Consider the following 57,671-nt stretch of genomic DNA (forward strand, 5'->3'; position numbering starts at 1 on the left):
GGGCTCCAGCTCGATCAGCTGCAGCTCGCTGTCGATGGAGCCCGACGCCAGGCGGGTATAGTCCAACAAGCGGTTGATGGTGCGCAGCAGCCGGTTGCCGGCGCTGGTGATCTCTCGCAGATAGTCGTCGCGCTCCGCCACCTCATCCTGGTCCAGCTGGCCGATCAGGTCGCCAAAGCCGAGGATGGCGTGCAGCGGTGTGCGCAGCTCATGGGTCACCAGGCCCAGGAAACGCTCCTTGGCCTCATTGGCGCGCTGGGCCTTCTCATTGGCGGCGCGCAGGGCCTGCTCCGCCTCTTTGCGGGTGGTGATTTCCTCCACCGTGCCTTCGTAATAAAGGGGCTGGCCGTTGGCGTCGCGCACCTCGCGGCAGGTCTCGGAAATCCAGATGATGGTGCCGTCGCGGCGGCGGATGCGGGACTCAAAGCCCTGGACCACGCCGCGTGCCCGCATCTCCGCCACGAAGGCCTCGCGCCGGCCGGCGTCGACATAGAGCTGCACGCCGATGTCGGTCAAGGTACCCAGCATGTCCTCGCGGCTGTCATAGCCGTACAGCCGGGCCAGCGCCGGGTTGGCATCCAGGTAGCGGCCGTCGACCGTGGTCTGGAACAGGCCCCAGGGCGCCTGCTCGAACAGGCGGCGATAACGGTCCTCGGGATTGGCGGTGTCGGCCTCCGCGGGCGCCGCCTCCTGAACCGCGGCGACCATCGGGGTGGGAGGTTCGGGGGGGACGGGCATGTCCAGCGCGGCCGGGGTGGGAACCGTCATGGCGGGTGGGGGCTCGATAGCCAAGGATACCGGCAAACCTGTCAGCAAACACGCCTCCGCGCGCGACCCCAATACGGACATTCGAGGACCTGATGCACCCATCCGGCGTCCTTGGGCATCCCGCGGGACGCAAAGGGGCCAGAGCGCACGGGGGTACCCATGGCCACAAGCGGCCAGATCAAAAATGCGAAAACAATACGGACGCGGGCTTTTGCCGGCGTCGGATCCCATTCGTTTTTAGTCATGAGGGGCGGGCGGCCCCAAGGAACCGCCCGCCCGCACCCATACTAACGGATCAACCGCCGAAAGGCAGGATCAAATCAACACCGAACGTGAACTGGTCGTCCTTGGTCAGGTTGTCGTAGGCGGCGTGGTTGGCCTTGTCGTAACGCACCTCCGGCCGCAGGGTCAGGCCGTCCAGCAGGCCCAGGTCCGCCGGCTTCCACGTTACGCCCAGGGTCAGCTCGCCATAGCTGGTGCCGACCCCGGGACCGATGGCGCCCTTCTCCAGCGGCTCGCCCTTCTCCAGGAAGACGAAATCGCGGTTGCCGGGGAAGGCCGCCACGAAGAAGCCGTGGCCGTCCCGCCACCATTCGGCGCGCAGGGTGGCCGTCAGTTCCGGCGACAGGGTGTAGCTGACGTACTGGGCGATGCCGCCGCCGTCGACGTTGAACAGGTCGTCCTTGATGTAGTTCAGCTCGGTGATCAGCGTCAGCTCGTCCGTCGCCTTGAAGGTGGCGGTGATGTCGCTGATCCAGCGGTTCTCGTGGTTGGCGTCGGCATAGCCCAGCGGCGCCTTCAGGCTGGGGTTTTCCGGGCCCACGTGGGTCAAGGCCAGCACGGTCAGCTTGCCGTCCACCAGGTTGTTCAGGCCGATACCGAAGATGCCGGCTGCGGCGCCGTTGTTGTCGCCGTCGCTCAGCGTCGTGTTCACGCCGCTGTCGACGCCGCCGTACAGGTCGATGTCCGGCGTCAGGTGCAGGGTGGCCAGGGCGCCGGTGTGCTTCAGCGGCAGGCCGAAGTTGAAGATGTAGCTGTGGCTGTACAGCAGGTTGGACGGGGCGGCGATCACCTCCGCGCCCAGCGGCGTGGAGAACGCGCCCACCTTCAGGTCCAGGCCGCCGGCGCCGGGGCTGGGGAAGTGCAGCAGGACGTTGGCTTCCACCAGGTCGAACTGGGTGCGTTCCTTGATGCCGGTGTCCAGGATGCCCAGGAAATGGGTGTAGCGCGCGTCGGTGCCGTAGAAGCCCTGCACCTTGAAGCCCCAGTCGAAGCCTTCGGCCTTGGGGTCCAGATCCTTGGAAACGGTGCCCGACAGCTGGTTCAGGACCAGCTGGTTGGTCTTGTCCGTGAACAGGTGACCGTAATTGGTGCCGCCGGTGGGGCCGTTGCTATTGAAGGTGGCGCCGGCCTCGACATAGGCGGACCACTTGATGCCCGGCGGGGCCGCGGCGTCGGCGGCGGGGGCCGCCTCCTGCGCCAGCGCGGGCGTGGCGATGGCGGACAGGCCCACCATCAGGCTGATGGCCGCGGCGGCGGTGGCCGCCAGCAGGACGGTCTTGGTGGTGCGTCCGCGCGGGGCCGGCGTGCGGGTGGCAAGCGGACAATCGACTTCAATCTCCCGAACTGAGGCCATTGTTTTATTCTCCGTGAGGCTTGTTGATTGTTTTATGTAGGCGATGACTGCGTATTGCGTCGCAGCAAGATCGATGCCAACCGCCCCCTACTGCCTGAAAATAAGGCGGTGTCCTGATCGCAGGCGCCTGAGGCGGTTGGCCGCAGTCCAATGGAGGCAGCCACAAAAGGTTGATTTGCCAAGCCTCGGCCTGTTGAGGCTGTTTTTACGCTAAGAAGTTGTAAGAAACGATATTTGGAGTGAAACTGGTTTCCATAAGTTGTGCCGGCGCAGGGAAATTTGAAAAAATATGCACGATTTTTAGGCGTGGAACGAAATTGTACGTTTCGCCCAGAACCGGTTACCGCAACCATTAGGCCCAGCCGCTTGAAACAGCTTCAAAAATAAGCTGAAACCACAAGCTGTGGCAAAGTGAGAAATGCCTTAAATATGGGCAATGACCTGTGGTGCCGGGCGATCAGCCGGAAAAGCGTGCGGATTTTTTAACCTTTCGGCAACAAATGGGGGTGGCCTGCGGGGGTATGGGGGCCAGCATTCCCGCCATCCCGGGGCCTTGTTCGCACTGCGGCACGAACTTTGAAAGGAGGGGACGGTTGGCTGATGGCCGGACCGGTTCCCGGGGGCAGACCTGGGGGTACCGGAACCGGCTTAAACGAACGGGAATGGGGAGCCAGATGAACCGTTTGCTTGGGAACCGTTTACTTGGATTGATGGTGATGGCGCTGGCCGGCATGGCGCCGGCGCTGGCCTTCGCTCAGGATGCCGCGGCACCCGCCGCGGCTGCGGCCGCCGCTGCGGCGCCCGCCGCGCCCACCATCAGTGGGGGCGACACGGCGTGGATGCTGACGTCCACCGCCCTGGTGCTGATGATGACCATTCCCGGCTTGGCGCTGTTCTACGGCGGCATGGTCCGGAAGTTCAACGTGCTGGCCATGGTGATGCAGAGCTTTGCCATCACCTGCCTGGTGACCGTGCTGTGGGCGCTGGTCGAATACAGCCTGGCCTTCTCCGCGGCCAGCGACGCCGCCGACGCGAAGGAATTCATCGGCGGCTTCAGCCGCGTGCTGCTGGCGGGCATGGACCCGACCGGTACCCACGCCCTGGCCCCGACGATCCCGGAGCCGGTGTTCATGATGTACCAGATGACCTTCGCGATCATCACGCCGGCGCTCATCACCGGCGCCTTCGCCGATCGCATGAAGTTCTCGGCCATGCTGATCTTCATCACGCTGTGGTCGCTGGTCGTCTACGCCCCCATCGCCCACACGGTGTGGCACCCCAATGGCTACCTGGCCAAGCTGGGCGTGCTGGACTTCGCCGGCGGCACCGTCGTGCACATCAACGCCGGCATCGCCGGTCTGGTGGCCTGCCTGGTGATCGGCAAGCGCAAGGGTTACCCCAACGCCGATTTCAGCCCGCACAACCTGGTGCTGAGCCTCATCGGCGCCTCGCTGCTGTGGGTGGGCTGGTTCGGCTTCAACGCCGGTTCGGCCCTGACGGCCGGTCCGCGCGCCGGCATGGCCATGACCGTGACCCAGGTGGCCACCGCTGCGGCGGCGCTGGCCTGGGTGTTCGTCGAGTGGGCGGTTAAGGGCAAGCCCTCGGTTCTGGGCATCATCTCGGGTGCCGTGGCCGGTCTGGTGGCCATCACCCCGGCCGCCGGTTTCGTCGATACCGTCGGCGCTTTCGCCATCGGTATCGCCGTCGGTATCATCTGCTTCTTCTCCGCCACCTCGCTGAAGAAGGCCCTGGGCTATGACGACAGCCTGGACGCCTTCGGCGTGCACGGCATCGGCGGCATCGTCGGCGCCATCCTGACTGGCGTCTTCGCCAAGATGGCCGTGGCCAACAGCGAGGGCGCCTTCGCCGCCACGCTGAAGGACGCGCCGGACACGAAGCTGGGCTTGATCGAGGGCAATGCCGCCCAGGTCATTACCCAGTTGGAAGGTGTGGCCTTTACCATCGTGTGGTGCGGCGTCATCACCTTCGTCCTGCTGAAGGTGATCGACCTGGTGATCGGCCTGCGTGTCGATGAGGACATCGAGCGCGACGGCCTGGACATTGCCCTGCACGGCGAGTCCATCCACTAAGCCTTGGTTGCGTATCCTTGGGGATGGCCGAGCTATCCCTAAGGGACTGAAGTCCAAGCGGATCCGTGGGAACAGAAGTCGGCCGGTGATGTTAGACTGACCCTGCCGACCCGCCCCCGGCGATCACGAATATCCAATCAGGGAGTGGTCTGATGAAGTTCATTATCGCGGTGATCAAACCCTTCAAGCTGGATGAGGTGCGCGACGCCCTGACCGGTCTGGGGGTCCAGGGCCTGACCGTCACTGAAGTCAAGGGCTATGGCCGTCAAAAGGGCCAGACCGAGATTTACCGGGGCGCCGAGTACGCCGTCAGCTTCCTGCCCAAGATGAAGATCGAAGTGGCCGTGCCCGACGATCTGGCCGACAAGCCGGTGGAGGCCATCCAGGCCGCCGCCAACACCGGCAAGATCGGCGACGGCAAGATCTTCGTGCTGGAACTGGCGCAAGCCGTCCGTATCCGCACGGGCGAGACCGACACCGACGCGCTGTAAGGCCGCCGGTCAAGGATGCACGGCACCGGCCAGCCCGCGATCAGACCCCGGGCTGGCGTTGGGAACTGTGTTGTCCGGACAGGTTGAAAGAGAGGGGCGGCGGCCTTGGGGGCGCCGCCCTTTTCCATTCAGCTGGCGGCCAGCAGGGCCAGGGCGAAGGGCTGTGGCCCTTGGGGCACGTTGGCGCCGATCACCTGCACGATCCAGGTGCCGGCCGCCGCCGCCGGCACGGCGATGGCCTCGACATTGTTGGCGCTGTCCATCGTCTGGCCATTGGGGGTCTGGCTATTGGGCCCCTGGCCGCCGGATCCGGCGTTGCCGGTGAGGGTGGAGCCGTCAGGCCCGCGCAGCACCAGGTTCAGGTTGTTCACCAGGCTGGCGCCGGGATAGTCGCTGTAGGCCATCACCACCCGCAAGGGGTTGCCGTCCACCACCACCTGCAGGCTGTGTTGGTAAAGGTCGCCGGTGGCGACGCTGTCGCCGTCCAGGAAGGTGGCGCGCAGGGGGGCCGCCGGCGCCAGGATGGTATCCAGGTGGACGCGACCGAAGCCCTGGTTGATGTCGGGCACCGGGCCATCCGTTCCGCCCAAGGGCACCGCGCCGGCGATGAGCGCGGCCTTCAGCAGGGCGGCGGAAGGCGCCGGGAAGCCCGCCTGGGTGCGCAGATATTCGCGGATCAGGGCGATCGCCCCGGCGACCAGCGGTGCCGCCGTGCTGGTGCCGCTCTCATACATGTAAAAAGGCGTGGCGGGGGCGTAATAGGGCGTCTGGCCGTTGTAGCTGGCCAGCCGCTGCGACCGGGTCGACAGGATGAAGGTGCCCGGGGCCACCACGTCGGGCTTTATCCGCCCGTCCTGGGTGGGCCCCCGGCTGCTGAAGGGGGCCATCTGGTCGGGGCCTCCCGCCACCAGGGCATCGACCGGGGCGGCCTTGGCGCCCCATTTGGCGCCATTGGTGAGGGCGATGTCCCGCCGGTTGTTGGCGCAGGCGCCCACGGTGACGCAGTTCTTGGCCGTGCCGGGCGGGGTGACGCTGCCGGGATCGATCCGGCCGTCGCCGTCATTATCCGCGCCGTCGTTGCCGGCGGAGAAGACGATGCAGAAGTCCGGATTGTTCCAGATGAAGGTATCGATGTCCGTGCAGTAGGAATTATAGGCCTGCTTGGTGCCGCCGCCCCAGGAATTGGAATGGATGCGGGCGCCCTTGCCGTAGGCCGCGCTGTACAGCACCTTCAGGTCGCTGGGCAGGCCGGCCAGGGAATAGGGCGGTGGCGGGGTTTGTCCGTCGACGGGCTTCCAGTCCAGGAACTGTTCCACCGCCTGCATGACCACCTGCGCCTTATAGGCCAAGCCGCGCACCGGGCCGGCCAGGTTGGCCAACTCGGCGCTGGCGGTGCCATCCCCCAGCAGGGCCCCGGCGGTATGGGTGCCGTGGCCGCGGTTGACGTCGGCGGGGCCATCGTCCGCGCCGGGGTTGTTGATGCGCGAGGCGTAGCTGGGGCTGATGGGATAGCTTTCCAGGGCCAGGACGCGGCCGGCGAAGTCCGGGTGGATGGTGGCAGGATCGCCTGAATCCAGGCCGGTGTCGCACATCGCCACCACCTCGCCGGCACCGGTCAGTCCCAGGCCGATGGCGTCCGTCAGCACGTTGGCCGAGCCGATGATGCGGGTGGCCTGGTCGGTGGACGGCATGGGCAGCACATGGCGGCCGATGCGCTTCACCCCGTGCACCCGGGCCAGGGCCAGCAGCTTGTCGCGCAGGCTGCCCTCGCCCGGCGTCGTCGTTTCCACCACCAGCAGGGAACTGCCCGGCGCCTCGTCCAGGATGGTGAAGCCGGCGGCGGCGACATCGGCTTGGTGATGCCGGGCCTGGGTGGCGCCGAAGAACTCTACGGTGTAGGCGTCAGGCAGGGCTTGGCCATGCTGCGCGCCTGGCACCGGCGGTGCCGCCAGCACGTCGATCTCATGGATCAGGCGGGCGGAATAGGGCAGGTGGCCCACCCATCGGACGATGTCCAACTGGCTCAGCACGCCCGCCTCGTCGGCGCTGGCGATAATGGCGAAGTGCTGATAGGGCTCCACCACCTCCGCCCCCGTCGCCGCCACGGCGGCCAGCCAACCATCCTGGATGGGGCCCACGAACTGGACGATGTAGTGATGGGCGCCTGGCGGCAGGGCGGCCTGATCCTCATAAGCCGGGTGGGCCTCATGGCTGCCGTCGGGGGCTACGCGCGGAATGGCGGTGTCAATGGGGGCAGCACCGGTGTTGGCCATGCTCAGCGTGTACAGGGCGCTGATGTCTTCGGTCAGGCCGGTGGCCAGCACGGCCGCGGCTGCGGTGTCTCCATCCACCTCGACGATGCGGAAGGCGGGGTAGTCCCGCACCAGGCGGACGCCGGGCAGGGCCGCCAAGGCCTGCGCCGACGCATCGAAAACCTTGATCACGCGTGGCATGGTGCGGTTCCCCCAAGGCCCTGGCGGAGCCGGCTTATGCCAACCTCCGCCAGGGCTGTATTTCCTTTGGCACCACTATCTTAGGGTGGTTGGGGGCGCGCCGCCAACCGCATTGGCATGAACATTATGCGGTCAGAACCGGTAGGCGACGCTCAGGTTCAGGGTCAGCTGCGAATGGGCGCGGGTAATGGGGCTGTCGGCCGCGTCGCCCAGCAGCCTCTGGTAGGCGCCGTCCGCCGTCATGAACCAGTGTTCCGTCCAGAACCATACGGCGCTGGAGCCGAAGCCGGCGCTGCTGAAGCCGCTGCCGGGCGTGTATTGCCGGTATCCGCTGCGGATGGATTGGTTGGGGTTGATGCCGAAATAGCGCCGCATGTAGGAGGAGTCGGCGTAGGTCGCGGTGGGGCCGACGAAGACGAAGAAGCGCTCCGACCCGGCGACGGGCAGATAGGCGCTGACATCCCCCACCCAGCCGTGGTTGCCGCCGAAGCCGCGCCGCGCGGCGGTGCGCAGCACGACGGGGAAGATGGTGTACTCCGCGAACACCTTGGCCTCCGGCGCGGGCGAGATGTCACCCAGGCCGTGCAATTGGGAACTGTCGTCCTGGTCGCGGCCGACATCGAAGCCCAGGGCGACGCCGGCGCGGAAGTTTTCCCCGCGCAGCAGATTGACGCCCAGGCCCTCGCCCATGGAGAAAAAGGCGATATCCTTGTAGCGCACATCCAGGTTGATGCCCGGCTGCACATGGTATTCGGACGAACCGACGTAGCGCGGCTGCAACGACGTCGCGGCCCCGACGCTGACATCCCAGGTGGGCAACGGATTCTCGAACTTCGACCGCAGCAGCACGCCGGCCGAATATTGCCATTCACTGAGGGGGGAGGGTGTCTGCGCCTGGGCCTTGCCGGGCATCAGGCAGAACAGACAGAGCGCCAGGCCGAGCATCAGGCTGATGAGCGCGGGGCGACGGATGGTCCGCCGCGAAAATGGGGGGCCGGAAACGTCCATGATTGTTTTTGCCTCCTGAGGAGAGGATAGGCTTCCGGGGCCGAAGAAAGCGGGTGATGTGAGAACACCCAAGGATTTCAAAGGTTCCCGTGCCATGGGGATGGATCATGGATGGCACGGTGCCTGGTTGGTGCGACTTTTTCGATTCAGCCAGAGGGCGACCTTGCCTCAGCAATCGGGCCATCCGCTTCGACCGGCTGGTCGCAGGCCGGCATGGCGCCAGCTATGCCCCCGCTTAAAACTTTTATCCGGGCGTCCTATTTCGGATGCTTTTGTTACGCTGTGCCAGCTAGGCCGTTTCGACAGGGGCGGCCCGGCGTGGGGCCCAGGTGTGGGGCCCAGGTGTGGGGCATCGAAAAAGAATGGGGGTTCCAGTGAAGAACAGGCGTTGGGCACTGCTGGTGGCGGCCGTGTTGGCCGTGACGCTACCGGCGGTCATGGCTCCTGCCGTGATGGGCGTCGCGCAGGAGAAAAAGGACGACAAGCAGGATAATAAGGAGGGCGCGCCGAAGGCCGCCCCGGACGCAAAGGCGGACGCGCCGAAGCGCGTCACCGTCGACCGCTCCGGCACCTTCAATGGCAAGCGCGTCGATTACACCGTTTCGGCGGGGGAGACCTATCTGCGCGATGAGAAGGGCGAACCCGTCGCCAGCATCTTCTCCGTCGCCTACACCAGGAAGGGCGCCAACCCCGCTACGCGACCGGTGACCTTCCTCTACAACGGCGGCCCCGGCTCGGCCAGCCTGTGGCTGCACATGGGCGTCTTCGGGCCTAAGCGCGTGCAGATCCCGGCGGACGCCGAGAATCCCGGCCCGCCGCCCTTCCCGCTGGTGGACAACGCTTTTTCCATCCTGGACGTGACCGACCTGGTGTTCATCGACCCGGTCGCCACCGGCTACAGCCACGCCATCGGCAAGGGGGAGGAGAAGGACTTCCTGGGCGTGAAGGAGGATGCGAAATCGGTCGCGCAGTTCGTGCGCGTCTGGCTGGGCGACAACAAGCGCTGGAACAGCCCCAAGTTCCTGGGCGGTGAAAGCTATGGCGGCATCCGCACCGGCGCCATGCTGCCGGAATTGAGCGGCACCACCTCCACCGTGTCCCTGAACGGCATCATCCTGATTTCCCCGGCCATGGACTACACCTCGCTGACCTTCGCGCGGGGCAACCTGGTGCCCTACTGGTCCTTCCTGCCCAGCTATGCCGCCACGGCCTGGTATCACAAGAAGGTGGCCGACACCTCCATGGGCTTCGACAAGTTCCTGGCCGACGCCCGCCAGTTCGCGGCAACCGAGTACGCCTCCGCCCTCATCCTGGGCAACCGGCTGTCGCCGGATCAGCACAAGGCGGTGCTGGCCAAGCTGGCCCATTTCACAGGATTGTCCCCCGCCTTCATCGAGCAGTCGCACCTGAAGATCCAGGACCACCGCTTCATGAAGGAACTGCTGCGCGACCAGGGCAAGAGCATCGGCCGCATCGACGGCCGTTACCTGGGTGAGGACTACGACAGCTCAGGCGACCGGCCGGACAACGACCCCTCGCTGAACGGCATGAGCGGGGCGTTCAGCGCCGTGGTGAACACCTATTTCCGCAACGACCTGGGCCTGGACATGGGCGGGCGGGAGTACAAGGTACTGGGCTCCCTCTATCGCCGCTGGAACTACGCCCAGGTGGACGGCGGTGGCAGCGAGCCCTACCGCGGCACCGACGTCGGCCCCTTTGTCGGCGACGCCATGCGCCAGAACAAGGGCATGCGGGCCTTCGTCGCCATGGGCTATTACGACCTGGCGACGCCGTTCTTCCATACCGAGAACAGCTTCAACGACGCGGGCGTGCCCACCAACCGGGTGTCGTTCAACTACTATCCTGGCGGCCACATGATGTACGTGCAACCCCAGGCCATCGAAAAGCTGACCCAGGACATCCGCAAATTCATCGTCGCCGGCAGCCCGGCGCAGAACTGAGGGCCGTGCTGAAGCCAAGGGGGGCTAGCCGCCCTTGGCGGTCGGCGGCCGCCGGCGCTTGAGGAACACAAGAAGGAGCGTCAGCGGTCGCGCACGACGCTCAGGCTGTAGGACATGTCGCCCACCTGCAGCTGATAGCCCATACCCAGCATGGAACGGGACACGGTGGCGCTCTCGCCGCCCTTCAGGTGGATACGGGCGTTTTCCTGCGAGCGCCAAACCTGGCCGTTCTCCAGGGTGAAGATGGGCCGGCCGGCGGGGTCGGGGCGCATGGAGACGATGCGGGACTGGATATTGTCCAGTTCCGCCGCCACCGGCGGCGGGGGCGGTTCATGCTTGCCGAACGTGGCCTCGGTCTGGTCGGCCTTGACGCTGGGCGGGCTGCCAAAGGTGGCCTCCACTGCCTTCTTCATCTCCACTTCCAAGCCGTCGCTGCTCTTGTCGAAGCAGGCCAGGCGCTGGTCCCCGTCGGCAATCTTCTTGCAGGCCACCACCTCGCCAGCGGCGCTGGGGGCGGTCGCCGCCTGGGCCGGTGCAGCCAGGGCCAAGAGGGCCGCCGCGAGGGGGGCGGCAATGTGGGCGTGCCTCATCCATCTCTCCCATAACCCCGGCGGCCATGGTCGCGCGGGGGCTGAACGCGAAAGGGGCCGGACCGGTTTCCCGATCACGGCCCCGACTTCTCGAAGGAAGGGGCCCGGCGTCGCCGCCCGGCCCCCGCACTCATCAGAACTTCACCGTCGTGCCGACGAAGAAGGTACGGCCGACGATGTCGTACGAGCCGCCGCCACCCGTGGTGACCGGGAACGTGGCGTACGAACCGCCCTGGTACGAGCCCTGGTACAGGAAGGGCACGGCCGGGGGCATCTTGTCCGCCAGGTTGTTGATACCGCCGAACACCGTGATGTTCTTCCAGCGGTAGCGGGCGGAGATGTCGTGGTACCAGTAGGTCGGGATCTTGTTGAAATCAGCGATTTCAGCAGTGGAGTTCGGGAAGGTCTCGGACTCGCCGATGAAGCGGCTGGACCAGGTGACCGTCAGGTTGTTCCAATCCCAGGTGCCGGTGAAGCGGCCCTTCAGGTGCGGATAACCGACAGTGCCGGCGCGGTACAGCTTGTTCTCGGCGTGGGCCGGGTCCTGGATGATAATGCTTTCCGGAACCCAGGTGCCGGTGAAGCCCAGGTTCAGGCCGCCCATGTTCTGCAGGCCCACCTTGTCCAGTTCGAAGGCGTAGTCGACCTGGAAGTCCAGACCGCGCACCACTTCCTTACCGATGTTGACGGTGTTGCCATAGATGGTGGCGATGGAACCGTCCGCACGGCGGGTGATCAGGCCGCACTGCGCGGCGGCGCTCAGATCATAGCAGTTGGTCAGGATGGAGTTGGAGGTCAGCGCCGCCTGGCCCTGGGTGATCTTCACCAGCCAGTAGTCGGCGGTGACGTTCAGGCCCGGGATGAAGGTCGGCGTGAACACGGCGCCGGCCGTCAGGGTGCGGCCGATTTCCGGCTTCAGGTTGATGTTGCCGCCCGTACGGGTGGACGGGTTGCCGAAGTCGCTGGACTTGTAGCCGGCCGGGACCACCTTGGCGCAGTTGGCGGCGCGGGTGGCGTTGGCACCGATGTTTTCGACCGAGCAGGGATCGCTGACGCCCAGGAAGTTATCGCCGGCCGGGGTGAACAGGTCGTCGATGTTGGGCGCGCGCACCGCGCGGGCGATGCCACCGCGCAGCTTCACGTCGTCGTTGACGGCCCAGCCCGCCTGGATGTTCCAGGTGCTGGCGGGACCAGCCAGCGAGTAGTCGGAGTAACGATAGGCCAGATCCAGGTCCACGGCCTTGGCGAACGGCAGGTCGCGCAGTACGGGGACGCTCAGCTCGCCATACACTTCCGTGGTGTCGTAGCTGCCGGACACGGAACCGTTCTGGTTGCCGTAGATGGTGCCGGTGGGCTGGTTTTGCAGGAAGTCGGTCTTGTCCACCGACTCTTCCTTGCGGTACTCGACGCCGGCGGCGAAGCTGACCGGGGCCACGGTGCCGCTGAACAACGCCGGGAACTTGAACAGGTCGCCGTTCAGGTTGAAAGCGGCGTCGTGCTGTTGCAGCGTCGCCATTTCCTTGGTGTAGGTGTAGGCGTAGGCCTTCTGCGCGGCGCTCAGCGGGCCGACCACGAACGGGTTGATTGGAGTGCAACCGTTGGCCTGGGCGGTGGCGTCGCGGCAGACGATCTTGCCGCCCACGTTCACGGCGTCCAGCTGCTGATTGAACAGGCTGACGACCTTGTCGGTGTTCACGAAGCTGGTACGGTTGCGGCCGTAGTCATAATAGGCCTCGTAGTGCCAGCCGTTGGTGAGGTCACCGTTCAGGCCGAACACGCCGCGCATCACCTCATACTCATAGGCGTACTCGCGCGGGCCATACCAATCGTCGTTCACGCGGGTGATGGTGAAGCTGGACACCTTGTCGGTCGCCAGCAGCGCCTTCAGGTCGGACGGCAGGTAGGCATTGTCGGCCTGGATGGTCAGGGCGCCGGAGCCCAACTGGCCATTGGTGCCGGTGCCCGGGGTGCCCGTGCCGTTGGTGAACGGCGTGGACCGGCTGGTGCCGCGGCTGTCGGAATACTTCAGGTCGGCGAAGAAGTTCAGCGTGTCGATGGGCCCCAGGTCCTGCGCCAGGCGATAGTTGACCAGGGTGTCGGCCACTTCGCGGATGTTGGGGGTGCGCAGGGTCAGGTACTTGGACGGGTTGTAGCCGTCCCCACCGATCGAGTTGGCGTCACCGGCGCTGGTCTTGTTGCCGGCGGGGATGCCGTTGATCAGCGTGCCGCGGTTGAACGGGACGATGCCCGAGCCGTCGGGCTTGAAGGTGTAGCTGTACTGCGGGTGCGCCGCGTCCAGCCAGGTGCGGATGACGGGGGCGCCGCTGGCCGCCAGCACCGACGACAGGGTCGGGGAGATGGTGATGCGGTCGGGGATGCCGTCGCTGGCGCTCTTGCTGGCCGGGTTGGCCACCAGGGTGTAGTTGTACAGCGCCTCGGGGCGGTCCTTGCCATACAGGCCCAGGTCGTGGTTGTAGTCGACCGCCAGGGTGATGTTGCCGCGGCCGCCGTCGAAGTTGTGGCCGACGATGGCGCTGACATCGGTGGACTGGTAGCCATCCCCATCCGACCAGTTGTACTGGATGGTGGCTTCGGCGCCTTCGTAGTTCTTCTTGGTGATGACGTTGACCACACCGGCGACGGCGTCGGCGCCGTACACGGCCGACGTACCGCCCGTCACCACTTCGATGCGCTCGATCAGCGCCGGCGGGATGCTGTTCAGGTCGACCAGCGAGGTGCCGCCGGAACCGTTACGGCCGGACAGCGAACCGACGTGGCGCTTGCCGTCCACCAGGGTCAGGGTGCGGTACTCACCCAGGCCGCGCAGGTTGGCGAAGTTCACGCCGGCGCCGTTGATGAAGCGGGCGTTGGTCGACGGACCCATGTCGTTCTGGGTCTGCGGCAGCTGGCTCAGCACGTCGACGGTCGAGGTCAGGCCGGTGGCCTGGATGGCCTCGGCGTTGATGACCTGGACGGGGGTGGGCTGGGTCAGGTTGGGGCGCGCGATGCGCGAACCGGTGACGACGATTTCCTCGAGGGAATCATCGGCGGCGGCCTGCTGCTTCTGCTGGGCCTGGGCGGTGGTCGCGGCCAGCGCCATCAGGGCGCCCGCAGCGATGCCATGGCGCCACACCTTACGGCGGGCGGCGACGGAAATCTCCCTCATGCCTCTCCTCAATCTCTCTTCTGTCTTGATCGTTGGCCGGCGCCGACGGCGCCCAGCCAGCCCCGCGCCCATATCGGGGCAGGATTGCGACCAATTTCTTTTGCAGAAGTGCGATTGAGTAAACGGCGGATTTTGTAACAGTCGGTATCAACCGATAAGTGTGCGAATTTTGTCACATTTTTGATAACGGCAGAAATGCTAAGGTATCAAAAATGGAAATGTTATTACCTAAGGCCTATGCCGTGGCCGATCGCCGCATCCTCCGCCCCGTGGAAACGAAAACGCGCCGCAACCGGGGGCGGCGCGGCGCGAGACTCGTTTGTTGTCTGAATATTGTATAAACTAATCAGCTTATTGCAGGGGCTTCCGGAATTTCAGCACGAAATTATCGGCTTCGCCCACAGCCAGATAACGGTCCCGGTCCCTATCCTTAAGCGCTAGGGTCGGTGGCAGGGTCCATACGCCTTCCGGCCAATCCTTGCTGTCCTTGGGGTTGGCGTTGATCTCGGAACTGCTCACCAGCTCGAAGCCGGCCTTCTTGGCCAGCGCGATGGCGTAATCCTGCCTTACGTAACCGCTGGTTGCTTTCGGATCTTGCGGCTGGGCATCGCTGGCGCGGTGATCCTCGATGCCCAGGATGCCGCCGGGCTTCAGCGCCCGATAGAAGGCGGCCATGGCCTCGTCCGCGTAACCGCCACCCATCCAGTTGTGCAGGTTCCGGAAGGTGACGATCAGGTCGGCACTGCCGGCGGGGGCGATGTCGAAGTGCCCCCGGCCGAACTCCGTCACCTTGACCTTGCCGTAGCGCGCCGGGTCGGCGGCCAGCTTGGCGTCGAAGGCGGCGTTCTCGCGGTTGGCGTAGGCGCTGTCCGTGCCCCGGGGGTTGGCGGCGGCGTAGTAGGTGCCCCGGTCATGCAGGTAGGGCGCCAGAATCTCCGTCCAATAACCGCCGCTGGGCGAGATCTCGACCACCGTCTGGTGGGGCGCGAGGCCGAAGAAGGCCAGTTCCTGCAAGGGATGGCGGGCGGCGTCGCGCGCCTGGAACTGGGGTGATCGCGCGGGTGAGGCCACCATCTGTGCCAGGACGGGGTCGGGCTTGGCTTCCTCGGCGCCCAGGGCGGGCAGGCTCAATACGGTGGCGCTGGCCAGGACGGCCAGGCGAAGCAAGGGCCGCAGACGCATGGGGGAATTCCTCGGGGCTGGGGGCCGTTATGCCGGCCCGTCGTCATGATCGGGAAAGTGTACGGGAAAAGCGCCCGTCGGCGCTATGGGGCCGCCGCCGGTGGTTCCATGCCCCCGTCGTGAAGCGGCCCTACGGAGGGTGAGCTCAGCAGATGGTCGGCCAGCAATTTGGCGAAGCGGGGCAGGCGGGCCCGGCCGCGGGTGCAGACCTTCAGATCGCGTACCGCCCAGCTGTCGGTCAGGGCGATGCAGCGGATGTCCATGGTCCGGGCGGCACGGCGCGCCGTCGTTTCCGGCACGATGCCGATGCCGACGTTGCCCTCCACCAGGCGGCAGATGCCATCGAAGCTGCGCAGCTGTACGCGCAGGCGCAGACGCCGGCCGGCGCGGGCGGCCCGGTCGGACAGGAAGCGCTGCAGCGCCGCCGCGCGGTCCAGGCCCACGAGGTCGTGGTCCATCACCTCGGCGAAGGTCACCGTCTCACGCCCGCCCAGCGGGTGGGTGGGGGCGGCCACCAGGACGAAGCGGTCCTGGCGGAAAGGGTAGGTTTCCAACTCGCCCGTCTCCACCGTGCCGGCGACGATGCCGATGTCGCCGGTGCCGTCGGCGATGGCGGCCACGATCTCATCGCTCAGCCGTTCCTCCACATCCACCGACACCAGGGGGTGGGCGTTCAGGAAGCTGCTCAGCAGCTCGGGCAGGAATTCCGTCAGCGCGTTGGTGTTGGACAGGATACGGACGTTGCCGGCCGCCCCGCCGGCGTAGACGCTCAAATCCTCACGCAGGCGTTCCGTCTGCTCCAGGATGGCGCGGGCATGGGCCAGCAGGGCGCGGCCGGCGGGGGTGGGTGTCACCCCGTGCCGTCCCCGGTCCAGCAGAATGGCGCCCAGCGACACCTCCATGTTACGGATGCGCGTGCTGGCCGCTGCCAGGGCCAGGTGCGCCCGTTCGGCCCCCCAGGTGATGCTGCCCGCCTCCACCACGTCGCGGAACAGGGCCAGGTCGGTCAAGTCGAATTGCATGGAAGCCCCTTCGCGGGTCACCCTTCGTCATCGGCGAAGGCACACTGCGCGCAATACACATTGTTGCCAAGGGTTCGGTGACCGATACTTCGCCTGTGACGGAGCGATTGCCTGAACGGACGCTCCTCCGCCCGGGGCTCCGCATCGCCGGCGGCCCTTGAAACCATAAAGGACACCATCATGACCGGCCGCCTTTCCGGTGGCGCCGGCAGCGCGTTGTCACGCGCGCTGCTGGGGCTGCTCCTGCTCGCCTTCATCCTCTTGCTGATGCTGCGCCCGGCGATGCCGGTGGCGCTGGACAGCCAGGGCCACCGCTGCACCCTGGTGCGGGTGGTGCCGGACGCGGATGAGATGCCACCGACGCAGGTGGCGAAGCCCGGCCCGCCCTCTTTCGGCCCGGATGCCTACGGCGACTGAGTATTTTCGACCGCAGGAAACGGGATGGCCGCCGCGTCGGCGCGGGGCAGGGTGGGACATCGACCACCTCACCATCGGTTGCCATCATGACCCTGTCCTTCACCGTCACCGGCCTCGATCCGGCCCCTTTCGCCCCCTTGTTCGCCCTGGATGAGGCCGGCCTGCTGGCCGCCGGCGCCCGCCGTCAGGTTGTGGACGCCGCTGGCGCCTTCCCCTGCCGCGTCAGCCTGGATGATGCCCGCCCGGGGGAGCGCGTGGTGCTGGTGAACCATCAGCATCAACCCGCCTTCACCCCCTATCGCTCCGCCCATGCGATCTATGTGCGCGAGGGCGTGGGTGAAGCGTGCCGGACGGTGAACACCCTGCCGCCGGCCTTGGAACGGCGCATCCTGTCGCTACGATGCTTTGACGCGGGCCATATGATCGTGACGGCCGACCTGATGGACGGTGCGGAGGCCATCCCCCTCATCCGCCGCCTGCTGGACAGGCCGGATGTGGCCTACATCCACGCCCATTACGCCAAATACGGCTGCTATGCCGCGCGGATCGACAGGGCGTGACGTGAAACAGCGCTGACGATGGCCATGAAATGAAGGGCAGGGGCACCGTTTGCCAGGGGTAAGGCGCTTGCGTCACCTTCCCCGGGCAAGGGAATATCGGCGTCCCGCCGGCCCGGCGGGCGCCGTTGCTTCGTCGTCGGCGATCAGATGACGGATCAGCGGACGGATGCGGCGGTCACGGCAGCAGCGGGACAGGGTGACCATCCAGGACGTGGCCCAGCGTGCCGGCGTGTCCGCCATGACCGTGTCCAACGTCGTCAACCGCACTGGCAAGGTGGGGGAATCCACCCGCGCCCGAGTCCGCGCCATCATTGAGGAAATGGGCTACGTGCCCAGCCAAGCGGCCCGCCACTTGGTGGGGGCGGCCCCGGCGCGCATCGGGCTGATCTACCTCGATATCGAAAGCATGTTCCTCAGCCTGGCGCATGGCGAGGTGTCGGCTGCGGCGGCGGAGAAGGGGCTGCAGCTGATGGTGCGCCGCGCCAGTGCCGCCACGCCCGACAGGGCGGCGGCGGTGGCGCTGTCCCTGGTACGGTCGGGCGCAGACGCCTTGCTGTTCATCCCCCCCTTTGCCGAATTGCTGACCGGGACGCCGGCGCTGCGCACCCTCGGCGTGCCGGCGGCGGCCATCGCCACGGCCGGTCCCTTGCCCGACATGGCGACGGTACGCATCGACAACCATGCGGCGGGGCGGGCGGTCGCCGACTTGCTGGTCGCGCGGGGCTATCGCCGCATCGCCATCATCACCGGCCCGGGCGGCCATTCCGACAGTGTGGCCCGGCTGGACGGGTACAAGGCCGCGCTGGCGGCGCACGGCATCCCTTTCCGGCCGGAGCTGTGCGCGGAAGGGCTTTTTAGCTTTGAAACCGGGCTGGTCGCCGCCGACACCCTGCTGGACCTTTCCCAGCCGCCGGATGCCATCATGGCTGCCAATGACGATATGGCCGCCGCGGCCTTATGGGCCGCGCACCGGCGGGGTTTGGTGCCGCCCCGTGACCTCGCCGTTACCGGCTTTGACGACACGCTGGTCGCCACCCGGGTGTGGCCGGCGCTGACCACTGTGCGCCAACCCATAAAGGACATGGCCATCCGCGCCATCGACCTGCTGGTCGAGGCGCTGGGCCGGCCGGCTGCGGAGCGGGCCGCCCCGGCCACCACCCCGCGCGACGTGGTGCTGGACTTCACCCTGGTGGAACGCGGTTCCGTGCGGCAGGCGTGAAGAAGCGTGATGTCGGCGGCGCCCTTTAGTAGGCGGGCGTGTGCGCCGATTGTCCGTTACCGGACACTGTGCGCCAACGGACAGAGGTTCCCCCCGTCGTCTTCAGCAAAAGCAAGGACTTAAGCGCGGCCCGCCTTTTGCTTAAGGCAATGGCCTCATTCCGCAGCCAGGGGAAACCGCTGAATGATCGTCTTGCCGTCCATTTTTCGCCGCCACGCGCTGATCACCCTGCTCAACCTGTTCGGGCTCACGGCGGGGATCGCCGGCTTCCTGATGGTCAGCCTGTATGTGGCGGGGGAATTGACCGTGGACCGGGGGTTCACCGGCGTGGACCGGCTGTACCGGGTGGGGACACGGTTGTCCGTGGGCGGCAACGACATCGTCCTGGGCGCCACCACGCCCCTGCTGGTCGAACCGCTGGCGCAGGATTTCCCGGAGGTGGAGGCGGTCACCCGCGCCTCGGAGGAGGATGTCGACCTTCAGGATGGGGATCGCGTCCTGACCACGCCGCTGTTGTGGGCGGACGCCAACCTGTTGCGGGTGCTGGACTATCCCCTGGCGCGGGGCGACAGCGCCACGGCGCTGGCCCGGCCTGACGGGCTGGTGGTGACACCGGATCTGGCCCGCACCCTGTTCGGGGATGCCGATCCGATGGGCCGCACCGTCCAGGTGGCGGGCGGCCAGATGCTGACCGTCACCGGCGTGCTGAAGCCGCTGGCCGAAACCCATCTGAAGTTCACCGGCATCGCCGCCGACAGCGGCCGTGGGGACAAGAACTGGGCCCATATGGCCGCGGAGCAGTGGAGCCACATTGGGGAAACCGCCGTCTACGTCCGGCTGCGTCCGGGAGCCTCCGCCGAGGCGGTGGCCGCGCGGCTGCCGGATTTCGTGCGGCGCCGCGCCGTCCTGAGCCAGTTGCCGGATGATGTGCGCCAGGGCTTCATGACCCTGCGTCTGGACCCGGTGCCGTCCATCCATCTGCACATCAAGACCTTCAACCAGTCCAAGCCGGGCGGCGACGTCGGCACCGTGGGCCTCCTGTCGGCCGCCGCCCTGCTGATCCTGGGCGTGGCCATCGCCAACTACACCAACCTGGCCACGGCCCAAGCCATCCACCGGGCGCGCGAGGTCGGCATCCGCAAGTTGGCTGGTGCCCGGCGGTGGCAGCTGGTGGCCCTGTTCACCGGCGAGTCCGTGGCGCTGGCCATCGCTGGCACCCTGACCGCCCTGGCGGTGGTGGAGGTGCTGCTGCCTCCCTTTCAGGCGCTGGTGGGCCGGCCGCTCGGCTTTTCCTTGCTGCGTGACGGCGGTTTCCTTGCCCTGGTCCTGGCCACGCCCCTGGTGGTGGGGGTGCTGGGTGGCCTTTATCCCGCCCTGGTACTCTCCGGCTACCGCCCGGCGGCAGTGCTGAAGGGTGGCACGGCGCCGGCCGCCGGCCGCCTGCGCGCGGTGTTGGTGGTGGCACAGTTCGCCATCTCCATCACCCTGATCATCGCCACGGTGACGGTGCTGCGCCAGGTGGCGCACGCCCGCACCGCCGCCTTGGGCTTCCTGCCGGAAAACCTCTACGTCGTCAGCCAGCTGCCCCACGACGCCCAGCGGGCGGCCACCATGAAGACGGAGTTGGCGAAGGTGCCCGGCATCCAGGGCACGGCCTTCAGCAGCCTCGTCCCCGCTGACATCAGCCAGTTCATGACCCAGCTCACGGTGCCCGGCGACACCCATGGCGCCACGCCGGGCAAGGCCTTCATGCCGGAATTCTCGGCGGATCCGGACTTTATCGCGACCTATGGCCTGGATCTCAAGGCGGGGGTTGCCCTACCGCCCGGCTGGCGCCCGGCGGCGGATGGGGAGCGGCGCTATGTCTGGCTGACCGAGGCGGCGGCCAGGCGCCTGGGTTATGCCCATCCCACGGACGCCGTGGGCGACCGCTACACTGATGAGGAGGATCATCCGGTCGAGGTCGCGGGCGTGCTGGGCAATGTCCGTTTCCGCACCGCCCGCGACGCGGACGAGGCGCTGATGTTCTCCGTCGGCGCCACCGGCGGCTTCCTGACCGTCCGCCTGGCCGCCGGCGACCCTCGTCCGGCCCTGGCCGCCATCAACGCCCTGGTGGATCGGTTGTATCCCGAGGCGCGCCGCGCGCCGCGCGGCTTCGCCGACGACCGGCTGGAAGCCCAGTACCGGACGGAGGAGCGCCAGGCCAAGGTCTTCGCCATCTTCAGTGCGCTGGCCATCGTGCTGGCCAATCTGGGCCTGTTCGGCCTGACGGCGCTGGCGGCGGCGCGGCGGACCAAGGAGATCGGCATCCGCCGGGTCGTGGGGGCCCGGGCGCGCGATATCGCCTGGCTGATGGTGTGGCAGTTCGCGCGGCCGGTGCTGCTGGCCAACCTGGTGGCATGGCCCTTGGCCTGGTGGGGGCTGCACCGCTGGCTGGGGCAATTCACCGTGCGGGTGGACCAGGGGCCGGGCACTTATCTGGCCGCTGGCGCCGCCGCCCTGGCCGTGGCGCTGGCCACCGTGGCCATCCACGTCCTCCGCGTGACCCGGGCGCCGCCGGCCAGCGCCCTGCGGTATGAGTAAGGGGAAGGTGTCCGATGTCGATGTTCACGCTGCCCGTCTTTCTCCGTCGGCATGTCCTGTTCACCCTGCTGAACCTGGCGGGTCTGGCCGTCGGTATCGCCGCCTTCCTGCTGGTCAGCCTCTACGTAGCGGAAGAGGGGACGGTGGACCGGGGTTTCGCCCATGCCGACCGCCTGTACCGCGTGGGCAGCCAGCTGAACGTGGGCGGCCAGTCCATCAAGCTGACATTCTCCCCCGATGATTTGGCCGAGTCCCTGAGGCAGGAGGTGCCGGAGGTGGAGGCCGTCACCCGTGTCGAGCAGGATCGGGTGATGCTGGGCGCAGCCACCCGCTACTTCGAACAGCGGGTGCTGTGGGCCGATCCGGATTTCCTGCGGCTGCTGGATTATCCACTGGAGCGGGGCGATCCCGCCCTGGCTCTGGCCCGGCCCGATGGCGTGGTGGTGACGCGGGAACTGGCCCGCACGCTGTTCGGGGACGCCGACCCCATGGGCCGCACGATCGAGGTGCGGCACGGGCCGGCCCTGACCGTCACCGGTGTCCTGGCGCCGCTGCGGCAAAGCCATCTGGTCTTCACCGCAATCGCCGCCGAGGCCGCGCGGGGTGACAAGTCCTGGGCGCATGCGAAGCCGCGCGCCTGGTCTGACATCTCGGGCGTCACCACCTACGTCCGCTTGGCGCCTGGGGCGTCGGCGGCGGCGGTGGGCGCGGCGCTGCCCGCGTTCGTCAACCGGCACAACCCGCCCAACCCCGACAAGGCGGGCGGCGGCATGGACAACATGGTCAGTCTGCGGCTGGATCCCGTGCCCGACATCTATCTGCGGGTCAAGGCGCTGGGCACCGTCGCCGGCGGGGACGTCGGCACGTTGCAGGTCCTGGGCGGCGTCGCCCTGCTGATCCTGGGCATCGCCATCGCGAACTACACCAACATGGCCACGGCCCAGGCCATCACCCGCGCCCGCGAGGTGGGCATCCGCAAGCTGGTGGGCGCCCGGCGCCGGCAACTGGTCGCCCTGTTCACTGGCGAGGCGGTGCTGCTGGCCGCCATCGGCACGGTGGCCGCCCTGGCGCTCATGGAACTGGCCCGGCCGGCGTTCCAGGGACTGGTGGGCCGGGATGTCTCGCTGGCGCCCCTGCCCCGGGGCTGGCTGCTGCCCCTGCTGCTGGCCACGCCCGTCCTGGTGGGCGTGCTGGGCGGTTTCTACCCCGCCCTGGTGTTGTCGGGCTACCGGCCGGGGGAGGTGCTGAAGGGTCGCGCCCAGGCGCCGGGCGCCGGCCGCGTGCGGGCCGTGCTGGTGGTGGCGCAGTTCGCGGTGTCCATCGCCCTGATGGTGGCGACCTTCACGGTGCAGCGCCAGGTGGCCCATGTGCAGGCGGCTGGCCTGGGCTATCAGCCGGACAGCCTGTACCTGATCAGCAACCTGCCCGTCGACCTCGCGCGGGCCGCCACCTTGAAGGCGGAGGTGGCACGCCTGCCCGGCGTGCGTGCCGCCAGCCTGTCCAGCTTGGTGCCGGCCGCTGAATCGGAAAGCCTGTCCAGCTTCGACCTGCCGGAGAACACCCGCAGCACCCTGCGCCAGGCGCGGGGCATCGCCAGCTTCACCGCAGACCAGGATTTCTTCGCCACCTATGGTGCGCGCCTGGTGGCGGGCAAGGGCCTGCCCGCCGGCTGGAAGCCGGCGGAGGTGGACGAGGACAAGCCGCGTTACCTCATCCTGACGGAAACCGCGGCGCGGCGCATGGGATACGCCAAGCCGGAGGACGCGGTGGGCGAACGTCTCTCCATCAACAGCGAAGACCCCACCGAGGTCGCCGGCGTGGTGGCGGACATGCGGTTCCAGTCCGCCCGCCGCGCCGACCTGCCGCTGATGTTCCTGATCAAGGCCAGCGGTGAGCACCTGACCGTGCGCCTGGCCGCAGGTGACCAGCGGGCCACGATGGCAGCCGTGAATGCCGTGGTCGACAAGCCGTACCCCGACGCCGAATACCTGCGCCGCGCCTTCGCGGATGAGCGGATCGAAAGCCTGTATCAGTCGGAACGGCGCCAGGCCCGCGTCTTCGCCGCCTTCGGCGGCCTGGCCGTGGCGCTGGCCAATATGGGCTTGTTCGGCCTGACCGCCCTGACGGCGGCCCGGCGTACCAAGGAGATCGGCGTCCGCCGGGTGGTGGGGGCCAAGGTGCCGGACATCATGGGGCTTATGGCCTGGCAATTCACCCGGCCGGTGCTGCTGGCCAACCTGGTGGCGTGGCCTGTCGCCTGGTGGGCTTTGCACCAGTGGCTGCTGCAATTCACCGTGCGGGTTGACCAGGCGCCCCTGACCTTCCTGGCCGCGGGCGCCGTCGCCTTGGCCGTGGCCCTGGTTACGGTGGCCGTCCACGTCATCCGTGTCGCCAGCGCCCCGCCGGTGGCGGCGCTGCGGTACGAGTGAGGACAAGGCGTGCCCAATATGTCATTATAGCCAAAGGTGTCATCTTTGGAGTTCATGACATGTTGCGCGCCAATCTGACGATGGCATCGAATGGCCGTGTCGTCATTCCGGCTCAGATGCGGTCCGCTTTGGGCTTGGCCGATGGCGGTAAGGTCGTGGCACGGCTGGTCGACGGCGTTGTGGTGCTGGAACCCATAGAGGCCGCCATTCGCCGGGCCCAGGCCCTGGTGCGACGTTACGTTCCGGAAGGCGCCGACCTGATCGAGGAACTGGCGGCGGAGCGACGGGCGGCGGCGGAGCATGAGTGAGGCGGTCCTCGACAGTTCGGCCTTGTTGGCCGTGCTGCTGGCGGAGCCCGGGGCGGAGCAGGTGATGGCCACTCTGCCAGGCGCCCTGCTTTCCACCGTGAACCTGGCCGAAATCATCACCAAGCTTCGGGAACGGGGCATGCCCGTCGACGAGGCGCGGGAGGCGGTTGAGGCGACGGGGGTCGAGATCGTCGACTACCGGTTGGAAGACGCGTTGCAGACGGCAGACCTGCGTCCGGCCACCTGTGCTGCTGGTCTGTCGATGGGCGACAGGGCCTGCTTGGCCCTGGCCTGCAGCCGCCGTTTACCAGCGATCACCGCCGACCAGGCCTGGGCCAAGGTGGCGCGGGCCGGGATTACCGACTTGGAAATCACTCTGATCCGGCCAGTGGCAAGGCCATGACCGGTACGTATCGCATCGGCGGTTGGACCTTTGACGGGGCGGTGCTGCGCCATGCCGACGGGACGGAGAGGCGGCTGGAGGGCCGCGCTGCGCGGACGCTGGCGGCACTGTGCGTGCGACGCGATGAGGTGGTCAGCCGTGACGCCCTGCTGGCCGAGGTCTGGCAGGGCCGGGCCTAGCCGTTCACCAGGCCCAGCAGCAAGGCGTTGGTCTCGGCCGGCTTCTCCAGCATGATCTGGTGGCCGCAGCGTTCCAGTTCCACGTAGGTGGCGTTGGGCAGGCGCCCGGCCAGGTCGCGGGCGCCGGCCGGGGGCGTCAGGCCGTCGTTGGCGCCGGCCACCACGGTGATGGGCAGGGTCAGGGCGGACAGCGCTCCCGGGTCGGGATGGGCCGCCTGGCTCATCAGCGCCTTCATCATGAACAGGCTGTTGCCCTTGGTCGCCTGCTCCTCGAACGCCAGCAGGGCGGCGTCGGTGTCCGGATGCCAGGCCAGGGAACGGAACTTGGCGGAGATGATCGGGCGGATCCATTCCAGGATGAAGGGCGGCAGCCAGCTCAGCGGGTTGGCGCCCAGCTGGGCGACGGGGCTGGGCGGGCCAAGCAGCAGGGCCGCCGCCACACGGTCCAGCCGCCCCTCCGCCGCCAGGCCCTGCAGCAGGCTCAGGGTCAGGCGGCAGCCGTAGGAATGGCCGGCCAGGATGATGCGGCCTTGACCATAGGTCTCCAGGATCTGGCGGTAGTCCGCTACCAGGTGGCTTCCCTGATACGCCGCCCAGTCGCGCGGCTGGGGGCTTTGCCCATGACCGACGAAATCCCAGGCGACGATGCGCACCCCCGCCTCCACCAGGGCGGCCCATTGATGGCGCCACTGGTTCTTGTTGCCGCCACTGCCGTGGCAGAGGAAGACGGTGGTGTCGGCGCGCGCGCCGCCCTCATGCACCAGCAGGCTCAAGGGTGGGCGGCCGTCGCGCACCGTCACCGTGTCGGGCGTGACCACCAGCCGGGTGGTGGCGAGCGGCAGGTCAGGGACGTCGGGCATGGCGTTTCCCGTTGAAGGTGTGAGGGCGAAGGAGGACTATTCCCGCTGTCGCGGCCTGAGGTTCAGACAGGCCACCAAGCCGTTGGAAAACCGTATCATGCCTGCCCCCGGACCGCGCAACGCCATCACCGACGTCCCCGGCCTGACGGTGGGCCACGCCACGGATGAGCGGGTGCGCAGCGGCGTCACCGTTCTGCTGTGCGGGGGGGCCAAGGGGGCCGCTGGCTGGGCCGGCGGCGTGGACGTGCGCGGCGGCGGCCCCGGCACCCGGGAGACCGAGATGCTGGCGGCGGAGAACCTGGTGGGCCGGGCTCATGCCGTGGTCCTGACCGGCGGGTCGGTCTTCGGGCTCGCGGCGGCGGACGGGGTGGCGGCGGTGCTGTCGCGGCGCGGGATGGGCCTGACCCTGCGGCCCGGCACACCCGCCGTGCCCCTGGTCCCGGCCGCCGTGCTCTATGACCTGGCCAACGGCGGCGACAAGGACTGGGGCCTGACGCCGCCCTACCGCGACCTGGGGATACGCGCGGTGGAGGCCGCCGGCCTGGACGTGCCCCAGGGTGCCCTGGGCGCCGGGCGCGGCGCCATGGCCGGGCTGATCCCCGGCGGCGTCGGCACCGCCTCCATCGACCTGGGTGATGGCCTGGTGGTGGGCGCTCTGGTGGCGGCCAACCCCCTGGGTTCGGTCTTCATGCCCGATGGCCGCACCTACTGGGCCTGGCCGTTCGAGATCGACGGTGAGTTCGGCGGCCGGACGCCCCAAGGCCCCGTGGATGCCAGCGACCCAGTGCCCGAGCTGTCGCGGCTGGGCGTGCACCGCCAGCCCACGGCTGGCGCCAACACCACCATCGCCGTGGTGGCCGCCTCCGCCGACCTCAGCACGGCGGAGTGCAAGCGAGTGGCGATGATGGCGCAGGACGGCATCGCCCGCGCCGCCCGCCCGGCCCACACGCCGTTCGACGGCGACACCGTGTTCGCCGTGGCGCGGGGACCGGCCCTGTCGAAGGACGCCGGCGGCCGTTGGGCCCAGGTGGCGCGTATCGGTTCCGCCGCCGCCGACTGCCTGGCCCGCGCCATCGCCCGCGCGGTGTTCCATGCGGGGGACGGTCAAGGCGGCGATGGCGGCCATCAGGCGACGTGAGCAGCCAGGGTGGGCGTGGCCGCCAGCAGGCTGGCGGTGTAGGGATGCTGGGGCCGGCTCAGCACCTGCAGGGTCGGCCCTTCCTCGACGATGCGGCCGCCTTGCATGACCATCAGCCGGTCGGTCAGGGCCCGCACGACCGCTAGGTCGTGCGACACCACCAGATAGGCCAGGCCCAGGCGCCGGGAAAGGTTACCCAGCAGGTCCAGGATCTGGGCGCGCGTCAGCACATCCAGGGCCGAGGTCGCCTCATCCAGGGCGATCAGGTCGGGCTGCACCGCCAGGGCGCGGGCGATGGCGATGCGCTGGCGCTGGCCGCCGGAGAATTCGTGCGGATGGCGGTCGGCGTCCGCCGGCGCCAGGCCCACTTGGGTCAGCAGTTCCTCCACCCGCGCCCGGCGCAAGGCGGGCGTCAGCGGTGTGTCCAGCAGGGCCAGGGGCTCGGCCACCACGCGCTCCACCCGCCAGCGGGGATCGAAGCTGCCCACCGGATCCTGGAACACCATCTGTACATGGCGGCGCAAGGGGCGGCGGGCGGCCTCGGGCGCCGCCGACCAGGGCTGGTCCAGCAGGCGCACCGCGCCCGCCTGCGGCGCGTCCGCTGCCAACAGGGTGCGCAGCAGGGTGGACTTGCCGGATCCTGACTCGCCCACGATGCCCACGCTCTCCCCCCGGTGCACGGCCAGGCTGGCCTGGTCCACGGCGCGCAGGTGCGCCGGCTTGGACCACCAGCCGGCACGGGGCAGGGGGTAGTCGCGCACGATGCCCTCAGCGACCAGAAGAGGCGGCTGGACGGGCGCCGGCTGGACATCCGGCCGCTGCCGCGCCGGTTCGGTGGCCGCCAGCAGGCGGCGGGTATAGGGATGCTGCGGGGCGGCGAAGACGGTCGCGGGCTCGCCCGCCTCCACCACCGCGCCTTCATGCAGGACCACCACGCGGTCGGCCACGCGCGACACCAGGGCTAGGTCGTGGCTGATCAGCAGCAGGCCCAGGCCGTCCTGACGGACAAGATCGACCAGCAGGCCCAGGATGCGGGCCTGGGTGGTCACGTCCAGGGCGGTGGTGGGCTCATCCGCGATCAGCAGCTTGGGTTTCAGCGCCAGGGCCGCCGCGATAGCCACCCGCTGGCGCTGGCCGCCAGACAGTTCATGCGGACGCCGGCCGCGGGGGAAACGGTCGGCGGGCAGGCCCACACGGGTCAGCATGGCGTCGGCGATGCGCGTGGCCTCCGCCCGGCTGGCCATGCCGTGCACCCGTACCGTCTCCGCCACCTGCGCGCCGATGGACAGGACGGGGTTCAGGGCCGTCATGGGTTCCTGGAACACCAGGCCCACGTCGCGGCCGCGCACGGCGTTCATCTGCCGGTCGGTCAGGGTGGTCAACTCCCGCCCGTCCAGGCTGATGCTGCCCTGGGTTCTGGCGCCGGCGGGGGTCAGGCCCAGCACCGACAGGGCGGTCATGGACTTGCCGGAGCCGGACGTCCCCACCAGGGCCACGATCTGGCCCGGTTCCACCGTCAGCGATACGGCGCTCAGGATGGCGCGGCCGTCGATGGCCAGGCTGAAGTCGCGGATGTCCAGCAGCGCCATCGCTCACGCCTTCCGCTTCGGGGCCAGGCGGCCGCGCAGGCCCTCACCCAACAGGTTGAAGCCCAGCACGGCGGCCACCACGGCCAGGCCGGGGAACAGCACCAGCCAGGGCGCCTGGCCCGCCAGGGTCTGGCTGTCCGCCAGCATGCGGCCCCAGCTGGGGTGCGGCGCCTGGGTGCCCAGGCCGACGAAGGACAGGCCGGCATCGGCGATGATGCCCAGCGACAGCTGGATGGTGGCCTGGACCAGCAGCAGGCCGGCGATGTTGGGCAGCACGTGCTCCAGCGAGATGCGGCCGCCGCTCTTGCCGGCCAGCCGGGCGGCCAGGGTGTAATCCCGCGCCCAGACGCCCAGGGCCGCCGCCCGCGTCACCTTGGCGAAGACGGGGATGTTGAACAGGCCGATGGCGGCGATGGCGTCCACGGCACCCGGGCCGCACAAGGCGGCGATCAGCACGGCGGTGATCAGGGCAGGAAAGGCGAACACCACGTCGCTGCCGCGCATCGCCATCTCCTCCACCCAGCCGCGCCGGCCCGCCGCCAGCAGGCCCAGGGGCACGCCGACTCCCGCGCCCACGCCCACCGCGGCCAGGGCCACGCCCAGGGCACTGCGCGCGCCCGCCAGCACGTGGGAGAAGACGTCGCGGCCATAGGCGTCGGTGCCGAACCAATGGGTGGCGGAGGGTGCGGCCAGCCGTCCGGCGACATTGATGGCGGTGGGGTCATAGGGCGTCCACACCAACGACAGCAGGGCGGCGGCCACCACCAGGCCGGTCAGGAACAGGCCGGCGGCCAGGGCCTTGGCCCGGCCGGGCGCGGCCGATGCCGCCTCCAGCGTGATCATGACGGTCATGGGCGGCGCCCCCGTGTCAGGCGCGGATCCACCGCGGCGTTGGCCAGATCGACCAGGAAGGTGACGACCACCACGGCGAACACCAGGCCGACGGTCACACCCTGCACCACGATCAGGTCGCGCTGGGCCACGGCCTGGAACACCAGCCGGCCCAGTCCGGGCAGGAAGAACACGTTCTCGATGATGATGCCACCCGCCAGCAGGAAGGAGAACTGCATGCCCAGGATGGTCAGCGCCGGCACGAAGGCGTTGGGCAGGGCGTGGCGCAGCAGGGCCTGGGACAGGCTCAGGCCCTTGGCCCGCGCGGTGCGGACGTAATCCTGGCCCATCTGCTCCACCAGCTCACCGCGCAGCACCCGCGCCAGGATGCCGGCCTGGGGGGCGGCCAGGGCGATGGCTGGCAGGGTCAGGGCTTTCAGCGCCGGCAAGAGGCCGCCGCCCCAGCCGGGGAAGCCGCCGGCGGCGAACCAGTGCAGGCCGGCGGCGAAGACCAGGGCCAGCACCGTGCCGGCCCAGAAGTTGGGCACGGCGATCAACAGCTGCGCCACACCGTTCAGCAGGGCATCCACCACGTTGCCCTGGCGCCCGCGCATGGCGCCCAGCGCCGCCAGGGTGCCCAGGGCCACGGCCAGCAGGGTGGACAGCAGCACGGCGTACAGGGTCAGGGGCAGGGTCACGGCCAGCCGCTCCGCCATCAGGCGGCCGACGTCGACGCGGTAGGTGTAGCTGAGGCCGAAATCGCCCCGCGCCAGGCCGGCCAGCCAGGCCAGGTAGCGCTGGGGGGCTGGCACATCCAGGCCCATCTGATGGCGCAGGACGGCCAGGGCGGCCGGGTCGGCGCTCAGGCCCATCATCACCCGGGCGGGGTCGCCGGGGATGACCTGCAGCACCAGGAAGATGGCCAGGCTGGCGGCCAACAGGGTCAGCAGCAGCACGGCCAGGCGCCCGGCGACATAGCGCGGGCCGGCCTTGGCGGCCGCCAGGGCCACGGCGCCCAGCACGGCCAGGCTCAGCAGCCACGCCAGCGCCCCGGCACTGGACAGCCCGCCAGCGGCGGCGGCATCCGCGCCCGCCTCGTCAAAGCGCGCCGTGGCCAGGTCCACCAGCTGCACCGGGGTGGGCAGCCAGATGTCGCGCAATCCGGCATCCCACACGCCGAAATAGGGGTATTCGAATAGGAAGACGTTGACGGCGTCGTCGGCCAGGGTGCGCTGGATGTCGCCCAGCACGGCCAGGCGCTGGGCCTGGTCCACCGTGGCGTCCAGCCTGGCCAGCAGCGCCTTGTAGGCCGGGTTGCGGTAGCCGAAATAGTAATCGTCGCGGCCGTAGATGTCGTAATCCATGGGCTCGACATGGGCGACGATGGTCATGTCGTAGTCGTGGCCGCCGTAGACCTGGGAAATCCAGGTGGCCCATTCCACGTCCTGCAACACTACTGTCACCCCGGCCTCTGCCAGCTGGGCGGCGATGATCTCGGCGGCGCGCTTGGCATAGGGCAGGGGCAGCACGCGCAGCGTGGCGGTGAAGCCGTGCGGATAGCCTGCCTGCGCCAGCAGGGCCTTGGCCTTGGCCACGTCGTGGGGGTACAGGCCCGTCAGATCGACATAGCCGGCGTTCTGCGGCGGGTAATGGCTGCCGATGGGGTCGCCATAGCCGAACATGGCGCCCTGGATGATGGCCTGGCGGTCGACGGCGTGCGACAGGGCGCGGCGCACCAGCACGTTGTCGAAGGGCGGGCGCCGGTTGTTCAGCGCCAGCAGCGTCTCCCCCTCCGACGGGGCGACGTCGACGGTGTAGCGGGGATCGGCCTTCAGCGCGGCGATGGCCTCAGGCGCGGGGAAGGCTGGGAAGCCCTGGATGTCGCCGGCCTTCAGCGCCGCCGTGGCCGCCGCCGGGTCGGCGATGAAGCGATAGGTGACGCTGGCCAGGTGCGGCGCCGGGCCCCAATAGGCCGGGTTGCGCGCCAGGGTGACGGCGTTGCCCCGCTGCCAATCCGCCACGGTGTAGGGGCCGGTGCCCACCGGATGGGTGACGTTGCCGGCGGCGCTGGCGGGGGACACCATGACGGCCGCCGGCCAGCCCAGCACCTGCAACAGGCTGCCGTAGGGCGCCTTCAGGTGGATGGCCGCCGTCAACGGGTCGAGGACGTTGACATGGTCGATGTGCGACAGCGCCACCTTCTGCGGGTTGGTGCTGCCCGGGGCGATGGCGCGCTCAAGCGAGAACTTGACCGTTTCGGCATCGAAACCAGTTCCGTCCTGGAAGCGCACCCCCGGCCGCAGGTGGAAGGTGTAGGTCAGGCCGTCCGGCGCCACCGTCCAGTCGGTGGCTAGCAGGGGCTGCACCGTGCCGCCCACGCCCAGGTGCACCAGCCCCTCGAACACCGTGGGGAAGACCACGGCGGGGATGGCGGCCGAGGCCTCCGCCGTCGGGTCCAGGCCCGGCGGCTCCAGCTGCAGGCCCAGGGTGATGGTGTCGCGCGCCCAGGCGGCGGGCGCCGCGGCCAGCGCCGCCAGCATCACCGCTGATTTAACCAGGCGCGTGAGGAAGGTCGTCCAGGCCATTGAGTCAGTTCACCAAGAGGCTGGTGTCATGGCGGTGCGCCTCCGCCGTGGCCTGGGCCCGCGCCGCCGCCTGGCGCGCCAGGCTGGGCAGGCCCAGCGCGTCATATACCTGGGCCAGGGCGCGGTTCAGGGGCACGCCGCCGGGGTCATGGGCCCGGCGCAGCTCCAGCATCTGTTGCGCCGGGGCCCAGCGCCGGTCCTTGAGATAGGCGTCCAGCACCACCTGCTCGAACAGGTCGCGCTGGGCGTGGCTGCCGCCGATTTCCACCAGGCGGGGCAAAACCGGCCCCAGGCGGCGCACCGCCGTGCGCCAGTCGCCCCGGTGATAGGCCACCAGCCCCTCGGCCGCCGGCACGGCCACATCCGCCCAGGTTTCCCGGCTGTGCTCCGGCGCCTTGCCCGCCTGCGCCTGGATGGCGTCCAGCAGGGTGCCGGCCTCCGCCCGGCCGGCGCGGGCCAGGCCCATGAGGTACAGCAGCGCCAGGAAGGGTTGGGCCGTGTCGGTAGCGCGGGCGGCCAGGTGGCCGGCCAGGTCGGCCCAGCGGTCGCCCACCTCCACGCCGGCCAGCTCCAGGCGGCTCAGCAGTTGCACCGCCCCGGCCTGGTCCTGGGAATAGCCCTTGTCCACGCCCCAGACCCGGGCGTCGTAGGTGGCCAGCGCCTCCGCCGCCCGCCCCTGGCTCAGCAGGAACAGGGCGTAGTGCCACCACAGGTGCGTGGACATGAAGGAATTGAGGTCGGTCCAGCTGTCATGCACGCCGCGCAGGAAGGCGGCCCCCTGGTCGATCTCGCCCCGCGTCAGCATGACATGGGCCAGGGCGTGGTGGGCCCAGGGCTCCTTGCGCTTCAGGGTGATGGCGCGGCGGGCCGCCGCCTCCGCCTCATCCAGCAGGTGGCACTGCTCATAGCCGAAGGCCAGCATGCCGTGCAGATAGGCGACGTCGCCGGCCCGGGGCAGCACCTTCAGCGCGATGCGCACCATGTCGGGCGACTGGCCCCGGTTGAAGTTCAGGTACTGATGAACCTTCACCGCCGCCAGATCGCGGGGGAATTCCTCGGCGATCCGGTCGCCCAGGGCCAGGGCGGCGGGGATGTCGTCCCGCCACCAGGCCTCCAGCATTGCGGCGTTGAGCTGCTCCCGCCGCGTGCCGTGGCGGGCGGCCGTCAGCGCGCGCGCCACATAGGGGGCGGCGCGGCCGGGCCCGTCGGTGGATTCCAGGAACATCCACAGCATGCCGGCGTAGGTCTGCACCAGGGGCAGGTCCGCCGCCTCATCCGCCACCGCCAGCAGGTTCACGGCCCGCGTCTCATAGGCCAGCAGGCCGCCGACGAAATCGTCGATCAGCCCGGCGCTGTGCGCGCCGTCCGTGGTGATGGGGTTGCCCAGGAAGTCTTCGTCCATGACGCTCTCGGCCAGGCTGTTGCGGGCGTTTAGTACTGGTACCCCAGGCGGATGCCCCAGGTTGCCGGCCGGCCGGGGATGGCGATGTCGGCGTTGGTGAAGAAGTTGCGCAGCAGGTCGTAGCGCCTGTCCAGGATGTTCTGGCCGTAGACCGTGGCGGTCCACGGCCCCTGGTCCGGCGCCAGGGTGACGGCGGCGTTGACCAGCCAATAGCCGGCGACGTTGTAGCGGCTGCCCAGCAGCGAGCGCTCGCTGCTGCGATAGCTGTAGTCGGCCTCCGTCTTCAGCGTGTGGCCGGGCAGGGCCCAGTCATAGCTGACGCCGCCGTTATAGGTGATGCGGGGGAAGCCCAGATCCTCCCCCGCCTGGTTGGTGTAGACGGGGCGGCAGGGATAGCAGGTGGCCAGCGAGGCCGCCGTGTCCACGGCGTTGAATTCCTTGAACTCGCCATGCGACAGGCCCAGCGCCTGGGTGATCAGCAGGCCGGGGCGGGGCGCCCAGTCAGCCTGCAGCTCCGCGCCGTAAATCTCCGACCGGGGGGCATTCACGATCTTGCCGATGGCGGCGAAGGTCGGGTCGATGATGACCGACTGCACCTGCTGGTTATGGTAGTCGTAGTAATAGGCCGAGGCGTTCAGGCGCAGGGTGTGGTTGGCCAGGTCGGACTTCACCCCCGCCTCATAGGCCCACAGCACCTCTGGCCGGAAGGGGGCCAGGCCGCCCAGCGCCAGGGTGTTGTAGGCGGTGAAGCCGCCGGACTTCACCCCCCGGCTGACGTTGGCATACAGCAGCGCCTCGTCCGTCACCTTGACCTCCACCCCCGCCTTGCCCGTGGTCTGGGTGAAGCCGGTTGGCACCTTGTCCGCCGAAACGCCGATGCCGGTGTCGGGGATGGTGATGGTGCTGAAGGTGCGCAGCGTGCGGTCCTCATGCTCCTCCCGCAGGCCCAGGACCAGCTTCAGCCGGTCGGTGACGGCGTAGTCGGCCTGGCCGAAGCCGCTGATGGATTCCGCCGTCTGGGCATAGCGGGTGTTGGCGATGAAGCCGTAGATGTCGGTGAAGTCGGACAGGAAGGCCTCACGCAACGTCTCGTGCGAGTAATAGAGGCCGCCCACCCATTGCAGCCGGCCCGCCCCGCTGGAGGCCAGGCGCACCTCCTGCGACACGTCCTGGGCGCGGCTGTTGAAATACTCATCCGCGTCGCGGTAGGCGGTGGCGTCCCAGTCGTTGAACTCCTTGCGGTTCAACGCCTCCCACGCCGTGATGCTGGTCAGCGTCACATCCTCGAAGCGGTGCAGCACCGTCAGGTCGGCGCCGCCGCTGGTGTTGTTGCGGAAGGGCTTGGCATTGGGGTCGGCGCCGATGACCTTGGCGAAGGCGGGCGACAGGCCCCACCCCGTCTTGGACGGGTCGGTGTCGGCGGGCAGGGTGCCCACGCCCGGCTGGACGGCGGGGTTGAAGAGATAGCCGCCGGTGCCGTCCGACAGGTCGCGGCCGTAATGCAGGTTCAGCCTCACGTCCGTGTCCGGCGTGGCCGCCCAATCGATCTTGGCGCGCACGGCGGTGCGGTTGGCGTTGCCCAGATCCTGGCCGGTCAGGCGGTTGGTCTGCCAGGCGCCGCCCTGCTGCGTCATGGCCGACAGGCGCACCTTCACCGTGTCGCTGACGGGGCCGGAGACATAGGCCTCGACCTTGGCCGCGTCATAGCTGCCATAGTCGGCGGTGATGCCGGCGCTGGCGCTGTCCGTGGGGTTGGCGGTCAGGATGTTGATGGCGCCGCCGGTGGTGTTGCGGCCGTACAGCACGCCCTGCGGCCCGCGCAGCACCTCCACCCGGTCCACGTCATAGACCAGGCCCTGGGTCATGATGGGCAGGGGGTAGGCGACCTCATCGACATACACGCCCACGGTGGGCGTGTTGTTGGAGGCATAGTCGTTGAAGCCCACGCCCCGGATGCGGAACTGTGGCTGCCCGCCGCCGAAGGCGTTGGTGACCTCCAGTCCTGGGGTCATGTTCTGCAGATCGTTGACCGAGGTGACATGGTGCGTGGCCAGATCCCCCGCCGACAGGACGGAGACGGACAGGCCCACGTCCTGCACCGACTGCGCGCGCCGCTGGGCGGTGACGATGATGTCGGGAATGCCGCCCGCATCCTGCTCCTGCGCCACGGCGCCGCCGCCCAGCAGCGCGCCGCCCATCAGCAGGATACCGGAAAGCGCCCGGCCCCATACCGCTTGGCCCCGTAACAGCCGACCTGCGGCCGCGTACACGCGTGGTCCCTTCATCCTCAGCCACTCCCCCATCGTTCCCCGGCGGTGGCCCTTGGCTGGGCTCGTTCACCGGGGTGATGCCGGCCGCCGAATTGTACTGTTCAATGGATGTGCAAAATATTAATAGCACACTAACGACAGTTAGCACGGGGAATAACGCTCCGGTCAATCGCGTAAATGGCCGGCGGGTGGTGATTACCAGGATAGGCACCGCATATCTGTCATGCTGCGCCTGCTCACGCAATGAGCGCCGTCACAGCCTTAAGGTGGACGGGTGGGTCGCGCAAGTATGGCATCGGTTGCAGGGGCGGGGCGTTCGCGGCTGCGATAGGACGGTCGGTACCGCTCAGTCCGGCCGCGCCAGGGCGGCCAGCCGCTCCTTCACCGCCGGCCACTCGGCGGCGATGATGGAGAAATAGACGCTGTCGCGCAGGCGGGCGGGGATGGCCTCACCCTCCGGCCCCACGCGGGCCGGCACCACGACGTGGGACCGGAAGATGCCTTCCTGCGTGGCGCCGATGCGGGCGATGGCGGCGCGGGACTGCTGGTTCAGCGCATCGGTCTTCAACTCCACGCGGTGGGCGCCCAACACCTCGAAGGCGTGGGTCAGCAGCAGGCGCTTGGCATCGGTGTTGGCGCCGGTGCGCTGGTGCGACCGCGCCACCCACGTCCACCCGATCTCCACCCGCCGGTTGGCGCGGTCGATGTTGCCATAGCGCGTGCTGCCGATGACTTGGGCCGAGGCCTGGTGCACGATGGCGAAGGGCAGGCTGACATGCCGGTCCCGCTCCTCCAGCGCCGTGCGGACATAGGCCCGCATCTCATCCGGCGTCGTCACCTGCGTCGGCACCCAGCGCCACAGCACCGGGTCCAGTCCCACGTCGATCAGCCCCGGCAGATGGTCCTGGCTCAACGGCTCCAGCCGCACCACGGCCCCCGTCAGGGTGACGGGGCTGACGGTCATGGGGCTGGTGTCGATCTCGGCCATGGGGGCTCTCCGTGGACAGGGGCTCCTGGTTCGATACGAGCGGCGGGCGGCCGGGGCAAGGGCGGGATTGTCTGGGGGACAAGGTTTGGGGGAGATAATGGTGAAAAGAGCTTCGCGGGATCCGATTTTATTTGGCCGCCAATGAGTGTGGAAAGAAAATACCGGTCATGACAGGCGGCTTCACATATTGTCGTACTCGACTTGATAATCATGTTCGTATAAGTCGTGTAGATTGGTCGATTCTGTTTTTGTAAAATGAGTCTTAAGTCCGGCGTGGGCAATCTCCTCAATGCTTGAGAGGGACAGACCACAAGATTTGCATAAATATGAAACTGAAATATATTCAACGATCATGTATAGATCGCCGTCAACATATTGCTCTTGGAGCTCTTTGTATTTTTTACCGATTAGAGATGCCTTTCCACCGCAAGAAACGCAAGTGCATACTTCTTGATTGCTCGCCGGAAACGCCAATGATAATTCAGATGTTCTTAAAACAGACTCTTTTTCTGAAGGGGATTTGCTGGAAAATACCTTGCTATGGGCGTTTATTTTTTCTCTAACCGTCTTAAGAACACTTGCATTCAGTGTTTTGATCATCTCGGCAGCCATGCTGGCTCCGTCTGGCCCTAGGAAATGCTCCAGAGGCTTCTCTAAATGATCATGCAAGATGCGGATTGTGTCGTAGAATCTCGCAAGCCACTTGTCAGTAGAGAGACCTTCATATGGAAGATCGGCTGTGTGTACGTGTGCATTCCGCTGAAGCGCTAAAAATTCACAAAGTTCACGGTGCTGGCTCTGGAATGATTTTATGATCTTTTCGAGTCGTATAAAAACAGAATGTGCAGGTAGTGAGCGCGGTTTGGCGAGTGAATATCCGCAAGCGTAGAGGATGTTAGAATCGTCCCGAGGATCTGCATTAAGTACCGGGTGAATCTTGGTAAGCGCACTTCGTCCTAAGCATTCAATAGAAAGTGATGCAAAGAAAGCAAACGCTGATGATGCTTGATCATGCTCTCCAGCTTGATCCATAAATAACTTGGCCTTTTTCCAAAGACCCTCTGATTCCCAAGACTGCATCTTAGTCTCCCCCCACAAGGATGCGCTTAAGCAAGCGATCGGGATCAGGTTGCACCGCATCTCCGCGCGCGTGCACCATCCGGTAATTGTCTATTGTAAGAAGACTTCCAGCTTTCCAGTCAATCCTTATGCTTGGCTGGATGCCGATCCGGCCTTCTAGTAACTCCTTCAACTGATAAGCTTCGGCGGTCATTGGGCGCATACAATCCATATCGTATCTAATGGTCAATCGGCCGCTTGAACGCGTAGCGATGGTAGCCAGTCGCGGTCGGCGGTGGCCTACAGCCCATAGCGCTCGGCAAGCAAGGTTCTCTTCGGCATCGTCTAATTGCCATAAACGGGAGTCCTGTAAAAATGTCGGTCGCATACCCCTGCCTGGTGAGACGCAGAATAGTAGCAGGTAGCGTGCTGGCTGTTCCCAGTGCGCTGTGTCGGTGTGAAATGGGAAGCAGCCAGTGCCATACCTGCTCGACAGTGTGTTGGACTTGGCCGTCTGAGCAGTTTGTGGCCGAATAGCGCGAATCGGCTCTGGGCTCCGCGCATCCACTCTGATTGAGCCAAGTTGCTGAACAAGACCGATCACATCATTTTCATATATGCTGCTAGTGAGGCAGAAGCCGTTTTCCTCAAGTGCTTCGAAGTCCAAGGTCATAGTCGTGGGCCTATTTCAGTCGAAGTCTAAAGTTTATGGCCGCATTTCAGATTTATCGGGCCGCCATGTGACAAATGTTTTTGGAAATTTCATTTCCGATCACATCGTTCTTCTGAAGACGCCGAGTATTGATACTTATTTTCTAAGAATATAAGCCGCACACGCCTGTCTCTAATTTGTTGAACGGAAAAGGGGGCGGAACCCGTCGGTCCCGCCCCTTCTCAACCCTCACCCTAAACCCAACCCTCGCGCCTACGCCCCCGCCTGCCGCGCCTTGGCCTCCGCCCGGCGGCGGTGGAGCACCGGTTCGGTGTAGCCATTCGGCTGGCGCACCCCGTCGAACACCAGGTCGCAGGCGGCCTGGAAGGCGATGCTGTGGCTGACGTTGGGGGCCATGGGGGTGTAGGCGGGGTCGCCGGCGTTCTGCTTGTCGACCACGGCGGCCATGCGCTCCAGGGTCGCCCGCACCTGCTCCTTGGTGCAGATGCCGTGGTGCAGCCAGTTGGCGATGTGCTGGCTGCTGATGCGCAGGGTGGCGCGGTCTTCCATCAGGCCGATGTTGTTGATGTCCGGCACCTTGGAACAGCCCACACCCTGGTCCACCCAACGGACGACATAGCCCAGGATGCCCTGGGCGTTGTTGTCCAGTTCCTGCTGGATTTCCTCCTCCGACCAATTCGTGCCCTGGGCCAGCGGGGGGGTGAGGATGTCCTCCAGCTTGGCGCGGCGGTGGCCGGCCAGCACGGCCTGGCGGGCGGCCACGTCCACGGTGTGGTAGTGCAGGGCGTGCAGGGTGGCGGCGGTGGGGGAGGGCACCCAGGCGGTGTTGGCGCCGGCCTGGGGGTGGGCGATCTTGGTGGCCAGCATGTCCGCCATCCGGTCGGGCATGGCCCACATGCCCTTGCCGATCTGCGCCCGGCCCTTCAGGCCGCAGGCGAGGCCCGTGTCGACGTTCCAGTCCTCATAGGCCTTGATCCAGGCCGTGCCCTTGATGTCGTTCTTGCGCACCATGGGGCCGGCTTCCATCGAGGTGTGGATCTCGTCGCCGGTGCGGTCCAGGAAGCCGGTGTTGATGAACACCACCCGGTGCTGGGCGGCGCGGATGCATTCCTTGAGGTTGACGGTGGTGCGCCGCTCCTCATCCATGATGCCCATCTTCAGGGTGTTGGCGGGCAGGCCCAGCAGCTGTTCCACCGCGCCGAACAGGCGGTTGGCGAACGCCACCTCCTCGACCCCGTGCATCTTGGGCTTCACGATATAGACGCTGCCGGCGCGGCTGTTGCGCACGGCCGGGGTGTCGCCTACGCCCTCGCGCCGCAGGTCGTGCAGGGCGATGGTGCTGGTCATGACGGCATCCAGGATGCCCTCGGGGATGTTGCTGCCGTCGGCCAGCAGCACGGCGTCCGAGGTCATCAGGTGGCCGACGTTGCGCACCAGCATCAGGCTGCGGCCCGGCAGGGTCAGGGTCTTGCCCCCCGGGGCGGTGTAGACGCGATCCGGGTTCAGGTGGCGGTCCACCGTCTGGCCGCCCTTCTCGAACTGGGCGGTCAGGGTGCCGTTCATCAGGCCCAGCCAGTTGCGGTAGGCCAGCACCTTGTCGGCGGCATCCACGGCGGCCACCGAATCCTCGCAATCCATGATGGCGGTGATGGCGGATTCCAGCACGATGTCGGCCACGTGGGCCTTGTCCTCGCGCCCGATGCGGTGATCGGCGTCGATGTGGATCTCGGCATGCAGGCCGTGGCGGCACAGCAGGATGACCGTGGGGGCGGCGGCGTCGCCCTGCCAGCCGCCCAGGCGGCTGGGGTCGGCCAGGCCTGTCTTGGCCCCGCCCTCCAGCGTCACCGCCAGCGCGCCGTCCACGATGGCGTAGCCGGTGGCGTCGCGGTGCGAGCCCTCGGCCAGGGGGAAGGACTGATCCAGGAAGGTGCGGCCGAAGGCGATGACCTTGGCGCCGCGGATGGGGTTATAGCCCCGGCCGCGCTCCGCCCCGTCATCCTCCGGCAGGGCGTCGGTGCCGTAGAGGGCGTCGTACAGGCTGCCCCAGCGGGCGTTGGCCGCGTTCAGGGCATAGCGGGCGTTCATCACCGGCACCACCAGCTGCGGGCCGGCGATGGTGGCGATCTCCGCATCCACATTGGCGGTGCTGACGCTGAAGTCCGGCCCCTCGGGCTGGATGTAGCCGATGGCCGACAGGAAGGCGCGGTAGGCGGCGCCGTCGAAGGGCCGTCCTTTCTGGCCGCGGTGCCAGTCGTCGATCTGCTGCTGCAGGGCGTCGCGCTTGGCCAGCAGGTCGCGGTTCAGCGGCGTCAGCTCGTGCGCCAGCACATCCACGCCCTGCCAGAAGGCCTCCACCGACAATCCGGTGCCGGGCAGGACCTCGTTCTCGACAAAGCCGAACAGTTCCTGCGCCACCTGAAGATGCCCGGCCGTAACCCGTGCCGTCATGGTCCTCTCCCCTGATTTCTCTCGCTCGTGCGTGGCCTTGGCCGGCCATCGCGGGTTTATGACGCACTGTTTTTCGACGCCCGATATGGGTAGGGGTCGCCGGGGTCGCCGTCAACGGTGCGGAAGTGCCGGGGCCGGCATAGGAGCATTGGCGGGCCCATCGGCGATCCGTCAGCGCGTGGCCCGGTCGACCAGATAGACCAGATGGCGATAGGGCACGCCGGCATGGTCGGCCAGGCCGATCTCGCACGTCCGGTTGCTGGAGTATCCCGCCTCGCAGCCCGCCGGCACCTGGGGGGCCAGGAAGCGCAGGGCGTGGTCATTCAGCTCAGGCTCCACGAACCCCTTGTCGCCGGCGAACCCGCAGCAGCCCACGCGCTCCGGCACCACCACCGTGGCGGCGCAGGCCTTGGCCACGGTGGCGGCCTGCGGATCGATGCCCATCTTGCGGGCGGCACAGTTCAGGTGCAGCAGCACCGGCTCCGCCTGCGGGGTGGGCGTCAGGCGGGGCAGGGCGTCCTGCGCCAGGAACTCCACCAGATCCTTCACCGGCAGGCGGTTGGAAAGGTAGGTCTTCATGCGCTGGGTGCAGGCGCTGGCGTCCATGACGACGGGGATGCGGCCATTGTCGCTGGCGGCTTTCAGCGCCGCCTCCATCTCCGCCGCCTTGGCGTCCGCCGCCTCCTTCATGCCTTCGGACTCGAAGGCCAGGCCGCAGCACAGGTTGGGCAGATTGTCCGGCACGACGGCGCGGAAGCCCGCGCGCTCCAGCACGCGCAGGGTGACGGCGGGCAGGGGATCGCTCTCCCCATCCTCCACCGCCGGCCCGAAGGTGCGGCCGGCGCAGGCGGCCAGGTAGACCACCGGCTCGCCCGTCGCAGTGGGGGGCGGCAGGTCCTTCAGCCAGGCCATGCTGGCCCCCTCGGGCAGGTTGGGGCCGGTGTGGGGCAGCCGGTCACCCGACAGCTTGCGGGCATAGGCCGCCAGGCTGGCCACCTTCTTCGGCCCCACGGCCTGGGCGGCGAAGGCGGCCAGGTTCAGGGCGCCGCGCGTGGCGGCCAGCACGGCGCCATAGTGGCGGGCCATCAGGCCGGCCACGGTGCGGGCCCTTGGCCCGTGGCGCTTGCCGCGCAGGGCCTTGGTCAGCTGCCCGGTCTCGATGCCCACGGGGCAGGCTGTGGCGCACAGGCCGCAGGCGGCACAGGTGTCGATGGCGTGGTGGTCGTAAAGGTCCCGCAGCTCCGTCGCCGGGTCCCCCAGGGCCGTCAGGCGTGCGATCTCGCGTAGACCGGTGATGCGCTGGCGGGGGCTCAGCGTCATGCCGTGCGAGGGGCACATCTTCTCGCAGAAGCCGCACTCCATGCAGGTGTCGACGATGGCGTGGGCCGGCGGCAGGGGCTTCAGGTTCTCCAGGTGCAGGCGCGGGTTGGTATTCAGCAGCACGCCGGGGTTCAGCAGGTTGGCCGGGTCCAGCAGGCGCTTGATTTCCCACATCAATGCCGTGGCGGCCTTGCCCCATTCCAGCTCGACGAAGGGGGCCATGTTGCGGCCGGTGCCATGCTCCGCCTTCAGCGATCCGTCGTACTTCTCCACCACGATGTGGACCATCTCGTCCATGAAGCGGGCGTGGCGGTCGATCTCATCCTGGGTGCTGAAATCCTGGGCGAAGACGAAGTGCAGGTTGCCGGCCAAGGCGTGGCCCATCAGGATGGCGTCGGGGTAGCCGTGCTTGTCGAACAGCGCCCGCATGTCGTGGCAGGCGTCGGCCAGATCCTCGATGCGGAAGGCCACGTCCTCGATGATGACGCTGGTGCCGGTCTGGCGCATGGCGCCGATGGTGGGGATCAGGCCCTTCCGGATTTTCCACAGCTTGGTGTATTCGGCCGCGTCGGTGGTGAAGGCCGGGGGCCGCAGCAGGGTGACCCCGGCCAGCAGCCCCTCGATGGCGGCGATGTTCTGGCGCAAGGCCTCCGGGCTGACGGCGCGGGTTTCCACCAGCAGGGAGGCGACGTCCTCGCCCATGCTGTCGATCTCGGACGGCAGCCCGGGCTGGCCCTTGGCGCTGCGCAGGCTGGCGCGGTCCATCAGCTCCACCGCCGCCACCGGCCCGCCGTTCAGCAGGCAGGCGGCGCGCCCGGCCTCGACGATATCGGGGAACAGCAGCAGGGCGCTGGCCTTGTCCGCCAGTTCCGGCACGGTGCGGTAGGTGACCTCCGCGATGAAACCCAGCGTCCCCTCCGACCCGATCAGCAGGTGGGCCAGGATGTCCACCGGGTCCTGATAGTCGACCAGGGCGTTCAGGCTGTAGCCGGTGGTGTTCTTGATGGCGAACTTGCGCCGGATGCGGTTGGCCAGCGCCTCATCCTCCCGCACCCGCCGGCCCATGGCGTCCAGCCTGGCCAGCAGGTCGGCGTGGCTGACGCGGAAGGATGCCACGCTGGCGGCGTCGCCGGTGTCGACCAGGGTGCCGTCCGCCAGCATGAAGCGCAGCGACAGCATGGTCTTGTAGGTGTTCTCATGCGTGCCGCAGCACATGCCCGACGAGTTGTTGGCGGCGATGCCGCCGATCTTGCAGCTCTCGATGGAGGCCGGGTCCGGCCCGATCTTGCGGCCATAGGGCGCCAGGCGGCGGTTGACCTCCGCCCCGATGATGCCGGGCTGCACCTTGATGACGCTGCCGTCGTCGTTGATGACGGAGCGGTGCCAGCCGTCGCCCAGCACCATCAGCAGGCTGTCGGTGATGGCCTGGCCGGACAGCGATGTGCCGGCGGCGCGGAAGGTGACGGGCGTGTTGTGGCGGCGGCAGGCGGCCAGCACGGCGCTCACCTCCGCCTCGCTGTCCACCCGCACCACCAGCTTCGGCACCAGGCGGTAGAAGCTGGCGTCCGTGCCATAGGCCAGGCGGCGCAGCGGATCGGTGATCAGCCGGTCCGCCGGCACCACGCCCGCCAGCTCGGCGCGCAGGGCGTCGTAATCACGAAGGGCGGCAGGGTCCGCAACGGGACCCACGATGCTGTCCGGCATGACCGCTCACTCCCCTTCTTTTCGCACCAGCAGGATGATCAGTTCCTTGGGCCCATGGACGCCATAGGCCAAGGTCTGCTCGATATCGGATGTCTTCGACGGGCCGGAAATCAACAGGGCATTGGTGGGCATGCCCGCCGCCCAGCCCTGGTCCCGCACCACCGCCGCCAGCGTATCGTGCAGCGTGTCCTCCTCCAGCACGGCGATGTGCAGGGGCGGCAGCAGCGACAGCAGGCGCGGCTCCTGCGCCGTGGGCCACAGGATCAGGGTGCCCGTCTCGGCGATGGCGCCGCGCGTGCCGGTCAGGCCGGCATCCACCTGGTGTACCAGCGCATCCTTCAACACCTCCACCGACTGGTCATAGGGCACCAGGGTGGGCAGGGGCACGCCCTGGGCCGCCGCCCGCAGCAGGGCGTCGCCGCGCGGCGTGCCGGGGGCGACCATCAGGCGGCCGACGCCCCGGTTGTTCAGGATGGTGGCCAGCCGCTCCAGCCAATTGGCGGCCGTCACGTCGTGGATCTCGGCATGGTTGGCCTCCGCCATCTGGCGGAAGCGGGCCAGCTTGTCGGCGTAGGTGGGCGGCGTCCAGGGCGGCAGGTCGGGGCCCGGTCGGCCGGGGGCGGCCTTCAGGCGGCCGAGAATGGCGTCCCTTGCCGTATTCGGGGGCGCGCTCATTTCGGCACCTCATTCAGATAGCCGCGCTCCCGCGCCAAATCGTGCAGGGTGCGCGGCTTGAAGCGGGGCTTGGCCCGCGCCTTGGTCCAGTCGCGCATCAGCGGGGCGTTGGCCGGTACCCAATTGCCGCCCCAGGCCAGGGCGCGGGTGACCATGCGATACAGCAGCGGCCGGGTGTAGACCAGGCGCCAGCCGGCCCAGACCAGGCTTTCCGTCCACGACCGCTCCGCCCCGCCGTCCTTGACCACCGGAAGGTGGGTGGCCGGCGTCTCCGTCGGCCGCACCGCCTCCCGGCGCAGGCGCACCAGCAGGTCGGGGATGGGGATCTTGACCGGGCAGACCTCGGCGCAGGCGTTGCACAGGGTGGAGGCGTGCGGCTGGTCGCCGGCGGCGTCCAGGCCCTGCAGCTGCGGCGTCAGGATCTTGCCGATGGGGCCGGGGTAGATGGCGTTGTAGGTGTGGCCGCCCACGCGGGTGTAGACCGGACAATGGTTCATGCAGGCGGCACAGCGGATGCAGCGCAGCGTGTCCGCCAGCTCCACGTCCTGATAGACGCGGCTGCGGCCGCCATCCAGCAGCACCAGGTGCACGGCCGTGGGCCCGTCCTTCTCCCCGGCTTTCCGGGGGCTGCTGATCATGTTGACGTAGGTGGTGATGGGCTGCCCGGTGGCGGAGCGGGGCAGCAGGGCCAGCAGGGGTGGGATGTCGTCCAGGGTCTCCACCACCTTCTCGATGCCGGTCACGGCGATGTGCAGCGGCGGCAGGGTGGTGGACAGGCGGCCGTTGCCCTCATTCTCGATCAGCACCAGGGTGCCCGTCTCCGCCACCGCGAAATTGACGCCGGAGATGCCGGCGTCGGCGTTGGCGAAGCGTTCGCGCAGCACCCGGCGGGCGGCGGCGGTCAGCTCATCCACGTCGCCGGTGCGTTCCAGGCCCGGTATTTTTTCCGCGAACAGGTCCGAAATCTCATCCTTGTTCTTGTGGATGCAGGGCATGACGATGTGGGACGGCGTTTCCCCCGCCAGTTGGATGATGTACTCGCCCAGGTCGGATTCCACCGCCTCGATGCCATGCCGCTCCAGATGGGCGTTCAGGTGCATCTCCTCCGACACCATGGACTTGCCCTTGATGACGGTGCGGGCGCCGGCCTGTTGCAGGATGCCCAGGACGATGGCGTTGGCCTCCTCCGTCGTCTCGGCCCAATGCACCTGGACACCGTTGGCGGTCAGCCGGGATTCCAGCCGTTCCAGCAGGTCCGGCAGCCTGGACAGGGCGCGGGCCTTCACGGCGGCGCCCCGTTCCCGCAGCTCCGCCCAATAGGCCGGGTCGGGGAACTGGGCGGCGCGCTTGGCCATCAGGCCGTCCATGGCCCGGCGGAAGTTACGGCGCAGTTGCGGGTTGTTCAGCGCGTCGGGCGCCCGCTCTGCGAACCGGGGGCCGTGATCGGGGGGCATGCCGCCATCAGCCACCATGGCACCGCTCCATCAGGAATTCGGCGATGTGGCGGCAGCGGGTACCGTCGGCCACCTTCTCGGCATGGCCGCCGATGTTCATCAGGCAGCCGCAATCGCCCGACAGCAGGGTGCCGGCGCCGGTCTCCCGGACGCTGGCCAGCTTATCCGACACCATGGCGGTGGACACGGCCGTCTGGCGTACGGCGAAGGTGCCGCCGAAGCCGCAGCACTCCCGCTCGCGGCTGTTTTCCACCAGGGTGACGTTGGCCAGCTGGCGCAGCAGGGCCTTGGGCTCGTCCCCCACGCCCATCTCGCGCAGGGAATGGCAGGATGGGTGCCAGGTGACGGTGACGGGCGCGCCCTTGTCCGCCAGCGTGACGCCCAGCACGTTGACCAGGAAGGCCGTCAGCTCATGGATGCGGGCGGCGAAGGCGATGGCGCGCGGCTGGTCGGGGTCGCCCTCGAACAGGTGGGCGTAATGGGTCTTCATCATGCCGGCGCAGGAGCCGGAGGGCACCACGATGGGGATGTCGCCGGGGAAGGCGTCCAACTGCGCCCGCGCCACCTCGCGCGCTTCCTCGACATAGCCGGAGTTGCGCGCCGGCTGGCCGCAGCAGCTCTGCCCCTCCGGGAACACCACGCGCACGCCGGCGTGGCGCAGCAGGTCCATGCCGGCCAGCCCAGCCTCGGGGTACAGCATGTCCACCAGGCAGGTGCCGAAGAAATAGACCGTGTCTGGCCGGGCCGCCGGGGTCGCGGCGGCGGCCGTATTCGTGGCGGCCAGGTTCGTGATGGTCAAAAGCCCGTTCCTCCCAGGATGCTGCCCCTGGACGCGGCTTGCCTTCGTCCTGGGGAAATCGCCGGCGCCATATTTTACCAGCGGCCAGTTTTGGTCAAATCATTTTACCAAACAGGGGCCGGCGGTGGCCACCCCTCCGGTGCAAGGGAAGGCCAAATCATTCAGCGACTTAATCCCGGCGGCCCTGGCCGGCCTTGTCCCCTAGGCGGATCGGCCGACACGTAGCCGGGTTAACCAAGACCTTGGATTAGGGCCATCTTTTCCGTTTGCGCCCGCCCGGCGCGCGGGTTATCCATCATTATGTCCATGGTACAGTAATTTGACCAAGGAGACATCAACCCGGGCAATACCCGGGACGCCTGAATATGCGCGCCTGACCGATATCAGCCGCGTGGGGAGGACGACAAAACGCCGGCGGGCACCGGCGGCATCCCCAACCCGCGCCGCCTTACGCGTTCCGCCTGGTTTCGACACGACAACAAATAGGGGGGAAGGCCATGCAGCCTTGGGTCCAGGTCTATGACCCGTTTGGGAACATGGTGGTGTCCGCGCTGGTCGCGGTGCTGCCCATCGTCTTCTTTTTCGTGGCGCTGGCCGTGCTGCGGCTGAAAGGCTATGTCGCCGGCACGCTGACCGTGCTGCTGGCCCTGATCATCGCCATCGCGGCCTACGGCATGCCGGCGTCCTCGGCCATCGCCGCCGTGGTCTACGGCTTCTTCTACGGCCTGTGGCCCATCGCCTGGATCATCGTGGCGGCCGTCTTCCTGTACAAGATCACGGTGAAGACGGGGCAGTTCGACATCATCCGCGCCAGCGTCATTTCGATCACCGAGGACCAGCGGCTGCAGATGCTGATGGTGGGCTTCGCCTTCGGCGCGTTTCTAGAGGGGGCGGCCGGCTTCGGCGCGCCGGTGGCCATCACCGCCGCCATCCTGGCCGGGCTGGGCTTCAACCCGCTCTACGCCGCCGGCCTCTGCCTCATCGCCAACACGGCACCCGTGGCCTTCGGCGCCATGGGCACGCCCATCATCGTCGGCGCCCAGGTGTCGGGCCTGGACGTCTACAAGGTGGCGGCCATGACGGGGCGGCAGTTGCCGGCCCTGTCGGTCTTCGTGCCCTTCTGGCTGGTGTTCATCATGGACGGGGCCAAGGGCGTGAAGGAAACCTGGCCCGCTATCCTGGTGACGGGGTTCAGCTTCGCCATCAGCCAGTACTTCACGTCCAACTACATCGGGGCCGAGCTGCCGGACATCATCTCCGCCCTCATCAGCCTGCTGTGCCTGACGGTGTTCCTGAAGTTCTGGAAGCCCAAGACCATCTTCCGCTTCAAGGACCAGGAGACGGCGGAGGAGCGCGGCGCGCACGCCTATACCGGCGGCCAGATCCTGAAGGCGTGGTCGCCCTTCCTCATCCTCACCGTCATCGTGACGATCTGGAGCCTGAAGCCCTTCAAGGCCCTGTTCGCCAAGGGCGGCGCCCTGGTGGACACGGTGTTCCTGTTCGACGTGCCCAGCCTGCACAACGCCGTGACCAAGGTGGCCCCCATCGTCAAGGCCGCCACGCCCTACGCCGCGCAGTACAAGCTGGACCTGCTGGCCGCCACCGGCACCGCCATCCTCATCTCCGCCATCCTCAGCATGATCGTGCTGCGCTATGGCCCGGGCAAGGCGCTGGCCACGTTCGGGGAGACGCTGGCGGAGCTGAAATGGCCCATGTACACGATCGGCGCCGTGCTGGCCTTCGCCTACATCGCCAACTATTCCGGCCTGTCCTCCACCTTGGCGCTGACCTTGGCGGAGGCGGGTAAGGGCTTCCCCTTCTTCTCCCCCATTCTGGGCTGGCTGGGCGTGTTCCTGACCGGGTCGGACACATCGAGCAACGCCCTGTTCGGCGCACTGCAGGCCACGACGGCGCAGCAGCTGGGCGTGTCCGACCTGCTGCTGGTGGCCGCCAACAGCAGCGGCGGCGTCACGGGCAAGATGATCTCCCCGCAAAGCATCGCGGTGGCCTGCGCCGCCGTGGGCCTGGTGGGCAGCGAGTCCAACCTGCTGCGCTTCACGCTGAAGCACAGCCTCTTCTTCGTCTGCATCGTGGGCGTGATCACCCTGCTGCAGGCCTACGTCTTCACCGGCATGATCCCGCAGTAAGTCCGTATTATCCCCGTACCCTCCTGGCCCCGGCGGGCGACCGCCGGGGTTTTTCTTTGAATCAGTCCGTGATTTCATGGGCAAAGGTATAACGCCCCAGAAGCCGGCCGAGCGCCTGCCTATCACCCTGGGCCCGGATCCGGGCCAGCAGGCCGCGATCCGGATCCAGCACGACGTCGACCTCGATATGGTCCAGGCCCGCGGTCTTGCCCTCCTGCCGGACGACGTCGGCGATCTCGTACCCCACCAGGGTCGGCTTGAAGACCTTGCCGACGCTGGTCAGTGGCAGGGCGTCCAGGACGCGCACCGCCTTGGGCCAGGCGGCCCGTTCCGGAATGAGGGCGCAGGCGTGGGCCAGCAGTTCCTCGCTGGTGGCGGTCGCGGTGGTGCGCAGCTGGACATAGGCCACGGGCAGCTCACCGGCGTGCGCGTCGGGCCGGCCCACCGCCGCCGTCATCGCCACCGCCGGATGTGCGGCCAGGGCCTCCTGGATCACGCCGGGGTCGATGTTGTGGCCGCCCCGGATGATCAGTTCCTTGCGGCGGCCGGTCAGCCAGAAATAGCCGTCCGCATCCTGCCGGCCCAGATCCCCGGTGTTCAGCCAGCGCTCACCGGCGATGGCCAGCCAGGTGCCGCCTTCCCGGGCGGGGTCGGTATAGCCCTCGAAGACATTGGGGCCGTTCAGCGCGATGATCCCAACCTCACCAACGGCGGCATCGCGGACGTAACCGCCCTGGTCGTCCAGGATGACCGCCTTCATCCGCTGATAGGGCAGGCGCAAGCCGATGGAGCCGACGCGGCGTTCCCCGGCCGGCGGATTGACGCTGGAGGTGCAGGCCCCCTCGGTCAGGCCATAGCCTTCCAGGATGCGCACGCCCGTCGCCTGTTCGAAGCGGCGGAACAGCTCGACCGGCATGGGCGCGGCCCCGCACATGCCCAGTTCCAGGCTGGACAGGTCATGCCCCTCCACCGGCTGTTCCAGCAGCGTCGAATAGACGGTCGGCACACCGGAGAAGAAGGCGATGCGGTGCCGCTCCACGATCTCCCAGAAGTGGTGCAGCACGCCCTCGCCGCGATAGCCTTGGGGCGTGCCGATGACGACATGCCCGCCGCGCCCCAGCGGCGCCAGCCCCGTCACCAGCTGTCCGTTGACGTGGAACAGGGGTAGCCCGCAGAAGAACACCGGCTGCGCCGCGGTCCCGCCCAGCACCTGGTTCATGGCCCAGCTGTCGAACACCTCGCTGTGATGGGTACGCCGGGCGATCTTGGGAAGGCCGGTGGTGCCGCCGGTGGCGAAGTAGGAGGCGATGTCCGTGGCGGCGGGGGCGGCGAAGGCCAGCCGGCCGCCTTCGTGGCGCTTCAGCGCGCGCGTCATGTCCCGGACGGGAACATCCAGGCGCGCGGCGCGCCGCCGCCGGGCCGCCAGCACCCGGGCGATGGGCGCCAGGGGGGAGCGCAGATAGCGCAGGGGATCGACGGTCAGGATCTGGCGCACTGAGGGCGCCTCCACCAGGGCTGCGCAGGCCTTTTCCCAGAGGGCGCTGCCCGGCGCCGGGCCCAGGGTGACCAGCAGCCTGGCGTCCGCCGCCCGCAGCAGCGCGGCGATCTGGTCGGCCTCCAGCAGGGGGTTGATGGGGAAGGCGATGCCCGCTGTCTCCGCCCCCCAGATGGCCAGGTGGGTTTCGATCAGGTTGGGCAGCAGGATGGCCACGGTGTCGCCCCGGCCTATGCCCAGGTGGCGGAACATGTGGGCGGCCTGGGTGATCCGGGCCAGCAGCGCGCGATGGGTCAGGGTGTACGGCCGCGCCTGGTCCCGGCTGCGCAGGAAAAAGGACAAGGCGGGCGCATCGGGGTTCAAGGCGGCGCCGGTGGCGATCATCTCATAGCTGTTCGCCGGCAGGTTCCGCTGGGCCAGCGGGACCGCCTCGATACGCTCGATATCGGCCAGGCAGGAAATCCCCATGCTCATGCGTTAAACCTTCATCCGTGGGTGGACATCATCGGGCGATGGACCAACGCCGTCGTTATGACGGCCCGGGCTTGACTTTTGACAGCCTATCCATACACGGAAAAGAGGAATGTTCGGCTGGCTCGGCGCTTCGGGCGAGCGCGGCTATTGATTGGGGGGAACCATGACAGCGGCATTGGACGCGATCGCCGTCCGGGGTGAGGGCGCTGGACTTGGGGGCCGGGCGTTGCGCTGGAGCATGAGGCTGCTGGTCGCGGCCACCTGGGTCAGCGGCGCCATCTTCGGCGCCTACATCCTGGCCTTCTTCGGCGGCACCGCGGTCAACGGCACGGCCGCCCGGTGGAATGAGTCGCTGCCGGCCCTGCACGACCCTGGCGCGCCGGTGGCCACGGCCGCCATCGGCGCGCATTTCATCGCCGGCGGCATCCTGCTGTTGCTGGGCCCCATCCAGCTGATGGGCAGTGTCCGGCGCGCGATGCCGGGGCTGCACCGCTGGCTGGGGCGGTTGTACGTGACGTGCGCCGGTTTCGCCGGGCTGGGCGGCCTGGCCTACGTCCTCACCACCGGTACGCTCGGCGGCACGATGATGAACCTGGGGTTCGGCACCTACGGCGCGCTGATGTCGCTGGCGGCGGTGCTGGCCTACTCGCATGCCCGCGCCCGCCGGTATGACCAGCACCGCGCCTGGGCCATCCGCCTGTTCGCGCTGACGGTCGGTTCCTGGCTGTACCGCATCGAATACGGCTTCTGGTTCCTGACCATGGGCCGGCTGGGCCACACCAGCCATTTCACCGGCTGGGTCGACGCGGTGATGGTGTTCTTCTTCTACGTGCCCAACCTGGCGGTGGCCGAACTGGCCATCCGCTCCTATCGCGCCCAATCCAATAACGGGTCACTGGGCAACGGGTCACGGGCCGACGGGCCGCTGGCCTACGCCGCCACCGTCGTGCTCCTGGCGACGGCGGCTTTCGTGATCGTCGCCACCTGCTCCTTCACCGCTGATTATTGGTGGCCCGGCATCACCGGCGCGTCCCTCTGATGGGCGCGCCCTGTACGGTGAGGCGTTTCACAGGGGCGTATCGGAGTCCCCGGCCAGCAGGCGGGGATACAGCTCCTTGAAGGCGAAGCCGTCGCCCTTGCCGCCCTCCTTGCGCTTGAAGCGCAGTACGACGTCGAAGCGGTCCTCCGGCCAGGCGGTGGGCGGCTTGCCCCGGCGGACGGGCAGCAGGGGGATGATGCTCTCCACGATGGCCTGATGTTCCCAGCACACCAGCACCACGCCGGACAGGGTTAGCAGCTCCTGCACCAGCGCCGCCTCCTGCCCCTTGCCATAGGTGGTGTTGGGCACCTCCAGTCCCAGGCGCGCCGCCAGCGGTGAGGCCGTCTCGAACGGCCGCTTGCTGGGCCCCTTGTTGACCGTCGTGCCCGGTGTGGCGGCATAGACCGCTGCCGGCTTGGCATAAGTGCCCTCATCCAGCCCCGCCCCGAACAGCGCCGCCCAGGCCCCCGCCCGCTGCCAGCCACGGATGACCAGGGACTCCTTGTCCTTGGTCCCGTCCAGGGTCAGGCCCGGCCCCGGCCAGCTGCCCTCGGGTTTTTCGGCATGGCGGATGAAGTACAGCGTCAGCTTGCTCATGAGGGCTCCTCCGGTTGATTTCGCTCATTACGCGAGCAAAGCTGCGCAATGACAATACCGAAGGGGGGCGGGCCTCAGGTGGTGCACCACAGCGGCAGATGATGCGCCACGGCCAGTCTGGCCAGGCGATACACAGTCTCGCTGGCCTGCCAGGCGGCGTCCAGCACATGCTCCGGCGCGTCATCATTCGCCGTCCAGCGCACGACCTTGGGATCGGCCCGGCGGATCAGGGCACGCACCTCCGTCACCTCGCGCAGCAGGTTGCCGACGGAGCCGAAGCGGCAGGGGTGTCCTTCCCAGTCCGGTTCCTCGATGATCATGTCGCGGTGGAAGGGCAGCCAATATTGCTCGACCAGCAGCAACTGCGGGTAATGCCCGGTATAGCCCCGCTGTTCCGCCCGTGTTAGCGCCCGTTCCAAGTCCGCCTGCGCCGGCCGCTCCGCACCGACCAGGCGCGCCAGCGCCGCCGGACCACCCTCATCGACCAGTGCCGTCACATAGCGCAGCATGACATCGGCGCCGGTGGCGACATCGTCCCCGTCCTCGAAGTCGCTGCCCTCGTCCCAAGTCAGCGCCTCGCCCAACTGGCCCCGGTACTTGGCCGCCAGCTGGTCGCGCCAGGGAATGACGGTATCGGCTGCCGGATAGCGAAATACCGGCGCGCCGATGATGACCTTGGGCTTGCCGCCGGTGCCGGCACCGGGGAACCCCGTCAGCAGATCAAGGACATATTGCTCACCGGCGTCATTCTTGGGCGTGGGCGCTGCCATCTGTTGGCGCTCCATGGCGGCGGTATCCAAATAGGCGATCCGATGCAGGGGAGAGACCTCGTAGCCAATGCCCATGGGAATCCTGAGGGGTGGAGGAGTGACGCCTTCTGGTTGTGGTTCAAAGAATAAGGAGGTGGTTGCTGGTTTGGCAATCGGATAGTGATGCTCCCCTCACGGAACCGCCGCCCGTTCCCCACCGCCGCGCTTGGCCTCCTGCAGGTCGCGCACTTCCTCCATCACCGTGTCGCGGCCGGCGGCGAAGTCGGGGAAGCGCCAGCCCACTTCCTGTTCGGGGCTGAGGTCGCCAGCGGCGACGCCAAAGGCGTAGTTCAGCCAGAAGCACCGCGTGATGTCGTGGCAGCCGTGCACCCAGTCGTGCATGCCGGTGGCATAGCCCACGGTGGTGTTGGTGTTGCGCAGCACCAGGGGCGCGCCCGTCTCGCCCCAGAAGGTGTCGTGGTCGCCCACGCGTTGGCCGATGATGTGGGCGCGGGCGCCGGCGAAGTACTTGGCGCGGGCCAGGGTGACGATGGCGGCGGAGAAGGTGGCGTTGCCGGTCAGCAGCCACAGGGTCCCGTCCGGGGCCAGCAGCGTGGGCAGGCGGCGGGTGAAGTCCACCGTTTTGGTATAGTCGCCGCCGCCGTCATAGCGCAGGTCGATGACCATCCAGCGCCAGCCGCCCGGCGGCGCGCTGGCGGCCACGGCTTCCAACTGCCGGGTCAGGGGGCCCTTGTCATCGTCCATCACGGCGTTCAGGCGCAGGTACAGGCCCTGGTGGTCCAGCGCGCGGGTCTCCAGGCCGGCCGTCTTGCCGCCATAGAGGTGGGTGAAGGCGGCGGCCTGCGGCAGCCAGCGCAGGCTGTCGGCGCTGGCCATGGGGCCGGCCTCCAGCGCCGTCTGCATCGTTCCGCCCGCCTCATCCGCCAAGGTCAGCGCCAGGTGGCGGCCGTCTGTCTCCGGCCAGACGGCGCGCAGCAGGGCGGGGCTGACCAGCAGGGTCACGCCCTGGGCCCGCGCATGCTCGTCGGTGCCGGTCAAATAAGGCCGCAGGGCGGCGGGGATGTCGTCGGCGGGGTGACCGTCGATAGCCACCACCCGGCGGCCCAGCAGGCCCGCCTGGGCATCGGCGGCGCCGATGACGTACAGGCCGTCGTCGAACCAGGCCAGGCGCACCGGCGCCACGCCATACTCCGCGTATTTGGGGAACAACTGCACGGCGGTGTGGCCATTGCCGGCCAGGGCCACCAGCCGCGCCACCTCCATCACGAAGGTGGGGGCGTCCATCTCGCCCACGCGGGTGCGCAGGTCCGCCACCCCACGGGTGAAGGCGGCCCGCCCCTCCGCCGTGAAGCTGCGGTCCAGGTCCAGCAGCACCAGCAGATCGTCCAGGTCCTGGCCCCGGGCGTCGGCGATGCTGGTGGGTGAGGGCTTAGGCGCCAGGGTGACGGATGGGCTGAAGCGGGCGCGCAGGGCCGTGCCCACCAGCCATTCCGCCCTGAACCACAGCGCCGCCGCGGCGATCGCCAACAATATGACGGCGATCACGAGCCGTTTGTACGACATGAGTTTTTCCCCCTTGTTCTGATGCGGAGGGCTTACTCAAATGTCATGCCAACAGGCTGTTTCATGGAAATCAATGGCTTACGTAAGGGAGGTTGCTAAATTCCCTCTCGCGGATGGCCGCTCGCGCCAGAAAGTGGCGCCATGCGCGAAACAATCGAACATCGTACTCAAACCCGGAACTGATAGGTGACCGGGATCCAGCGATAGCCGTTGGCCCCGCGCCGTTCGACGAAGCCGATGGAGGGGAAGGAGGTGTGATAGCCCACCACGGCCAGGCGGTCGGTGGCGGCCATGTCGTAGATGTGGCGGCGGGTCGCGGCACCCTGTTCCTTGTCCATGTCGAACAGGGCGTGCCAGCCGGGCTCTGCCAGGGACGCCACCTCATGGTGGGCGCAGTCGCCCCAGATCAGCAGTTGCCGCCCCTGGCTTTCCACGTGAAAGGCCAGATGCCCCGGCGTGTGGCCGAAGGCGGCCACGGCGGTGATGCCGGGGGCCACCGCCTCACCCGGCGTGATCAGGCGCAGGTGGTCGGCCAGCGGCACCACCGCTTTCTGGAACAGGGCGGCGGACTGATGCTCCAGGCTGTCCTTGGGCGCCTTCAGCCGGTCGTCCTGGGCGGCCCAGAAGGCGTACTCGGCAGCGCCCATGACGTAGCGGGCATTGGGGAACAGGGGCGTGCCGCCCTCCAGGATGCCGCCGATATGGTCGGGATGGGCATGGGACAGGACCACCAGATCGACCTGGCCGGGGGCGAAGCCCGCCGTCTGCAGCTGTCCCGCCAGCCAGCCGCCGTCCGGCCGGGGCACGAAGCCCTCCGCCCCGTTGCCGGTGTCGAACAGGATCAGCTGCGCGCCGGTGTTCACCAGGGTGGGCGTGAAGCCGGGCTGAAAGCGCTTTTCCGGCAGCAGGCTGTGCCGCATCAGGCCGGCCACCACGTCCGGCTGCTGGTCCTGCCCGACGATGGGGTAAGGCCCGTCGATCACCGCGCCGGCATCCAGGATGGTGGTGACCTCGAAGGCGCCCAGGGGAAAGCGGTAATGGCGGGGCTGGGCTGGGCCCAGCGAAGGCGCTGCCGCCTGGGCGGGGGATGTGCGCAGCACGGCGGGGGCGGCCAGCAGGCCGGCGGCACCGGCCAACAGATGGCGGCGGGTGGGCATGGAAACCTCCCTTTGTCTCTTGTCCAGCCTCGCTAAAGCCGGCCGGCTTTAGCTGAGCCTGTTCGCGAGCGGATACACATGCCAAGGCGGGGCCGTCTTGGCACGACCTGCTCTAAAGTCGCGTTGTCGCCCCGGCGGTTCTTTGCTGTCATTCCGGGGAGTGGGCTTTTGGCGGACGCTATCAGCGATGGACCGGGGGCACTTGTATGAACGTGCTGGCGGGCCGAACGGATTGGGGCCGCTGTGGCATTTGGGTGGGGACCGCACCTTCTTTGCCGGGCCCCTGCGCCACAACACCTGGCATCAGCACGGCGCCCCGGTTTTCCTGGCCGGCCTGTACGGCACGTTCGCCCTGCGCCTGGGCGATGGCGCTTGGCAGCGCACCGCCGCCGCCCTCATTCCCGCCGGCATGCTGCATGAGCTGGATGTGGGCGGATGGCCCATCGCCGTGTTTTATCTGGAACCCCATGCCGGTGGTGCCGGCCGGTTGGTGCCGTTGATGCGCAACACCTGGGAAAGCCAGGGCGCGTTGCTGGGCTCCACCGATGTCCACGCCCTGATGCGGGCGCTGTGGGAGGATGGCGGCAGCGCCGCCTGGGCCGGTGAGGCGCTGGAGGATGCGCTGGGCGGGCGCCGGGCGCCATGCAATGAAACCCGCATCACCCGGGCTGTGGCCGCCCTGCATGCCGGCACGCGCGAGGACGCGCCCGAGGGCCTGGTGAGCATCGCCGCCGTGGCCGCCGCTGCCGGCCTGTCGCCCTCACGCTTCCAGCATCTGTTCACGCGGGAGATGGGCGTGCCCTTCCGCCGCTACCGCGCCTGGCTGCGCATGCGCTGCGCCATCGAGGAGGTGGCACGGGGCGCCAGCTTCACCACCGCCGCCCATGCCGCCGGCTTCGCCGACCAGTCCCATTTCACCCACGACTTCCGCCGCACCTTCGGCGCCCCGCCCTCGGCCAGCCTGCTGCGCGTGCGGGCCTAGAGGCGCTTATTTCTCCGCCACGATATCGCCGCCGGCGATCCGCCTCAGCGAGGCTTCCAGCCGGGCGTCGGCGCGGGAGATTTCCACCAAAGCGTCGCGGATGAAGTTGATGTGCGCCTCGGCGGCCGCGCGCGCCGCCGCCGGGTCGCCCTTCATGATCGCCTCATAAAGGGCGCGGTGCTGGCTCAGCAGCAGCTGGCGCACGCCTGTGCGCTGGTACAGCTTGGCGCGGTTGAAGAAGACATCCTGGCGCAGCATTTCGGCCAGGGCGCGCATGATGTGCAGGATCACGACGTTATGGGTGGCCTCATAGACCGCCAGGTGGAACTCCGCATCGGCGTCCGCTTCTTCTTTCGCCTCGTCATGGCCGTGGGCGGCCTCCATGGCCTCGAACCGGGCCTGGATCTGGGCGCGGTCGACGTCGGTGGCGCGCAGGGCGGCGTAGTAGGCGGCCGCCCCCTCCACCTCCGTCCTGAACTCCAGGTAATCCAGGGTGGTCTCAGGCCGGGCGGCCAGGACGGCGTGCAGCGGTTCGGTGAAGGTGGGACCCAGCAGGGGGGCGACGAAGGTGGCGCCGCCCCGGCCGCTACGCAGAAGGCCACGTTGCTCCAGCTTCTCCAATGCCTCGCGCAACGACGGGCGGGAGACGTTGAAGCGCACGGCCAGTTCCCGCTCCGGCACCAGCTTTTCGCCGGGGCGCAGGCTGCCTTCCACGATCAGCTGTTCCAGATGCTCGGCGATGGTGTCGGCCAGCTTGGCCGGCCGGATGCTGTCCTTCATGGGGTCCCGTCAGCGTTTCCTCTACCCACCGCCTTGCTCCGCCCCCTTTCGGCGCCGGCGCGGTGGTGCGGTCAAAATAATTGACCAGTGGCGCCTTGGGGCGCAACGGAAATGACGGGCCGGGGGACCTCAACGCAGCAGGCTGAAGTCCACCGGCATGGTCCAGTCCAGGGGCTTGTCGTCCGGGGCCGGGGGCAGCGGGTCGGCCCGCCGCACCGTGGCCACCGCCTCCTCATCCAGCAGGGCGGAGCCGGAGCTGCGCTCCAGCGTCACGCTCAGCACGTGGCCCGTCCGGTCTAAGGTGAAGTGCACCACGGCGGTGCCCACCTGGTGACGCTGCCGCGCCTGCGCGGGATAGCGCAGATAGCGGTAGAGATGCGCCATCAGCCGGCCCTCATAGCTGTCCG

Annotated in this window: 44 protein-coding genes (2 of these 44 cut by a window edge); 15 read left to right on the top strand and 29 right to left on the bottom strand. The window is 68.1% G+C overall.

Annotated features, from left to right (window positions below; all coding sequences use genetic code 11):
* Together Y958_RS23025 and Y958_RS23030 are read right to left on the bottom strand one after the other, a co-directional pair.
* A protein-coding gene (locus Y958_RS23025) for a PAS domain-containing sensor histidine kinase (protein ID WP_186291572.1) crosses the window boundary here: on the bottom strand, positions 1–768 show its 5' portion. The gene continues 444 nt to the left of window position 1, outside the view; the window shows 768 of its 1,212 coding nt (coding positions 1–768); its start codon is at positions 766–768; its stop codon lies off the left edge, out of view.
* Between the two features lie 295 nt (positions 769–1,063).
* Positions 1,064–2,404 carry a porin gene (locus Y958_RS23030; RefSeq protein ID WP_088874307.1) on the bottom strand — a complete coding sequence of 447 codons (1,341 nt, stop codon included), beginning with the start codon at positions 2,402–2,404 and terminating at the stop codon, positions 1,064–1,066.
* 674 nt (positions 2,405–3,078) lie between these two features.
* Between Y958_RS23030 and Y958_RS23035 the strand changes: the two genes are divergently transcribed.
* Both Y958_RS23035 and Y958_RS23040 read left to right on the top strand, forming a co-directional pair.
* A complete protein-coding gene (locus tag Y958_RS23035) occupies positions 3,079–4,494 on the top strand; it encodes an ammonium transporter (RefSeq protein WP_088874308.1) in 1,416 nt (471 codons plus the stop codon).
* A gap of 152 nt (positions 4,495–4,646) precedes the next feature.
* Entirely contained in the window at positions 4,647–4,985 is a 339-nt protein-coding gene (locus tag Y958_RS23040; RefSeq protein ID WP_088874309.1) for a P-II family nitrogen regulator, read from the top strand.
* Positions 4,986–5,113: 128 nt separating this feature from the next.
* Here Y958_RS23040 and Y958_RS23045 read toward each other — a convergent pair whose 3' ends face one another.
* Together Y958_RS23045 and Y958_RS23050 are read right to left on the bottom strand one after the other, a co-directional pair.
* Entirely contained in the window at positions 5,114–7,438 is a 2,325-nt protein-coding gene (locus Y958_RS23045; RefSeq protein WP_088874310.1) for a S8 family serine peptidase, read from the bottom strand.
* A gap of 132 nt (positions 7,439–7,570) precedes the next feature.
* Positions 7,571–8,446 (bottom strand): MipA/OmpV family protein, encoded by an 876-nt coding sequence (locus Y958_RS23050; protein ID WP_211098758.1) that lies wholly within the window; start codon positions 8,444–8,446, stop codon positions 7,571–7,573.
* 374 nt (positions 8,447–8,820) lie between these two features.
* On the opposite strand from Y958_RS23050, the gene Y958_RS23055 reads away from it, so the two are divergent.
* The gene (locus Y958_RS23055; RefSeq protein WP_088874311.1) at positions 8,821–10,407 is read left to right on the top strand and encodes a S10 family peptidase; all 1,587 of its coding nucleotides are present in this window, start codon (positions 8,821–8,823) and stop codon (positions 10,405–10,407) included.
* Positions 10,408–10,487: 80 nt separating this feature from the next.
* Here the strand turns inward: Y958_RS23055 and Y958_RS23060 are convergent, their stop codons facing one another.
* From Y958_RS23060 to Y958_RS23075, 4 genes are all read right to left on the bottom strand, one after another.
* Entirely contained in the window at positions 10,488–10,997 is a 510-nt protein-coding gene (locus Y958_RS23060; RefSeq protein WP_088874312.1) for a hypothetical protein, read from the bottom strand.
* 133 nt (positions 10,998–11,130) lie between these two features.
* Positions 11,131–14,163, bottom strand: a complete 3,033-nt coding sequence (locus tag Y958_RS23065) for a TonB-dependent receptor domain-containing protein (protein ID WP_186291573.1) — start codon at positions 14,161–14,163, stop codon at positions 11,131–11,133.
* A 351-nt stretch (positions 14,164–14,514) separates the two neighbouring features.
* Entirely contained in the window at positions 14,515–15,345 is an 831-nt protein-coding gene (locus Y958_RS23070; protein WP_088874314.1) for a class I SAM-dependent methyltransferase, read from the bottom strand.
* Positions 15,346–15,428: 83 nt separating this feature from the next.
* The gene (locus Y958_RS23075; RefSeq protein ID WP_088874315.1) at positions 15,429–16,367 is read right to left on the bottom strand and encodes a LysR family transcriptional regulator; all 939 of its coding nucleotides are present in this window, start codon (positions 16,365–16,367) and stop codon (positions 15,429–15,431) included.
* A gap of 180 nt (positions 16,368–16,547) precedes the next feature.
* Between Y958_RS23075 and Y958_RS23080 the strand changes: the two genes are divergently transcribed.
* From Y958_RS23080 to Y958_RS23115, 8 genes are all read left to right on the top strand, one after another.
* Complete coding sequence (locus Y958_RS23080) at positions 16,548–16,784, top strand: hypothetical protein (RefSeq protein ID WP_088874316.1); 237 nt, start codon at positions 16,548–16,550, stop codon at positions 16,782–16,784.
* An 86-nt stretch (positions 16,785–16,870) separates the two neighbouring features.
* Entirely contained in the window at positions 16,871–17,344 is a 474-nt protein-coding gene (locus tag Y958_RS23085) for a DUF1203 domain-containing protein (RefSeq protein ID WP_088874317.1), read from the top strand.
* A gap of 166 nt (positions 17,345–17,510) precedes the next feature.
* Entirely contained in the window at positions 17,511–18,563 is a 1,053-nt protein-coding gene (locus tag Y958_RS23090) for a LacI family DNA-binding transcriptional regulator (protein WP_088874318.1), read from the top strand.
* Positions 18,564–18,746: 183 nt separating this feature from the next.
* On the top strand, positions 18,747–21,146 hold the full coding sequence (locus tag Y958_RS23095) for an ABC transporter permease (protein ID WP_088874319.1): 2,400 nt from the start codon (positions 18,747–18,749) through the stop codon (positions 21,144–21,146).
* Positions 21,147–21,160: 14 nt separating this feature from the next.
* Positions 21,161–23,575, top strand: a complete 2,415-nt coding sequence (locus tag Y958_RS23100; protein ID WP_088874320.1) for an ABC transporter permease — start codon at positions 21,161–21,163, stop codon at positions 23,573–23,575.
* 59 nt (positions 23,576–23,634) lie between these two features.
* Positions 23,635–23,883 (top strand): AbrB/MazE/SpoVT family DNA-binding domain-containing protein, encoded by a 249-nt coding sequence (locus Y958_RS23105; protein ID WP_088874321.1) that lies wholly within the window; start codon positions 23,635–23,637, stop codon positions 23,881–23,883.
* Positions 23,876–24,286, top strand: a complete 411-nt coding sequence (locus Y958_RS23110; RefSeq protein ID WP_088874322.1) for a type II toxin-antitoxin system VapC family toxin — start codon at positions 23,876–23,878, stop codon at positions 24,284–24,286. Before Y958_RS23105 ends, Y958_RS23110 begins: the two co-directional genes overlap by 8 nt.
* Positions 24,283–24,465 carry a winged helix-turn-helix domain-containing protein gene (locus tag Y958_RS23115; RefSeq protein ID WP_088874323.1) on the top strand — a complete coding sequence of 61 codons (183 nt, stop codon included), beginning with the start codon at positions 24,283–24,285 and terminating at the stop codon, positions 24,463–24,465. The genes Y958_RS23110 and Y958_RS23115 overlap by 4 nt, the downstream gene beginning before the upstream one ends.
* On the opposite strand, the gene Y958_RS23120 is transcribed toward Y958_RS23115, so the two are convergent.
* Positions 24,462–25,325, bottom strand: coding sequence for an alpha/beta fold hydrolase (locus Y958_RS23120; RefSeq protein WP_088874324.1), 864 nt, complete (start codon positions 25,323–25,325; stop codon positions 24,462–24,464). The two genes, Y958_RS23115 and Y958_RS23120, sit on opposite strands and share 4 nt — an antisense overlap.
* A 97-nt stretch (positions 25,326–25,422) precedes the next feature.
* Here Y958_RS23120 and Y958_RS23125 point away from each other — a divergent pair, with 97 nt between their 5' ends.
* Positions 25,423–26,463, top strand: coding sequence for a P1 family peptidase (locus Y958_RS23125; protein ID WP_088874325.1), 1,041 nt, complete (start codon positions 25,423–25,425; stop codon positions 26,461–26,463).
* On the opposite strand, the gene Y958_RS23130 is transcribed toward Y958_RS23125, so the two are convergent.
* The 13 genes from Y958_RS23130 to Y958_RS23185 all read right to left on the bottom strand — a co-directional run bounded on the left by Y958_RS23130 (position 26,451) and on the right by Y958_RS23185 (position 46,260).
* A complete protein-coding gene (locus tag Y958_RS23130; protein WP_088874326.1) occupies positions 26,451–28,052 on the bottom strand; it encodes an ABC transporter ATP-binding protein in 1,602 nt (533 codons plus the stop codon). The genes Y958_RS23125 and Y958_RS23130 overlap by 13 nt on opposite strands.
* 3 nt (positions 28,053–28,055) lie before the next feature.
* The gene (locus tag Y958_RS23135; RefSeq protein ID WP_244909658.1) at positions 28,056–28,904 is read right to left on the bottom strand and encodes an ABC transporter permease; all 849 of its coding nucleotides are present in this window, start codon (positions 28,902–28,904) and stop codon (positions 28,056–28,058) included.
* Complete coding sequence (locus tag Y958_RS32560; RefSeq protein ID WP_088874327.1) at positions 28,901–31,468, bottom strand: ABC transporter substrate-binding protein; 2,568 nt, start codon at positions 31,466–31,468, stop codon at positions 28,901–28,903. Before Y958_RS32560 ends, Y958_RS23135 begins: the two co-directional genes overlap by 4 nt.
* A 4-nt stretch (positions 31,469–31,472) precedes the next feature.
* The gene (locus Y958_RS23145; protein ID WP_088874328.1) at positions 31,473–32,870 is read right to left on the bottom strand and encodes a tetratricopeptide repeat protein; all 1,398 of its coding nucleotides are present in this window, start codon (positions 32,868–32,870) and stop codon (positions 31,473–31,475) included.
* Between the two features lie 29 nt (positions 32,871–32,899).
* The gene (locus tag Y958_RS23150; protein ID WP_244909659.1) at positions 32,900–35,155 is read right to left on the bottom strand and encodes a TonB-dependent receptor; all 2,256 of its coding nucleotides are present in this window, start codon (positions 35,153–35,155) and stop codon (positions 32,900–32,902) included.
* A 331-nt stretch (positions 35,156–35,486) separates the two neighbouring features.
* A complete protein-coding gene (locus Y958_RS23155; protein ID WP_244909660.1) occupies positions 35,487–36,128 on the bottom strand; it encodes a GNAT family N-acetyltransferase in 642 nt (213 codons plus the stop codon).
* 180 nt (positions 36,129–36,308) lie between these two features.
* Positions 36,309–37,208 carry a hypothetical protein gene (locus Y958_RS31545; protein ID WP_145727533.1) on the bottom strand — a complete coding sequence of 300 codons (900 nt, stop codon included), beginning with the start codon at positions 37,206–37,208 and terminating at the stop codon, positions 36,309–36,311.
* 1 nt (position 37,209) lies between these two features.
* Positions 37,210–37,401 (bottom strand): TauD/TfdA family dioxygenase, encoded by a 192-nt coding sequence (locus Y958_RS32070; RefSeq protein ID WP_186291574.1) that lies wholly within the window; start codon positions 37,399–37,401, stop codon positions 37,210–37,212.
* 711 nt (positions 37,402–38,112) lie between these two features.
* A complete protein-coding gene (locus Y958_RS23165; protein WP_088874331.1) occupies positions 38,113–40,308 on the bottom strand; it encodes a malate synthase G in 2,196 nt (731 codons plus the stop codon).
* Between the two features lie 171 nt (positions 40,309–40,479).
* Positions 40,480–43,332 (bottom strand): FAD-binding and (Fe-S)-binding domain-containing protein, encoded by a 2,853-nt coding sequence (locus tag Y958_RS23170; RefSeq protein WP_088874332.1) that lies wholly within the window; start codon positions 43,330–43,332, stop codon positions 40,480–40,482.
* Positions 43,333–43,338: 6 nt separating this feature from the next.
* Positions 43,339–44,007 carry a LutC/YkgG family protein gene (locus Y958_RS23175; RefSeq protein ID WP_088874333.1) on the bottom strand — a complete coding sequence of 223 codons (669 nt, stop codon included), beginning with the start codon at positions 44,005–44,007 and terminating at the stop codon, positions 43,339–43,341.
* The gene (locus Y958_RS23180; protein ID WP_088875186.1) at positions 44,004–45,461 is read right to left on the bottom strand and encodes a LutB/LldF family L-lactate oxidation iron-sulfur protein; all 1,458 of its coding nucleotides are present in this window, start codon (positions 45,459–45,461) and stop codon (positions 44,004–44,006) included. The genes Y958_RS23175 and Y958_RS23180 overlap by 4 nt, the downstream gene beginning before the upstream one ends.
* Before the next feature lie 7 nt (positions 45,462–45,468).
* A complete protein-coding gene (locus tag Y958_RS23185; RefSeq protein WP_281288748.1) occupies positions 45,469–46,260 on the bottom strand; it encodes a (Fe-S)-binding protein in 792 nt (263 codons plus the stop codon).
* 497 nt (positions 46,261–46,757) lie between these two features.
* Here Y958_RS23185 and Y958_RS23190 point away from each other — a divergent pair, with 497 nt between their 5' ends.
* Positions 46,758–48,407 (top strand): lactate permease LctP family transporter, encoded by a 1,650-nt coding sequence (locus Y958_RS23190; RefSeq protein WP_088874334.1) that lies wholly within the window; start codon positions 46,758–46,760, stop codon positions 48,405–48,407.
* A gap of 61 nt (positions 48,408–48,468) precedes the next feature.
* On the opposite strand, the gene Y958_RS23195 is transcribed toward Y958_RS23190, so the two are convergent.
* Positions 48,469–50,376 (bottom strand): acyl-CoA synthetase, encoded by a 1,908-nt coding sequence (locus tag Y958_RS23195; RefSeq protein ID WP_211098759.1) that lies wholly within the window; start codon positions 50,374–50,376, stop codon positions 48,469–48,471.
* A gap of 163 nt (positions 50,377–50,539) precedes the next feature.
* Here Y958_RS23195 and Y958_RS23200 point away from each other — a divergent pair, with 163 nt between their 5' ends.
* The gene (locus tag Y958_RS23200; protein ID WP_088874335.1) at positions 50,540–51,415 is read left to right on the top strand and encodes a DUF2306 domain-containing protein; all 876 of its coding nucleotides are present in this window, start codon (positions 50,540–50,542) and stop codon (positions 51,413–51,415) included.
* A 27-nt stretch (positions 51,416–51,442) separates the two neighbouring features.
* Here Y958_RS23200 and Y958_RS23205 read toward each other — a convergent pair whose 3' ends face one another.
* From Y958_RS23205 to Y958_RS23220, 4 genes are all read right to left on the bottom strand, one after another.
* Entirely contained in the window at positions 51,443–52,012 is a 570-nt protein-coding gene (locus Y958_RS23205; protein ID WP_088874336.1) for a histidine phosphatase family protein, read from the bottom strand.
* Between the two features lie 74 nt (positions 52,013–52,086).
* Entirely contained in the window at positions 52,087–52,857 is a 771-nt protein-coding gene (locus Y958_RS23210) for a hypothetical protein (protein ID WP_088874337.1), read from the bottom strand.
* A 96-nt stretch (positions 52,858–52,953) separates the two neighbouring features.
* On the bottom strand, positions 52,954–54,345 hold the full coding sequence (locus Y958_RS23215) for a hypothetical protein (RefSeq protein WP_088874338.1): 1,392 nt from the start codon (positions 54,343–54,345) through the stop codon (positions 52,954–52,956).
* Between the two features lie 167 nt (positions 54,346–54,512).
* Complete coding sequence (locus tag Y958_RS23220; RefSeq protein WP_088874339.1) at positions 54,513–55,502, bottom strand: MBL fold metallo-hydrolase; 990 nt, start codon at positions 55,500–55,502, stop codon at positions 54,513–54,515.
* A gap of 202 nt (positions 55,503–55,704) precedes the next feature.
* On the opposite strand from Y958_RS23220, the gene Y958_RS23225 reads away from it, so the two are divergent.
* Positions 55,705–56,484 carry a helix-turn-helix transcriptional regulator gene (locus tag Y958_RS23225; protein WP_211098760.1) on the top strand — a complete coding sequence of 260 codons (780 nt, stop codon included), beginning with the start codon at positions 55,705–55,707 and terminating at the stop codon, positions 56,482–56,484.
* Positions 56,485–56,490: 6 nt separating this feature from the next.
* Here Y958_RS23225 and Y958_RS23230 read toward each other — a convergent pair whose 3' ends face one another.
* Both Y958_RS23230 and Y958_RS31550 read right to left on the bottom strand, forming a co-directional pair.
* On the bottom strand, positions 56,491–57,264 hold the full coding sequence (locus Y958_RS23230) for an FCD domain-containing protein (protein WP_088874341.1): 774 nt from the start codon (positions 57,262–57,264) through the stop codon (positions 56,491–56,493).
* Between the two features lie 129 nt (positions 57,265–57,393).
* A protein-coding gene (locus Y958_RS31550; protein WP_145727531.1) for an energy transducer TonB family protein crosses the window boundary here: on the bottom strand, positions 57,394–57,671 show its 3' portion. It continues 397 nt past the right edge of the window; only the last 278 of its 675 coding nucleotides appear in the window; the start codon falls outside the window, past its right edge — the gene reads right to left on this strand; its stop codon occupies positions 57,394–57,396.

The organism is Nitrospirillum viridazoti CBAmc, assembly GCF_000730165.1.
GTDB classification, from domain to species: domain Bacteria; phylum Pseudomonadota; class Alphaproteobacteria; order Azospirillales; family Azospirillaceae; genus Nitrospirillum; species Nitrospirillum viridazoti.

What these genes read in the sequence shown, in the direction of transcription:
- Y958_RS23030 (WP_088874307.1), bottom strand. Translation starts at nt 2,404, where the DNA reads ATGGCCTCAGTTCGGGAGATTGAAGTCGATTGTCCGCTTGCCACCCGC.
- Y958_RS23035 (WP_088874308.1), top strand. Translation starts at nt 3,079, where the DNA reads ATGAACCGTTTGCTTGGGAACCGTTTACTTGGATTGATGGTGATGGCG.
- Y958_RS23040 (WP_088874309.1), top strand. Translation starts at nt 4,647, where the DNA reads ATGAAGTTCATTATCGCGGTGATCAAACCCTTCAAGCTGGATGAGGTG.
- Y958_RS23045 (WP_088874310.1), bottom strand. Translation starts at nt 7,438, where the DNA reads ATGCCACGCGTGATCAAGGTTTTCGATGCGTCGGCGCAGGCCTTGGCG.
- Y958_RS23050 (WP_211098758.1), bottom strand. Translation starts at nt 8,446, where the DNA reads ATGGACGTTTCCGGCCCCCCATTTTCGCGGCGGACCATCCGTCGCCCC.
- Y958_RS23060 (WP_088874312.1), bottom strand. Translation starts at nt 10,997, where the DNA reads ATGAGGCACGCCCACATTGCCGCCCCCCTCGCGGCGGCCCTCTTGGCC.
- Y958_RS23065 (WP_186291573.1), bottom strand. Translation starts at nt 14,163, where the DNA reads ATGAGGGAGATTTCCGTCGCCGCCCGCCGTAAGGTGTGGCGCCATGGC.
- Y958_RS23070 (WP_088874314.1), bottom strand. Translation starts at nt 15,345, where the DNA reads ATGCGTCTGCGGCCCTTGCTTCGCCTGGCCGTCCTGGCCAGCGCCACC.
- Y958_RS23075 (WP_088874315.1), bottom strand. Translation starts at nt 16,367, where the DNA reads ATGCAATTCGACTTGACCGACCTGGCCCTGTTCCGCGACGTGGTGGAG.
- Y958_RS23080 (WP_088874316.1), top strand. Translation starts at nt 16,548, where the DNA reads ATGACCGGCCGCCTTTCCGGTGGCGCCGGCAGCGCGTTGTCACGCGCG.
- Y958_RS23085 (WP_088874317.1), top strand. Translation starts at nt 16,871, where the DNA reads ATGACCCTGTCCTTCACCGTCACCGGCCTCGATCCGGCCCCTTTCGCC.
- Y958_RS23090 (WP_088874318.1), top strand. Translation starts at nt 17,511, where the DNA reads ATGCGGCGGTCACGGCAGCAGCGGGACAGGGTGACCATCCAGGACGTG.
- Y958_RS23095 (WP_088874319.1), top strand. Translation starts at nt 18,747, where the DNA reads ATGATCGTCTTGCCGTCCATTTTTCGCCGCCACGCGCTGATCACCCTG.
- Y958_RS23100 (WP_088874320.1), top strand. Translation starts at nt 21,161, where the DNA reads ATGTCGATGTTCACGCTGCCCGTCTTTCTCCGTCGGCATGTCCTGTTC.
- Y958_RS23105 (WP_088874321.1), top strand. Translation starts at nt 23,635, where the DNA reads ATGTTGCGCGCCAATCTGACGATGGCATCGAATGGCCGTGTCGTCATT.
- Y958_RS23110 (WP_088874322.1), top strand. Translation starts at nt 23,876, where the DNA reads ATGAGTGAGGCGGTCCTCGACAGTTCGGCCTTGTTGGCCGTGCTGCTG.
- Y958_RS23115 (WP_088874323.1), top strand. Translation starts at nt 24,283, where the DNA reads ATGACCGGTACGTATCGCATCGGCGGTTGGACCTTTGACGGGGCGGTG.
- Y958_RS23120 (WP_088874324.1), bottom strand. Translation starts at nt 25,325, where the DNA reads ATGCCCGACGTCCCTGACCTGCCGCTCGCCACCACCCGGCTGGTGGTC.
- Y958_RS23125 (WP_088874325.1), top strand. Translation starts at nt 25,423, where the DNA reads ATGCCTGCCCCCGGACCGCGCAACGCCATCACCGACGTCCCCGGCCTG.
- Y958_RS23130 (WP_088874326.1), bottom strand. Translation starts at nt 28,052, where the DNA reads ATGGCGCTGCTGGACATCCGCGACTTCAGCCTGGCCATCGACGGCCGC.
- Y958_RS23135 (WP_244909658.1), bottom strand. Translation starts at nt 28,904, where the DNA reads ATGACCGTCATGATCACGCTGGAGGCGGCATCGGCCGCGCCCGGCCGG.
- Y958_RS32560 (WP_088874327.1), bottom strand. Translation starts at nt 31,468, where the DNA reads ATGGCCTGGACGACCTTCCTCACGCGCCTGGTTAAATCAGCGGTGATG.
- Y958_RS23145 (WP_088874328.1), bottom strand. Translation starts at nt 32,870, where the DNA reads ATGGACGAAGACTTCCTGGGCAACCCCATCACCACGGACGGCGCGCAC.
- Y958_RS23150 (WP_244909659.1), bottom strand. Translation starts at nt 35,155, where the DNA reads ATGAAGGGACCACGCGTGTACGCGGCCGCAGGTCGGCTGTTACGGGGC.
- Y958_RS23155 (WP_244909660.1), bottom strand. Translation starts at nt 36,128, where the DNA reads ATGGCCGAGATCGACACCAGCCCCATGACCGTCAGCCCCGTCACCCTG.
- Y958_RS31545 (WP_145727533.1), bottom strand. Translation starts at nt 37,208, where the DNA reads ATGCAGTCTTGGGAATCAGAGGGTCTTTGGAAAAAGGCCAAGTTATTT.
- Y958_RS32070 (WP_186291574.1), bottom strand. Translation starts at nt 37,401, where the DNA reads ATGACCGCCGAAGCTTATCAGTTGAAGGAGTTACTAGAAGGCCGGATC.
- Y958_RS23165 (WP_088874331.1), bottom strand. Translation starts at nt 40,308, where the DNA reads ATGACGGCACGGGTTACGGCCGGGCATCTTCAGGTGGCGCAGGAACTG.
- Y958_RS23170 (WP_088874332.1), bottom strand. Translation starts at nt 43,332, where the DNA reads ATGCCGGACAGCATCGTGGGTCCCGTTGCGGACCCTGCCGCCCTTCGT.
- Y958_RS23175 (WP_088874333.1), bottom strand. Translation starts at nt 44,007, where the DNA reads ATGAGCGCGCCCCCGAATACGGCAAGGGACGCCATTCTCGGCCGCCTG.
- Y958_RS23180 (WP_088875186.1), bottom strand. Translation starts at nt 45,461, where the DNA reads ATGCCCCCCGATCACGGCCCCCGGTTCGCAGAGCGGGCGCCCGACGCG.
- Y958_RS23190 (WP_088874334.1), top strand. Translation starts at nt 46,758, where the DNA reads ATGCAGCCTTGGGTCCAGGTCTATGACCCGTTTGGGAACATGGTGGTG.
- Y958_RS23195 (WP_211098759.1), bottom strand. Translation starts at nt 50,376, where the DNA reads ATGAGCATGGGGATTTCCTGCCTGGCCGATATCGAGCGTATCGAGGCG.
- Y958_RS23200 (WP_088874335.1), top strand. Translation starts at nt 50,540, where the DNA reads ATGACAGCGGCATTGGACGCGATCGCCGTCCGGGGTGAGGGCGCTGGA.
- Y958_RS23205 (WP_088874336.1), bottom strand. Translation starts at nt 52,012, where the DNA reads ATGAGCAAGCTGACGCTGTACTTCATCCGCCATGCCGAAAAACCCGAG.
- Y958_RS23210 (WP_088874337.1), bottom strand. Translation starts at nt 52,857, where the DNA reads ATGGGCATTGGCTACGAGGTCTCTCCCCTGCATCGGATCGCCTATTTG.
- Y958_RS23215 (WP_088874338.1), bottom strand. Translation starts at nt 54,345, where the DNA reads ATGTCGTACAAACGGCTCGTGATCGCCGTCATATTGTTGGCGATCGCC.
- Y958_RS23220 (WP_088874339.1), bottom strand. Translation starts at nt 55,502, where the DNA reads ATGCCCACCCGCCGCCATCTGTTGGCCGGTGCCGCCGGCCTGCTGGCC.
- Y958_RS23230 (WP_088874341.1), bottom strand. Translation starts at nt 57,264, where the DNA reads ATGAAGGACAGCATCCGGCCGGCCAAGCTGGCCGACACCATCGCCGAG.